At 37.5% G+C, this 57671-nt stretch carries 64 protein-coding genes (1 of these 64 running past the window's edge); 36 read left to right on the forward strand and 28 right to left on the reverse strand.

All coding sequences use genetic code 11. The annotated features are described in order from the left end of the window. Positions 1–1297, forward strand: a 1297-nt coding sequence (locus tag ABC361_RS20645; RefSeq protein ID WP_413075824.1) for an acyl-CoA thioesterase/bile acid-CoA:amino acid N-acyltransferase family protein, incomplete at its 5' end; no start/stop codon positions are given. A 242-nt stretch (positions 1298–1539) separates the two neighbouring features. Here the strand turns inward: ABC361_RS20645 and ABC361_RS20650 are convergent. Both ABC361_RS20650 and ABC361_RS20655 read right to left on the reverse strand, forming a co-directional pair. Then, positions 1540–1689 carry a hypothetical protein gene (locus ABC361_RS20650; protein ID WP_413075825.1) on the reverse strand — a complete coding sequence of 50 codons (150 nt, stop codon included), beginning with the start codon at positions 1687–1689 and terminating at the stop codon, positions 1540–1542. 36 nt (positions 1690–1725) lie between these two features. Beyond that, positions 1726–2646, reverse strand: coding sequence for a helix-turn-helix domain-containing protein (locus tag ABC361_RS20655; protein WP_413075826.1), 921 nt, complete (start codon positions 2644–2646; stop codon positions 1726–1728). A gap of 721 nt (positions 2647–3367) precedes the next feature. On the opposite strand from ABC361_RS20655, the gene ABC361_RS20660 reads away from it, so the two are divergent. Beyond that, a complete protein-coding gene (locus ABC361_RS20660; protein WP_413075827.1) occupies positions 3368–3847 on the forward strand; it encodes a hypothetical protein in 480 nt (159 codons plus the stop codon). A 518-nt stretch (positions 3848–4365) separates the two neighbouring features. Here the strand turns inward: ABC361_RS20660 and ABC361_RS20665 are convergent. Beyond that, positions 4366–4602, reverse strand: coding sequence for a JAB domain-containing protein (locus tag ABC361_RS20665; RefSeq protein WP_413075828.1), 237 nt, complete (start codon positions 4600–4602; stop codon positions 4366–4368). Further along, on the reverse strand, positions 4526–4816 hold the full coding sequence (locus ABC361_RS20670) for a JAB domain-containing protein (RefSeq protein ID WP_413075829.1): 291 nt from the start codon (positions 4814–4816) through the stop codon (positions 4526–4528). The genes ABC361_RS20665 and ABC361_RS20670 overlap by 77 nt, the downstream gene beginning before the upstream one ends. Before the next feature lie 643 nt (positions 4817–5459). On the opposite strand from ABC361_RS20670, the gene ABC361_RS20675 reads away from it, so the two are divergent. Beyond that, entirely contained in the window at positions 5460–6359 is a 900-nt protein-coding gene (locus ABC361_RS20675) for a methyl-accepting chemotaxis protein (RefSeq protein WP_413075830.1), read from the forward strand. Between the two features lie 531 nt (positions 6360–6890). Here ABC361_RS20675 and ABC361_RS20680 read toward each other — a convergent pair. From ABC361_RS20680 to ABC361_RS20710, 7 genes are read right to left on the reverse strand one after another with little or no spacing between them, the layout of a single operon-like run. Beyond that, on the reverse strand, positions 6891–8390 hold the full coding sequence (locus ABC361_RS20680) for a tripartite tricarboxylate transporter permease (protein ID WP_413075831.1): 1500 nt from the start codon (positions 8388–8390) through the stop codon (positions 6891–6893). A 17-nt stretch (positions 8391–8407) separates the two neighbouring features. Continuing rightward, positions 8408–8866 carry a tripartite tricarboxylate transporter TctB family protein gene (locus ABC361_RS20685; RefSeq protein WP_413075832.1) on the reverse strand — a complete coding sequence of 153 codons (459 nt, stop codon included), beginning with the start codon at positions 8864–8866 and terminating at the stop codon, positions 8408–8410. Between the two features lie 12 nt (positions 8867–8878). Beyond that, positions 8879–9865, reverse strand: coding sequence for a tripartite tricarboxylate transporter substrate binding protein (locus ABC361_RS20690; protein WP_413075833.1), 987 nt, complete (start codon positions 9863–9865; stop codon positions 8879–8881). 13 nt (positions 9866–9878) lie between these two features. Beyond that, positions 9879–11048: a mandelate racemase/muconate lactonizing enzyme family protein gene (locus tag ABC361_RS20695; protein WP_413075834.1), complete on the reverse strand. Its 1170-nt coding sequence runs from the start codon at positions 11046–11048 to the stop codon at positions 9879–9881. A 12-nt stretch (positions 11049–11060) separates the two neighbouring features. Then, positions 11061–12569 carry an alpha-ketoglutaric semialdehyde dehydrogenase GucD gene (gucD, locus tag ABC361_RS20700; protein ID WP_413075835.1) on the reverse strand — a complete coding sequence of 503 codons (1509 nt, stop codon included), beginning with the start codon at positions 12567–12569 and terminating at the stop codon, positions 11061–11063. Further along, positions 12539–13456 (reverse strand): dihydrodipicolinate synthase family protein, encoded by a 918-nt coding sequence (locus tag ABC361_RS20705; RefSeq protein WP_413075836.1) that lies wholly within the window; start codon positions 13454–13456, stop codon positions 12539–12541. Before ABC361_RS20705 ends, gucD begins: the two co-directional genes overlap by 31 nt. 58 nt (positions 13457–13514) lie before the next feature. Further along, positions 13515–14201, reverse strand: a complete 687-nt coding sequence (locus tag ABC361_RS20710; protein ID WP_413075837.1) for a GntR family transcriptional regulator — start codon at positions 14199–14201, stop codon at positions 13515–13517. Positions 14202–14562: 361 nt separating this feature from the next. Here ABC361_RS20710 and ABC361_RS20715 point away from each other — a divergent pair, with 361 nt between their 5' ends. Continuing rightward, a complete protein-coding gene (locus ABC361_RS20715) occupies positions 14563–14724 on the forward strand; it encodes a hypothetical protein (protein WP_413075838.1) in 162 nt (53 codons plus the stop codon). Positions 14725–14894: 170 nt separating this feature from the next. Here ABC361_RS20715 and ABC361_RS20720 read toward each other — a convergent pair whose 3' ends face one another. Beyond that, entirely contained in the window at positions 14895–15020 is a 126-nt protein-coding gene (locus ABC361_RS20720) for a hypothetical protein (RefSeq protein ID WP_413075839.1), read from the reverse strand. 135 nt (positions 15021–15155) lie between these two features. Here ABC361_RS20720 and ABC361_RS20725 point away from each other — a divergent pair, with 135 nt between their 5' ends. The 4 genes from ABC361_RS20725 to ABC361_RS20740 all read left to right on the forward strand — a co-directional run bounded on the left by ABC361_RS20725 (position 15156) and on the right by ABC361_RS20740 (position 17858). After that, positions 15156–15434 (forward strand): hypothetical protein, encoded by a 279-nt coding sequence (locus ABC361_RS20725; protein WP_413075840.1) that lies wholly within the window; start codon positions 15156–15158, stop codon positions 15432–15434. Positions 15435–15864: 430 nt separating this feature from the next. Then, positions 15865–16380 carry a spermidine/spermine N(1)-acetyltransferase gene (gene paiA, locus ABC361_RS20730; RefSeq protein ID WP_413075841.1) on the forward strand — a complete coding sequence of 172 codons (516 nt, stop codon included), beginning with the start codon at positions 15865–15867 and terminating at the stop codon, positions 16378–16380. Positions 16381–16460: 80 nt separating this feature from the next. Beyond that, on the forward strand, positions 16461–17285 hold the full coding sequence (locus ABC361_RS20735) for a dihydrodipicolinate synthase family protein (RefSeq protein ID WP_413075842.1): 825 nt from the start codon (positions 16461–16463) through the stop codon (positions 17283–17285). A 405-nt stretch (positions 17286–17690) separates the two neighbouring features. Further along, complete coding sequence (locus ABC361_RS20740; protein WP_413075843.1) at positions 17691–17858, forward strand: hypothetical protein; 168 nt, start codon at positions 17691–17693, stop codon at positions 17856–17858. A 594-nt stretch (positions 17859–18452) separates the two neighbouring features. On the opposite strand, the gene ABC361_RS20745 is transcribed toward ABC361_RS20740, so the two are convergent. From ABC361_RS20745 to ABC361_RS20760, 5 genes are all read right to left on the reverse strand, one after another. Further along, complete coding sequence (locus ABC361_RS20745; protein WP_413075844.1) at positions 18453–18656, reverse strand: alpha/beta-type small acid-soluble spore protein; 204 nt, start codon at positions 18654–18656, stop codon at positions 18453–18455. Positions 18657–18733: 77 nt separating this feature from the next. Then, positions 18734–18904, reverse strand: coding sequence for a hypothetical protein (locus tag ABC361_RS21525; protein WP_488199665.1), 171 nt, complete (start codon positions 18902–18904; stop codon positions 18734–18736). A 47-nt stretch (positions 18905–18951) separates the two neighbouring features. Next, a complete protein-coding gene (locus ABC361_RS20750) occupies positions 18952–19350 on the reverse strand; it encodes a YhfM domain-containing protein (protein WP_413075845.1) in 399 nt (132 codons plus the stop codon). 761 nt (positions 19351–20111) lie between these two features. Further along, complete coding sequence (locus ABC361_RS20755; protein WP_413075846.1) at positions 20112–21626, reverse strand: hypothetical protein; 1515 nt, start codon at positions 21624–21626, stop codon at positions 20112–20114. Between the two features lie 268 nt (positions 21627–21894). Next, a complete protein-coding gene (locus ABC361_RS20760; protein WP_413075847.1) occupies positions 21895–22641 on the reverse strand; it encodes a replication initiation protein in 747 nt (248 codons plus the stop codon). Positions 22642–23489: 848 nt separating this feature from the next. Here ABC361_RS20760 and ABC361_RS20765 point away from each other — a divergent pair. From ABC361_RS20765 to ABC361_RS20775, 3 genes are read left to right on the forward strand one after another with little or no spacing between them, the layout of a single operon-like run. Further along, entirely contained in the window at positions 23490–24911 is a 1422-nt protein-coding gene (locus ABC361_RS20765; protein WP_413075848.1) for a spore germination protein, read from the forward strand. Then, complete coding sequence (locus ABC361_RS20770) at positions 24912–26009, forward strand: GerAB/ArcD/ProY family transporter (RefSeq protein WP_413075849.1); 1098 nt, start codon at positions 24912–24914, stop codon at positions 26007–26009. Beyond that, on the forward strand, positions 26006–27151 hold the full coding sequence (locus ABC361_RS20775) for a Ger(x)C family spore germination protein (protein ID WP_413075850.1): 1146 nt from the start codon (positions 26006–26008) through the stop codon (positions 27149–27151). The genes ABC361_RS20770 and ABC361_RS20775 overlap by 4 nt, the downstream gene beginning before the upstream one ends. Before the next feature lie 40 nt (positions 27152–27191). On the opposite strand, the gene ABC361_RS20780 is transcribed toward ABC361_RS20775, so the two are convergent. From ABC361_RS20780 to ABC361_RS20795, 4 genes are read right to left on the reverse strand one after another with little or no spacing between them, the layout of a single operon-like run. Then, positions 27192–28049, reverse strand: coding sequence for a phytoene/squalene synthase family protein (locus tag ABC361_RS20780; protein ID WP_413075851.1), 858 nt, complete (start codon positions 28047–28049; stop codon positions 27192–27194). Then, entirely contained in the window at positions 28046–28951 is a 906-nt protein-coding gene (locus ABC361_RS20785) for a COX15/CtaA family protein (RefSeq protein ID WP_413075852.1), read from the reverse strand. Before ABC361_RS20785 ends, ABC361_RS20780 begins: the two co-directional genes overlap by 4 nt. Continuing rightward, entirely contained in the window at positions 28948–29718 is a 771-nt protein-coding gene (locus ABC361_RS20790; protein WP_413075853.1) for an alpha/beta family hydrolase, read from the reverse strand. The genes ABC361_RS20785 and ABC361_RS20790 overlap by 4 nt, the downstream gene beginning before the upstream one ends. Further along, the gene (locus ABC361_RS20795; RefSeq protein WP_413075854.1) at positions 29718–30047 is read right to left on the reverse strand and encodes a DUF1516 family protein; all 330 of its coding nucleotides are present in this window, start codon (positions 30045–30047) and stop codon (positions 29718–29720) included. Before ABC361_RS20795 ends, ABC361_RS20790 begins: the two co-directional genes overlap by 1 nt. 141 nt (positions 30048–30188) lie before the next feature. Between ABC361_RS20795 and ABC361_RS20800 the strand changes: the two genes are divergently transcribed. Beyond that, entirely contained in the window at positions 30189–30731 is a 543-nt protein-coding gene (locus tag ABC361_RS20800) for a PadR family transcriptional regulator (protein WP_413075855.1), read from the forward strand. A 104-nt stretch (positions 30732–30835) separates the two neighbouring features. Here the strand turns inward: ABC361_RS20800 and ABC361_RS20805 are convergent, their stop codons facing one another. The 4 genes from ABC361_RS20805 to ABC361_RS20820 all read right to left on the reverse strand — a co-directional run bounded on the left by ABC361_RS20805 (position 30836) and on the right by ABC361_RS20820 (position 34169). Further along, entirely contained in the window at positions 30836–31462 is a 627-nt protein-coding gene (locus tag ABC361_RS20805; RefSeq protein WP_413075856.1) for a hypothetical protein, read from the reverse strand. Positions 31463–31827: 365 nt separating this feature from the next. Continuing rightward, a complete protein-coding gene (locus ABC361_RS20810; protein WP_413075857.1) occupies positions 31828–32148 on the reverse strand; it encodes a hypothetical protein in 321 nt (106 codons plus the stop codon). Between the two features lie 4 nt (positions 32149–32152). After that, a complete protein-coding gene (locus ABC361_RS20815; RefSeq protein ID WP_413075858.1) occupies positions 32153–33232 on the reverse strand; it encodes a ParM/StbA family protein in 1080 nt (359 codons plus the stop codon). A 190-nt stretch (positions 33233–33422) separates the two neighbouring features. Next, positions 33423–34169, reverse strand: a complete 747-nt coding sequence (locus ABC361_RS20820; protein ID WP_413075859.1) for a hypothetical protein — start codon at positions 34167–34169, stop codon at positions 33423–33425. Between the two features lie 1302 nt (positions 34170–35471). Between ABC361_RS20820 and ABC361_RS20825 the strand changes: the two genes are divergently transcribed. From ABC361_RS20825 to ABC361_RS20910, 18 genes are all read left to right on the forward strand, one after another. Continuing rightward, the gene (locus tag ABC361_RS20825) at positions 35472–35723 is read left to right on the forward strand and encodes a hypothetical protein (RefSeq protein WP_413075860.1); all 252 of its coding nucleotides are present in this window, start codon (positions 35472–35474) and stop codon (positions 35721–35723) included. Positions 35724–36045: 322 nt separating this feature from the next. Continuing rightward, entirely contained in the window at positions 36046–36480 is a 435-nt protein-coding gene (locus ABC361_RS20830; protein ID WP_413075861.1) for a hypothetical protein, read from the forward strand. 23 nt (positions 36481–36503) lie between these two features. Further along, the gene (locus ABC361_RS20835; RefSeq protein ID WP_413075862.1) at positions 36504–36761 is read left to right on the forward strand and encodes a hypothetical protein; all 258 of its coding nucleotides are present in this window, start codon (positions 36504–36506) and stop codon (positions 36759–36761) included. 15 nt (positions 36762–36776) lie between these two features. Next, positions 36777–37052: a hypothetical protein gene (locus tag ABC361_RS20840; RefSeq protein ID WP_413075863.1), complete on the forward strand. Its 276-nt coding sequence runs from the start codon at positions 36777–36779 to the stop codon at positions 37050–37052. 70 nt (positions 37053–37122) lie between these two features. Further along, positions 37123–38241, forward strand: a complete 1119-nt coding sequence (locus ABC361_RS20845; protein WP_413075864.1) for a hypothetical protein — start codon at positions 37123–37125, stop codon at positions 38239–38241. A 51-nt stretch (positions 38242–38292) separates the two neighbouring features. Then, positions 38293–40767 carry a VirD4-like conjugal transfer protein, CD1115 family gene (locus ABC361_RS20850; RefSeq protein WP_413075865.1) on the forward strand — a complete coding sequence of 825 codons (2475 nt, stop codon included), beginning with the start codon at positions 38293–38295 and terminating at the stop codon, positions 40765–40767. Continuing rightward, positions 40748–40957, forward strand: coding sequence for a hypothetical protein (locus ABC361_RS20855; RefSeq protein ID WP_413075866.1), 210 nt, complete (start codon positions 40748–40750; stop codon positions 40955–40957). Before ABC361_RS20850 ends, ABC361_RS20855 begins: the two co-directional genes overlap by 20 nt. A gap of 10 nt (positions 40958–40967) precedes the next feature. Next, on the forward strand, positions 40968–43442 hold the full coding sequence (locus ABC361_RS20860; RefSeq protein WP_413075867.1) for a pLS20_p028 family conjugation system transmembrane protein: 2475 nt from the start codon (positions 40968–40970) through the stop codon (positions 43440–43442). Positions 43443–43465: 23 nt separating this feature from the next. Continuing rightward, positions 43466–43810 (forward strand): DUF5592 family protein, encoded by a 345-nt coding sequence (locus ABC361_RS20865; RefSeq protein ID WP_413075868.1) that lies wholly within the window; start codon positions 43466–43468, stop codon positions 43808–43810. Next, positions 43788–44438 carry a TraC-like domain-containing protein gene (locus tag ABC361_RS20870; RefSeq protein WP_413075869.1) on the forward strand — a complete coding sequence of 217 codons (651 nt, stop codon included), beginning with the start codon at positions 43788–43790 and terminating at the stop codon, positions 44436–44438. Before ABC361_RS20865 ends, ABC361_RS20870 begins: the two co-directional genes overlap by 23 nt. Next, a complete protein-coding gene (locus ABC361_RS20875) occupies positions 44438–46390 on the forward strand; it encodes a VirB4 family type IV secretion system protein (RefSeq protein ID WP_413075870.1) in 1953 nt (650 codons plus the stop codon). Before ABC361_RS20870 ends, ABC361_RS20875 begins: the two co-directional genes overlap by 1 nt. A gap of 5 nt (positions 46391–46395) precedes the next feature. Continuing rightward, on the forward strand, positions 46396–47490 hold the full coding sequence (locus tag ABC361_RS20880; RefSeq protein ID WP_413075871.1) for a bifunctional lytic transglycosylase/C40 family peptidase: 1095 nt from the start codon (positions 46396–46398) through the stop codon (positions 47488–47490). Between the two features lie 20 nt (positions 47491–47510). Beyond that, the gene (locus ABC361_RS20885; RefSeq protein WP_413075872.1) at positions 47511–48083 is read left to right on the forward strand and encodes a hypothetical protein; all 573 of its coding nucleotides are present in this window, start codon (positions 47511–47513) and stop codon (positions 48081–48083) included. Positions 48084–48098: 15 nt separating this feature from the next. Continuing rightward, positions 48099–48929, forward strand: coding sequence for a hypothetical protein (locus tag ABC361_RS20890; protein WP_413075873.1), 831 nt, complete (start codon positions 48099–48101; stop codon positions 48927–48929). Between the two features lie 271 nt (positions 48930–49200). Further along, positions 49201–49449 carry a hypothetical protein gene (locus tag ABC361_RS20895; protein ID WP_413075874.1) on the forward strand — a complete coding sequence of 83 codons (249 nt, stop codon included), beginning with the start codon at positions 49201–49203 and terminating at the stop codon, positions 49447–49449. 15 nt (positions 49450–49464) lie between these two features. Continuing rightward, positions 49465–50643, forward strand: coding sequence for a MobP2 family relaxase (gene mobP2, locus ABC361_RS20900; protein ID WP_413075875.1), 1179 nt, complete (start codon positions 49465–49467; stop codon positions 50641–50643). Next, a complete protein-coding gene (locus ABC361_RS20905; protein ID WP_413075876.1) occupies positions 50640–51077 on the forward strand; it encodes a hypothetical protein in 438 nt (145 codons plus the stop codon). The genes mobP2 and ABC361_RS20905 overlap by 4 nt, the downstream gene beginning before the upstream one ends. Positions 51078–51271: 194 nt before the next feature. After that, on the forward strand, positions 51272–51919 hold the full coding sequence (locus ABC361_RS20910) for a restriction endonuclease (protein ID WP_413075877.1): 648 nt from the start codon (positions 51272–51274) through the stop codon (positions 51917–51919). Between the two features lie 112 nt (positions 51920–52031). On the opposite strand, the gene ABC361_RS20915 is transcribed toward ABC361_RS20910, so the two are convergent. Continuing rightward, positions 52032–52448: an organic hydroperoxide resistance protein gene (locus ABC361_RS20915; RefSeq protein WP_413075878.1), complete on the reverse strand. Its 417-nt coding sequence runs from the start codon at positions 52446–52448 to the stop codon at positions 52032–52034. 143 nt (positions 52449–52591) lie between these two features. Here ABC361_RS20915 and ABC361_RS20920 point away from each other — a divergent pair, with 143 nt between their 5' ends. Then, positions 52592–53005, forward strand: a complete 414-nt coding sequence (locus ABC361_RS20920) for a MarR family winged helix-turn-helix transcriptional regulator (protein ID WP_413075988.1) — start codon at positions 52592–52594, stop codon at positions 53003–53005. A 151-nt stretch (positions 53006–53156) separates the two neighbouring features. Here the strand turns inward: ABC361_RS20920 and ABC361_RS20925 are convergent, their stop codons facing one another. Next, entirely contained in the window at positions 53157–53774 is a 618-nt protein-coding gene (locus tag ABC361_RS20925) for a hypothetical protein (RefSeq protein WP_413075879.1), read from the reverse strand. Positions 53775–54118: 344 nt separating this feature from the next. On the opposite strand from ABC361_RS20925, the gene ABC361_RS20930 reads away from it, so the two are divergent. The 5 genes from ABC361_RS20930 to ABC361_RS20950 all read left to right on the forward strand — a co-directional run bounded on the left by ABC361_RS20930 (position 54119) and on the right by ABC361_RS20950 (position 57187). Continuing rightward, a complete protein-coding gene (locus tag ABC361_RS20930) occupies positions 54119–54397 on the forward strand; it encodes a GyrI-like domain-containing protein (protein ID WP_413075880.1) in 279 nt (92 codons plus the stop codon). A 211-nt stretch (positions 54398–54608) separates the two neighbouring features. Next, entirely contained in the window at positions 54609–54788 is a 180-nt protein-coding gene (locus tag ABC361_RS20935) for a DUF4177 domain-containing protein (RefSeq protein WP_413075881.1), read from the forward strand. A gap of 487 nt (positions 54789–55275) precedes the next feature. Continuing rightward, positions 55276–55494 (forward strand): TraB/GumN family protein, encoded by a 219-nt coding sequence (locus ABC361_RS20940; protein WP_413075882.1) that lies wholly within the window; start codon positions 55276–55278, stop codon positions 55492–55494. Between the two features lie 218 nt (positions 55495–55712). Further along, positions 55713–55790, forward strand: a complete 78-nt coding sequence (locus tag ABC361_RS20945) for a 30S ribosomal protein S9 (protein ID WP_413075989.1) — start codon at positions 55713–55715, stop codon at positions 55788–55790. A gap of 1100 nt (positions 55791–56890) precedes the next feature. Then, positions 56891–57187 (forward strand): aldo-keto reductase family protein, encoded by a 297-nt coding sequence (locus ABC361_RS20950; protein ID WP_413075883.1) that lies wholly within the window; start codon positions 56891–56893, stop codon positions 57185–57187. Positions 57188–57557: 370 nt separating this feature from the next. Here ABC361_RS20950 and ABC361_RS20955 read toward each other — a convergent pair whose 3' ends face one another. Then, positions 57558–57671: the final stretch of an exosporium glycoprotein BclB-related protein gene (locus ABC361_RS20955; protein WP_413075884.1), read on the reverse strand. 1023 nt of this gene lie beyond the right edge of the window; 114 of the gene's 1137 nt are visible here — the last part of the coding sequence; its start codon lies beyond the right edge, outside the window — the gene reads right to left on this strand; its stop codon occupies positions 57558–57560.

The raw sequence follows: 57671 nt of genomic DNA on the forward strand, positions 1-57671 counted from the left end.
GGAAGATATAAAAATTCTCATAGAAAACGAGAGTAGTGTGCTTGATGACTTCAGAGCTAGGATACTAACTAACCATCCTATGGCAAGCTTTAAATTATCATTAAGAACTACTGATGATAACAAAAGAAAGTTTCAATCACAAGCTACATTCAAAAGTGACAATAATGGGGTAATCGATCTTAATACTCAGGCTCCTATATCCGGCAATTACACTTCAGTTGATAGCAATGGACTGTTCTGGTCAATGTCTAGTCATGATAATAAAGAACAAATGTTTATTAAACAAACGTCCGCTCCTCTAACTTTTATCATGGAAGTGTATAGTGATAGTGATCGACTTTTAAAGGTGTTTACATTCACACGTTGTTTTTTACTTAAAGATATTGAAATCCTTCCTGTTAATGAAACAATAGTAGGAACGTTATATTACCCTAAAAATAAGACTTCATTGCCAGCTATAGTACTTCTTGGTGGTTCTGATGGATCTGTTCACGAATCCTCTGCCGCACTACTCGCTACTCAAGGGTACGCAGTATTAGCTTTGGCTTATTTTGGAAAAAAGGGGTTACCTAAAGGAATCGAAAACATCCCTCTTGAGTATGTAGAAAGATCTTTCAATTTTTTAGAAAGCAAGTCTTTTGTAAATAATAAGAAGTTTGGAATCATCGGTCACTCACGAGGCTCTGAACTTGCTTTACTATATGCCTCTAAGCATTCACGTATAAGATCTGTTATTGCTGTTGCTCCCAGTGCTATAGTCTTCTCAGGGATGTTAAACTTTCAAGCAACTTCTCAACCAGCATGGACTTATAAGGGTGAACCTTTTAGATTTTACACTCCCGAAAGATCGTTTAAAGATACTGTATCCTTTTTCAGACACCTGATACTTAAAAAGCCTTTTTCTAATATCGAAAAAATGAAACAGATTATAAACGATGAGGATAAGTTAAAACCATTTAAAATACCTATTCAAGAGATTCAAGCTCCCATTATGTTTATATCGGGTACAGATGATCATGTTCAACCAGCTGAACTCTTTGTAAAACAGATGCAACATACATTAAGAGATCATAAGTATAGTGAGAACAATAAATTTCTATTTTATAAAGGGGCAGGTCACTTCTCAGCATTTCCAGCAAACTTATCTAACCTTCCACAAACTCTCGGTACTACGAATTTTAATATGACAATGATTTTTGGAGGAACTAAAGAGAATAATGCTAAAGCGGCTCAACAAACTTGGGCGGAGACAATTAGATTTTTAAAAACCACTTTAGCAAACTCACACAAATCTTAATGTTTCACATCTATATTAATTTAATTCAATTAAAAAAGAGTCAATTATGCACAATGCCATTGACTCTTTTTTTGTTGCTTATTCTTAAAACTTGTTTTCTCTTACTACTTAGTAATAAGAAATAGAAATGTGTACTTACATAGCTCTTCTCATTTATAAGTAAGATGGCACAAATTAAATTTATACTAATAAATAAATATTAGCGATCTCACCAATTACATTATGTGTTAAATGTATAGTACTTAATGATGTACAGGGATCTCTCTTTCAACACGGTCCCCATGATGTACAGGAATTTCAGCATTATCATTCGTTGTAAAAGTACTAGTTAAAGATACTCCTAGTACCAAAGTAACTATTAAAGAAATTTTTCTAAAGTGAAGCTTACGCATAGTTACACCTCCTTTTAATAATATAGTACAACTATATCAAATATCAGAGGACTTTGGAACCACTGAAGCTAAGTATTTTTGTATTATTTTAACTAATTTATCGTTTCCTTGGATCTGAAAAATCACTATAGATTGCCTTATATAACTAATACCAGTTGAGAAATCGTTCATTAAACAGTAATTATAGCCAGTTTGATAAAGAGAATCTCCTAAGAGTGTCATGCTATCGTTCAATTTACATAGGTCAATCGCTTTATTACAATACTCCAATGACTCCTCGTATCTTGAATTTTTAGTATAAATAACAGAAAGATTAAAGTAGATTTTAGTAATCGTTTTGTCATTTATAACTCCTGGATTAGCTTGAATTTCACTTAAACAATTCATTAAAGCTACTTCTGCTTTTTCGTAATCACCTTCCTCGAATAGAATAAGCCCTAAGCTAAGCTCTATTTCAATTAATTGATTTTTGTTTTCATCAGTTTCCTCCACTTGTAATTGCATAAGTTCATTAAAATCTCCAAGAGTCTTCTTAAAATCTTTATTTAAATAATATTCAGCTACTGTCTCGTGCCATAATAAAAATTGTTTTTCAGCTTTATTCAAAGCCCTCTTTTTTTCTTTTTCGATTTTAATGAGATAGATTAAGGTAGTATAATCTCTCCTTGCTTTCAACGTATGAATTATGTCGCCAATCTCGGTTTTTCTTATATCATAACTAAATTCTTCTTTTTTTTGTCCGTATAAGTAACCCATTGATACACCTAATCTTTCACTTAACTGATAGACCGTTAAAGCAGATGGGTTCTCTTTTCCAGTTCCATTTTCAAGACTACTAATTAGCCCTTGTGTGCAAATTTCATAAGATAATTGTGCTTGTGTTAAACCTTTAGATTTTCTTAATGATTTTATACGTTCGCCTAATGTTTTTAATGGCTTGCTGTTAATATTCGACATAGATACCTCCAAAAGAAATATTTATAAATATTGTTATAATATGATTCATTATACGGGGAAATTAAAAAGTCTTAATTAGTACTTTTAAAAGAGCATAAAAAATCTACATAGATAAATTCACGAAAAAGAAGCTTTTATCTATTAGATTTAAGTCCCGTCAATCATTTATAGAAAAGAGAACTTCCATATATCTAATTTTACTACAGATATAACGCAAGCTCTAGTTAGAAAAAGAAGACTTACAAGAGGTTTTCAGTTAAAATAAGCTGTCATTTCGTTGTTAGCGACAGAGCCTACAGCGTTTCTAAACTATGAGAATATGACTGAATGTTTGGGCCAAGCACATCCACGGATTAAAAAAGCTACCAAAGTTTTTATATCGAAAATGAAAAAATTATCAACCTAATTGTTTGTATAGAAGAAAAGAAGCAAATTGAAAACGCCATGAACCACCTCTAACAATTAGTATATTTTTCAATACGGCTAAGTTTGTCTGACAAGTCGCTTATACGATGTTCTTAATATAATTTTGCTCGTTCGTGCTTGTCTTTTTTTCTGCGTGTACTTCTTGCTTTTTCTCATGCGGCTAACACTTTCCACGAGGGTTTTAAACCCTTATCCTTTAGATCCATAACGATTTCCCACTTGCTCACGATATCCCCTTTTTATTCTTTAATCTTATAATAAAGTGTCCGATTTATTATATAAGGAGTGGTTTAGAATGCTTATACAGGAAATTAAAGAAACCTCAATTAATGATTTTAGAACTGACTTATTGAATAAGGTAATTACTCACGAAGAACGGCTAGAAACATTGAATCCTAATTATATATACTATTATAAATCTTGGAAGACTTTAGCTGAATTCTTCATAAAAAACTCTTTAGTCTCTCTCAAAACAATTGAAGATTTAGATAAAGAAACATTGGATTCTTTGATCATCAACCTAGAGTATGATATCAGTATTAACAAGCCGCTATCTGAATTATTTTTAACTTCCTTTGCAATCCTTTTAGCTGCAATTAGCGTAGTTTCCTTGATAACGACAGACGTTTATAACGAGATATCACTAACTGTCTCAGCGATTATACTAGCGGTTACCTCTTTATTCATAATAAAAGATCATAAAGATAGATCTACAATCTCCACGAAAAAAATATATCTTTTAAATCATTTAAAACTTTTAAAAGATAAAGCATGACATCCTTGTAGCATTATTGATAATATTCATGTTCGCTTCTATTTTCTCGTTTTATTTTATTTTTATCTTGATTTTGCTACGCTAGCGTATTCAGCGCGGCTATAAAAGTGACCAAGTGTTAAGCTTATAGTTTAGATCAAAGGATTAAGAGGTCACTTGCTCATTTTGAATGGAAAGACTTCACCTTAGTAAAATAAGGTAACGAAAATTAAGTCTACCAGTGCGTCTGTCACATTTTTGGCTGTGCACACAACCGTATTAAAATCAGCTCGGGCGCTCGTTTCAATGGTACCCGCTAAAATCTTCCGAACAATTCCTTTCTTTCACTTTAATAATGGCGCCAAGTTTCTTTGTTTTTCTTGCTTACAGTGTGAATTAGCGCTTGGGCGGCGTTTTACTCTGCTGCGATTTGCTTAATGTGTGCCGTTGTTTTCTTTAAAACTTTTGGATTATCGTTTAACGCGTCAGAAGAACGCCAAGCGTTCTCTCCTTCTCACCAAAAGAGGGGATTTCCCCTCTTAGCGCATATTCCCCCGTTCTCTTAAGCTCGTATACGTTACATCTTGGCTGACAATTAAATGATCCAGCACTTGAATGCCGAGGCACGTTCCCGCTTTTTGTAGTCGTTTCGTGATCAGAATGTCTTCTTCGGACGGTTCGGTATCGCCTGAAGGATGGTTATGGCTGACAATGATCGATGATCGACGCCCCGTTATTGAGAATGGCCGCCTTGAAGACCTCTCGTGGATGTACAATGCTGCTGTTTAAGCTTCCGGTGTGCGCCTGATGAATCGCCACCACACGGTTTTTGGTGTTCAAGACCAAAACCAGCAATACTTCTCGATCCACATCGCCAATGATCCCTTGAACCATCTCCACCGCATCGGTTGGTGACGTAATTGGGCTACACGTCTCTTCTACCTCGCGAACAATTTGCTTAATGTGTTGGACTTCATAGATTTTTTGCATTGCCTTCAGCTCCTTTGATTTGGTTGCCGCGGCCCAAATCCTTGTAAAAAGGAACGTGATGGAGCGCCTCTGGCGCTGCGGGGCTTCAAACAGCGGCTAGCACGCGTTTGGAAACCCAATGATGTAGCCCGGCGTTTCGAACGCTTGCGTTGATTACGGCGGCTTCACAACTTGGATTCCTTACGCGGACTTCCGGTGTGCCGATCCTTCACGGACTCATGCGCAAGGATTACACTGAGGAGACCAAAGAAGAAGGATGCCACGATAAAAAGCAGCCAATTGGCTGCTTATGTACAAAAAATGCCTTATGAATCTATTTCACCAGGTATAAAGCTCACTCTTCTAACTCGAAACCAGGAATCACTTTCGCCAATATTTTTTATTATGGCTGACCGTGTAATTTCCCCCCTCATCTTAAGATCTACCAAAACATTTGCCTATTAAATTACCCGTTGAAACGGTGTGTCCTCTTTTAACTGCGTGACCTTATCTGATCAAGTTTTCTCAAATTTTAAACACCACGCTAATTTATAGACAACAAAACAGTCATCAAAAATTTCTTTCTCCTTTATTGCAAAACAAGTGTAATTCTTTTAACTTACAACCGATAGATAAGGTTAAGAAAATTAATTGAGGTGGAGTTATGCAAAACGACGTTGTGACTGATTCAATAGTAATTAAAGCATTTGAGAAAAATATAGCCATCATTCGGTTTACGTTAGATAGAAAGGTTGCATATGTTAACGATTTGTTTGCACATACGATGGGCTATACAATCGAACAATTGCAAGGGAGCCATCATAAACGTTTATGTTTTGAGGCCTTTGCTGAAAGTGAAGATTATGAATTGTTTTGGTCTCATTTATATTCTGGGCAAAGTTTTCAAGACAAAATTAAGCGTAAAAAATCAAACGGAGACGTAGTATGGTTAGAAGCGACTTATATGGCACTTTTTGATGATACCAATCAAGTTGTAGGTTTTTCAAAAATGTGTACTAACATTACCAAACGTCAAAAAGCTATCAATACATTCGCAAACGATTTAAAAGAAATGTCAGGCAGTCTTAATACAAAAGCTGCCTTGGGCATTGAACGTACCGAAGAATTAGCGGAAAGTATTCATTCTATATCAAAGCTATCTGAAGAAAACAAAGAGAAACTGGTATCTTTAGAAGCGAAAACAGAAGCTATTCAAGGGATTTCACACACTATTGAAGGGTTCGCTTCACAAACAAACTTGTTATCGCTTAATGCCGCCATAGAAGCTGCCCATGCTGGTGAATATGGAAAAGGGTTTGATATCGTTGCTCAAGAGATACGAAGGTTATCAAAACAGATCGAAGCGTCCATTCAAGAAATCCATGAAAGTGTTCAATTGATTACATCAGACATTCATGATATTGCCAACGGTACTCAAAATGCGTCACATTTATCAAATCAAATTAAAAAACAAGTTTCTGAAACGATTGACGAGTACGGGACATTAACAACTAGCGCATTGTCATTAGATGAAAAAGCACTATCGTTCAAAGAGCTTATCTAATTATAGTAAGTCAGGTTCACGCCGCTGTTTCCGTTTGATATCGATAAAATTTGTTACAGTAGATATGTCCTCAATTCCGTCTTGAGGCGTATCCGTTCTTTATCTCAAACCGTAGTTGGACCCACTTATTAACCTTATAAGTATGGCTCTTTTTCTATACGTTCAAGTAGTGTCAAATCTAAAATACCTATTGTGAAACCCCTTCACTCTCTACCAATGGTTTCACAAATGGAATTATGATGAGATGATATAAAATCATTAGAAGAATAAAAGTCTTTAAGCAATCCTCCTTATGGTGCAAAGTGTCAAATGATACAGAAATCAACACTTCATGTTTTGACAAAATAAACGTTCCTTTGAAGGGAGAGACTTGGCTTTTTTACTTCACTGCTCTTACATGCGCATACCTTCCTCTTATTTTGAATAAGAATCGGTTCCTCGATAAAAAGGTACCAATTCTTATACTCAAGACCATGTATATTTATCAACCACTACTACATCTACTAATCAATGATGAATTAGTTTCCCTCATTACATATGAAGAGAATCATCAATGCGATTCCTTCTTTTTTCTTTCATTTCGCCTATTAACGTAAAGACAACGCATGCGATCCCTGCAAGAATAAAAATAGTCGAGACAGGGTTCGTAAAGAAATCTACTGGATTTCCCGTTGTCATTAATGCCCTTCTTAAGTATGTTTCAAGCAAAGGCCCTAAAATAAATCCTAAAATCATCGGTGCAATCGGAAAGCCATTTCGTACAAGGAAAAAACCGATGACACCAAATAGAAGCATGACCCATATATCAAAAACTGAACTATTTGTGGTATAAGCGCCGACAATGGTCAATACAAATATAATCGGGAACAAATATTGTTTTGGCACAGTCAACACACGGGTAAAAAGTTTCATCCCAAATAATTGAATCAGAAACACAAACACCATAGCAATAAAAAACGCGATAAACACCACATACACAATATCAGGGTTGCTTGTAAAAAATAATGGCCCTGGCTGAAGGCCATGAACCATAAAGCCCCCAAGTAAGATCGCGGTCACGGTATCCCCTGGAATTCCTAATGAAAGCATGGGAATGAGCGATCCACCTACGCTTGCAGTATTTGCTGACTCCGATGCATAAATTCCTTCCGGTGCTCCTTTACCAAAGCGCTTAGGCGTTTTCGATGCTTGCTTAGCTTGCGCATATGCCACTAAATTCGATGTCCCGCTTCCTAAGCCTGGCAAAATACCAAACGCAATCCCAATTAGTGAAGACCGAATTAAGTTCCAGCCATTCTTAATCGTTTCACCTAAGGAAAAAGCGAAGCCTTTTGCCTTAAAATCAATCTTTTGGCTTTTCGAATCACCTAATATCTCAATCAAGATTTGGGAGATCGCAAACAAGCCCATGATGAGTGGCAAAAGTGCAAATCCACCCTTTAACTCAAGAATGCCAACAGTGTAACGTTGAAGGCCATCAATTGGTGCGAATCCTACAAGACCAGCTGCTAATCCCAGAAAACCAGCTGTTATCCCTTTTAGCATACTCCCTTTTGCTAAAACGGCTACTAGAGACAAGGCAAAGAAAATGAGCGCAAAAAATTCAAATGGCCCCATTTGTACCGCGAAACGAGAAATAACAGGAGAGATTGTTACGAGCGCAATAAAACTTAATAACCCTCCTACTAATGATGCAACTACACCAATGCCAAGTGCCCTTAGTGGCTCACCGTTTTTTGACATAGGGTAGGCATCAAAAGTTGTTGCAATAGATGATGGTGTTCCCGGTATCCCTAAAAGAGTTGATGCGACCAAACCACCTGACACGCCACCCAAATGAAGACAAATAAGAAACGCAATGCCTGGAACAGGATCGAGACCAAATGTAAAGGGAACAAATAGTGCCATACCCATTGTTGCAGTCAAACCTGGAACAGTTCCAAAAAGGAGCCCAACTAAAACACCGAGCGCCATGAGAAGAATAACAAATGGCGTTAACGATTCACTTAAACTTTGGATTAACACATCCATATTGCTTCCCCTCTCCTCTAAAAAACGCCTCTAGGTAATAGGACATCTAAAAATTGGGTAAATACTAGATAAATGATAGCGGTTACAACAATTCCGCTACTTATACTTTTCAATATTGTCGTGATCCCTTTTTGTTTGGATAAATACCACGTTAAAAAGCTTAAAAATAAAAAGGTACTCAACATATAGCCAATGACATTAAACAAAACGCCATAAATCAACAGTGCTAAAAAACTAATCCCCATTCGTTTACTGTTTGCATTTAATTTGAGAACAATTGGTTTTGCTTCGTTATTTTGACTAAAAATTAGCCCTAATCCACATAAGAATAAAGCAATGGAGACAATTCTCGGCAAGAGGATAGGTCCCGGATCATCGACAAGAATCATAAACGACATGGTTAACGTATTTAAGAACATCGCAAGGCCAAGCATGGCAACAACGATCCCTATTACACGCTCTTGAGTTAAGCCCATCAGAATCCCTCCTCACTCTATATCTGAAAATAATTCATCGGCAATGCGCTGAGCTTTTTCCATCTCTTCTTGAGAAAAATCATAGGCTTCTTGTGCATTCATCAGCGTATGTTCTTGAAACGTAGTTTGGAGCTCATTTACGTATGCGTCATCTAATGCCAGCTGTTCGGTGGCCTCATTCCATTTCTCCACAATTTCTTGGGGCATATCCGGTGGTCCGTAAAGCATATGGACAACAGGAAACTCCACGTCATATCCTTGTTCGACTGTTGTTTCAAGCTCAGGCGCAAGCGTATCCCGCTCATTTGCTAACACCCCGAGGGCTTTAAAATCACCTGACTCTATGTAATTTAAGACATTTCCAACCCCCGTTACAGCAAAATCAATTTGATTTCCTAGTAATCCTGTCATACGATCTGATTCACTTCCAACATCTAAAATTTTGATTTCCGTATCCGTTTCAAGCCCTAATAATTCCCCCATAAAATGTGTGGTTCCGCCAATTTGAGAACCATAAATCACATCATTTGGATTGTTCCGGGCGTATTCTACCAGGTCTTCTAAGCTGTTATAAGGAGACTGAGCGCTTGTCACAAAGACTTGATTAACCGAAGAGTACGACCCAATTGTTGTTAAAGCATTCGTGCTAAATTCTAATTGACGAACAGCATAAGCAGAATGAAGGGCTTGATGGTGAAACAATAACCGATACCCGGTCTTATCGGCTGATCGGACATTTTCAAAAGCAAGTGCACCACCTGCCGTCGCCTGATTAACGATGACAATGTTTGCTCCTAGATATTTTGGGAGATGTTTTGCCATTACGCGTGCCGCTGTGTCCGTTTGGCCACCGGGGCTCGCCGGAACGTAGACTTCGATTGTCTGATTCGGATATGCTTCAATCTCTGCTTCGGTTGCTTGCTTGCCCTCTGAAGAGGAGCAGGCAGCAAATACGACCGCAATGAAGCCAATCGTAGCTGCCCTCTCTATTCTCCACATAATTCATCCTCCCTTACACTCTTATTTGGGATGTTCGATCTTGCAGTTGATGGACTGACACGTCGCCCCAACGTAAGTCTGGAACACGGTAGGTTTCGATTTTTTCCCAATCAAGTTCAACACCAATTCCAGGTACATTACGGTTAGGCAACGTCAAGTAACCGTTCTCATATTTAATTTTGCTTGTTACAATGTCATCAACATAAAGTTCAGGACCTGTAGGATCAGATGTATAGTTTAAATGAGGTAGTGCTGCGCCAAAATGTGCCATGGCAGCTGTGCCAATTGATAACTCTTGTGTCGTACCAATAAGTACACTTTTTCCAGCTACTTCGGCCGCATAAGCCGCCTTTCGTGCAGCTGTTAAACCTCCTATAAAGACTGGAGCAATATTAAAAATGTCAACCGAGTCCTTTTTGATCATCTCGTATTGTTGCCTCGGGCTCCATACGTGCTCACTAACAGGAAATTCACATTGTAAACGGAAATGGTTTAATCCCTCGTAATCATTCCAAAACGCGGGACTCTCCACCAATTCAAAGCGATACTTTGCGAGTCGTTTTGTTGCTCTTAAAGCATCTTTCCAATCTAATAGGTGACTAAAGTCGAGTGATTTAATGGTCACTTTTGTCCCAAACTCCGATTGAATGCGATCAAGGAACGCTTCGTCAGCATCTACATTTTTCCCCACATACAAACGGAACGTATCAAACCCTTGTTCCAATCGTGTGCGCACCACGTCAATGTTTTCTTCAACTTCATCCATAAAGCGATGCCTAAAAATCGGATAACAGACTTTTATCTTTTCGCGCTGCCGCCCCCCTAGTAGATCAGACATGGATATACCAAGGAATTTACTACATGCATCATACAACGCCGTATCGACGCCGTTCCGGATGAAACTTCCTTTTTCGTAGTAATATAGCGCTTGAGGGAAGTTCAAATCCAATTCTCGATTAATCGCCGCTGTATCAAATGGGTTTTTTCCTATGAGAATCGATTGTAGTGTGGCCTCTAAATCTTTCATATCCACAGAGTATCGCGGTAAATGAGAGAAATCAGACATTTCTCCTATACCCATGATGCCCTCATTTGTCTCAAGTTGAACAATGACATGTTTATTAACAAACCCTGTATGTCGCGGCACACCTACCGCAATCAATGTTACATTTGAAATCTTCACGTTAACCCCTCCTCATGACCCTTTAATAAATACGGTTTTCAATTCCGTAAAGAACTCAATTGCCGCTGTACCTTGCTCACGAGAATGAGAACTCGATTGCTTCATCCCTCCAAAGGGGGCTTGTAATTCTACACCTGCACTTTCCGCGTTCACTCTAATCAACCCCGCATCCATATCGTCAATAAACGTCATCATTTTCGTAATATTGCTTGTGAAAATGGAGGCACTTAACCCAAATTTCGAATCGTTTGCCACTTCCAAGGCTTCTTCTAACCCGTCCACTTTGATTAACGCCAATACCGGTCCAAAGATTTCTTCTTGTGCAATGCTCATGCTTGAATCAACGTCATCAAAAATTGCTGGTGATACATAATAGCCTTTAGCGAGTTCTTTCTCTTCCAAACGATCGCCACCATATAAAAGGGTTGCTCCCTCTGTTTTGCCTTTCTCAATGTAAGAAAGGACTGTATCTAACTGGCTAGCGCTCACACTTGGTCCCATCCAACTTCCTGTTTCAAGTCCATTTCCAACCTTCAGTTCACTAACTTTTCCGACTAATTTATCTTTAAAAGCGTCATACACTTTCTGATCGACAATGACACGGCTTGTAGCGGTACACTTCTGTCCAGTTGACTTTAATCCGCCACTAATCGTTGCGTCAACGGCTAAATCAAGGTCTGCATCTTCTGCAACAATCACAGGGTTTTTTCCACCCATTTCAAGTTGATATTTGCCTCCCCTGGAAAGAACCGCTTGGCCAACTCGCTGACCCACACCATCTGATCCTGTAAACGTAATTCCATCAACGAGTGGATGATCCGACAACCCCTGACCAATGATTGACCCACTACCAGTGATAAAATTGATGACACCTTTTGGAAATCCAGCCTCCATCAAGCATTCCATTACTTTATAAGCTGTAATCGCCGCTTCTGAAGCAGGTTTTAAGATAACCGCATTTCCATAAACTAACGCTGGGGCCATCTTCCAGACTGGAATGGCAACAGGAAAATTCCAAGGTGTAATGACGCCAACAACACCTAATGGACGACGCGTTGTAAACATAAATGCATCCGGATCTGTTGAAGGGATAACATCACCTGTTTTTCTCATGCCTTCACCTGCGTAATAACGTAAGATGGCGACGCCTCTTGCGGTTTCACCTTTCGCTTCAGGTAACGTTTTCCCCATTTCTCTTGTCATGGTTGTCGCGATTTCTTCTATTCGAGATTCAAGAATATCAGCCGCTTTAAAGAGAATTGCGCCTCTTGCAGCACCCGTTTCTTTACGCCACAGCTTTTGCGCTTCTGCAGCTGATTGAACAGCGTTTTCTAAATCCTCTTCACCAGAAAGTTGAAAATGTCCGACAATCTCATTCGTGTTTGCAGGGTTGATGCTTTTATCCGTTTTTCCTGATGTACTCGTCACCCAGTTTCCACTGATAAGGTTTTTTATCGTTACCTCTTCTACCACTACGATCTCTCCTTTATCTATCGATTTTGTACCGGTGTTAATCCCCATGTTTCTAATAAGGTCAACACTTCTTGTCGGTCTTGTTTATTCAAAGGTGCTACAGGCTCTCTTGTTGTTCCAGCTGTTAACCCAACTGCCTCCATGGCTTCTTTTATCACAACAACATTGTTTCCGTTATGGTATTTAGCGCGAAGATCCTCAAATGGCAAAACATACTCCCAAACATCCCAAGCTACTTCATAATTCTTTGATTTTAGCGCCTCAAGCAACTCAAAAGCTTTACTCGGTAAGATGTTCACAAGACCTGAAGTGAAACCAACAGCTCCGGCTTGCCAAAAATAAGGCGCCCATTTTTCTGCTGTTCCACAAATCCAAGCAATATTATGAGATTTGGGTACCTCGCGAACTAATTTTGTAAAACGAGGCAAATCGTTGATCGCGTATTTAACACCAACAAACTTCTCAATCGGAGCCAATTCTTTTATCACGTCGTCAGAAATATTGGGATCTTTAAAATAAACGAGGGATGGCAAATCGACTTGTTCAATAATTGATTGGAAATATTGGACCGTCCCTCTTGAGGTTATATAGGGGTGTACCGGCATGTGAATCATAATGGCATCTGCTCCTGCTTCTTTCGCAAAGTTTCCTAATTCTACAGCGGTTGGCACGGCGTAGCCAACACCTGCAACCACCAGCGCGCGCCCATCTACATACTTCACAACACGTTGAATTTCTTCTTTAGCCTCTTCGATGGAGAGTGCATAAAACTCGCTTGTATTGCCGCAAGGAACCACAACTTCTAAATCATTGTCAATGAGGTAATCAATATTTTCTTTCACGCCACTCCAATTGATGCTTAGATCCTCATGAAACGTTGTAATTGGAATCGCTGATATTGTTTGCAGTTTTTTTGAAAATGCCTGATAGTCCATATAGACCTCCTTCATTTGAATGCGTTATCATTTTTAACTAGAGAGGATGAACCCCCTATCATTCTTTCTGATGCGATAGAATAAATTCAGTCGTACGTAAGATGTGATCTTTCATTAACTGTTCTGCTAATGCGCCATCACGCTGTTTAATGGCTTGAAAAATGGCAGCATGCTCAACATACCCTTCACTTACTTCTTTCTCATATGAAAGTGCACGCTTTCGAAACGCTTGATCAAACGCCCTCACGTTATTTAACATGTTTTTGATCATGCCATTTTCGGCATGTTTGACGATCATCTCGTGAAACATAGTATTTTGCTGGATTAACGCTTCTGTCTGGTGACTGTCTTTCAGTTTTTGCATCGTTTGAACTTGCTCCTCCATACGCTCCATTTCAGCATCTGTCATCTTCATTGCAGCCAACCGACAGCATAGTCCTTCAATGGACGCTCGCAATAAAAGAATTTCCTCAATGGAGGTATTGGCATACTCGGAAACGTACGTCCCTTTTCGTGCAATGGTCTGAACAAAACCCTCATTCCCAAGAATGCGAAACGCTTCTTTAATTGGGGTTGTACTAATCCCCATTAACTGTGAGAGCTCTCGTTCTTTAAGATGATCACCAGGTAGGAAATAGCCGCTCACAATGGCTTCTTTAATTTTTTCTACAGCGATCTCACGCAGTGACTTTACATTTTCAACACCTGAACTGAAAAAATCTTGTGCCTGTTGTTGTTTTTGCATGTTTTGTTCCTCCAAATTTGATATCTGATATATCAAATTTTACAGAGAGAAATTTCCGCTGTCAATGTAATAAGATCAAAAATCACCAATGCGATATCATATCTGATATATCAGATATTAAACATATATTAAATCCCCTAGTAACATTCTGTCAATAATAAAAAGCAAACTTTTTCATTTTTCTTTCCCTGTTCTTATTTCTCTAAAGCATTTCACTGAATTGTTCATTCTGTTAGATCCGCGTTTGTTAATAGCGCTCAATATCCCGCTTAACCACGGCCAAAGCGATAAACATGCCCTATTGCAACCTTTTTATTTTTATGAAAAACTAGTAGTAAAAAATGAAGGAGGCTTTGCCAATATGTTGGAGGAATACAGGCATTTAAAAGGCAAGAAATTGGCTGATCTTGAGATTCGCAAAGACGCCATCGTTTTAAAATTTGAAGATGATACGTTTTTAGACATTTATCTTGATAAGCATGCACAAGCATTAAAAACATCGACAAACACATTGAAATCTTAATGACATTTTTTCCATAGAAAAAACAGCCTTAATGTGGATAAGCATAGGCTGTTTTTATCAAGGCTTAACTTGAAATTGTTCTTGCATGGTCTTTTCCCTCACACACACGTTGCATATCTTATCTATGAGTACCGACGTATTTACGATTTCACTTTTTTAATTAGGATGAATTATGTTTTGGCTTTATGACCTTTGACAATCGTACTAAGTAAATTTGTTTCGTCTGTGGTTAATTTTCTTTTTAGTTTCTCTTCAAATTCAGAGATCAACTGAATCAGCCATTCATCCTTTTTCATAGATTCCCCCCTCTCTTCTAACTATCTTCTATTATCTATTTCTAGACGTTCAGCGCAAGGTTTTTTTAAAAAGCCCCTCACTTAATTAGAGTCGGGAAGATCATAGCCGAATGGGTTTATGCATGTCTTAAGAGATTGGGTGTTGCGTCACTGAAATCAGTATGCTTCACTTATGAAGATTTTATTATTGAACGCCGTCCATACGGGCGTTTTTTAAATTCGGCAGAAATAGAACAAAGGGTGCAGGCTGGTGAAGAGATTGTCTGCGGTCATTTCGGAGAGCTCGTCCATGGACCTGGTGAACTGTTCATGCTATATGGGAGCTTTGTCTACGCCTTAGCCATCTACCCCGTAATCTTCACAGTCATTTTTCTCATCTTACTCAATGCGCTTAGAAAAAAGGCGAACATCTAATCTTTCCTATGCTTACTAAAACATGAGCTTAGCATGACCCTGAACTCATGGAACTAGGATACATTGGTTCTGAGACTGGAAAGAGAAAGGATCGTACCTGTAATTCCTAAAACCAATACTGTAATAAGAATAATATTGTTGCTTAATGAGGAAAAAATTGAAGCAAAAAATAACGTTATAACACTAAGACTGACTGTAAAAAACACCTAAACCTAAGAGTATGTTCTTTTTCATACTCACTGCACCTTTTTTAAATTAAAAATTATTACGTTCAAAAGGGTTATTAGCTTTCAAATGTTCAACCAGAGAGTATGGTCAGACTGTCTACTAAATAGATCCTTCTTTATTGTTGCAAATACAACAATATTATGATTGAATAAACATAAATTTTCACTTGAAAAAGTTAATAAAGCGGGGAGTTGCGTAATGAATGTCAGTAACCATAAAAGCATGTACAACAAACGATTTAAAAGAACTTCAAGAACTAAGTATTGAAACATTTAATGATACATTCAAACAACAAAATTCTCCTGAAAACATGGCAGACTATTTGAATAAGGCGTTTACTCTTGAAAAATTAAATGAAGAAATGTCTAATCGATTCTCAAATTTTTACTTTCTCTTTTATAAAAATAATCTTGCAGGTTATTTAAAAATCAATACGGGAGAAGCTCAATCAGAAATGATGGATAATGATTCTCTCGAAATAGAAAGAATCTATATCAAGAAAAATTATCAGAAACATGGACTCGGAAAACACCTTTATAATCTTGCTATTAATTCTGCTTTAGATAAAAACAAAAATAATGTCTGGTTAGGTGTTTGGGAAAAAAATGATAATGCAATTGCCTTCTATCAAAAAATGGGATTTTCCCAAACGGGAAGCCATTCTTTCTTTATGGGTGATGAAGAACAAACGGACATAATTATGGTTAAAAAGCTATAATAATCAAATAAAATCTATATACCAAAACATTTTAAAATCCATTGAGTACAAATTCTTAAATAGTAAAAGAGGGACACAAAATGCTAAGCGAAAAAGTTCATATTGCTGTACCAACAGCTTTTTTTGAAGATGAATCTATAAATGTTCAAGGAACAATAACGCATATAAAAGACCTATATAAACAAGGAGTAAAATCTGTTCTTGTCTCTGGAACTACAGGAGAACAGCACAGTCTAAACCTCCAAGAAAAAATTGAATTAATAAACGGATTAGAACTGCAAGAAGAACTCGTTAGTAATATGGAAGTTATCTTTGGTGTAGCTTCAATTAGACAGAAAGAAGCAGAGGAATTAGCTAAAAAGATTCGTCATTCAAAAATATCAGGTATCATGCTTGGGTATCCCCCTTATGTTATACCGACTCAACAAGAAGCATTCGTTTATACAGAGAGGATTATTCACCTTAGTAATAAACCTACAATTTTATATAACAATCCAAAAAGAACTGGATTTGATTTATCAGAAAAAAGTATAATCCAATTAAGTACGAATGATTTAGTGGTTGGAATAAAAGATGCTGGCAATAAAGAAAAAGTTGAACGAATAAAAAAAGGTATGCATAACAATTTATACTTTTATGCTGGTGGAGAACTGGATCTAGAAGAAAAAGTATTACACGGATATGATCGCCTTTCTTCCATTGCTGGAAATGTTTTACCGGCGGAAATTAGTCAATGGTTCCAAAAAATGCTTATGAAGCAAGTAGTAAGTAAACAAGAAAGCAAAATAATAGAAAATGTTATGGAACAAGTTTATCAAGGAAACGCTATTGTGAATCTGAAAATGCATATTAATAATAAGGGGATTGAAATGGGCGATTGCAGACATCCAATCGGAAACATTTAAACCCTTTGCTGGTTTTTTTGTCCTTTTCACCTCTGTATTTAATAGCAAAGCGATCTTATTTTTTATGAATTTCTTTATAAATTTAAAGCACAGCATAAAAATTGCTGCAATATAGAATGCCGCAGCGTACACAATCATTGTATAAATGAGAGTTTCAGAAATTATCATACATTACTCCCTTTTCACACATATAGTTCACCTTCTTTCTCTTTTTATGACCCGTTCAGAACCCTCAGCCTTTTTATTTGTGAATTCAACTGAAGCAACCCTATATGCTATTCCTTTAAAGTGTGTTATTTAGAAGTTGTGAGAGTAATGAAATAAGTTGTAGCCCTTTCATTTTGCTCCTTATTGTGAGAGGATTAATATACAGCTTAATTCTTAGCTGTTGAAGGAGAGTGCCCTATGTACAAAGTAGTCAGGTACGTTAATGGGATTGCTGAGACCTCAAAAGATGTAAACTTCAAAAACAAAACATTTTCTACTTTAGCTTCCGCAGAACTAGAAGTCAAAAAGTTGAATCTAGATCTGATTCTTTTTGACAATGACGTTTGGGAAATAGAATTTAAATAAGTAAGTAGGTATCTGCCTGCTTATTTTTTATGCCTTAAAGAGCTTTACCTACATGCGCTTTAACATTTTAAAATACCTATTTATAATAAAGTTTTAAAAAACCTTGAAAACGGGGACGACATTATGTAATCAAACAAAAATAGCGAGGTATGCATGATGACGAGACCAATGTTTAAAGACTACGATAGTGAAGAACGGCTTACAAAGCTGTAGAGCAAATGAAACAGAAGTATGATGAATTCCGTATTAAGGTAATTGTCCCCTTTCCAAAGAGCAATCAGACTAAAACAAGTTCCGATTATGGTCTGAAGAAAATGTTCAATATGATGGCGATGAGCCTAAGCTAGAAGACACCTTAACTACGTGTGGATTTAATATAGAACAGGCTAACATTATAATCCCACTCAATAACTGTTTCAAACGGACCAACGTTATGTTCAAATCCTGAATGATTATAACGGTAATGTCCCTGTGACTTTAGCCAATAACGCGGCGCCTATGCTTCTGAAATGACTGGTGTAATGAAGACTTGAGATATAAGAATGTACGTTTTTGGAACTTATTATTAAAAAAAAGACGCGTAAAAGCGTCTTTTTAAAATTTACTTCCACCTAATTGCTGCTCTGCCATTTGAACAAGACGTTTAGTGATTTCTCCACCAACAGATCCGTTTGCGCGAGCAGTTGTTTCCGGGCCTAAGTTAACCCCAAATTCAGAAGCAATCTCATACTTCATTTGATCGATCGCTTGTTGAGCACCAGGAGCAACTAAGTTGTTTGAGCTGTTTTGATTAGCCATATGTATCACCTCTCTTACTTTGGTGACGTTAGTATGCACAATTTAAATTGCATTATACGGCTTTTTTAAAAATGATTTTATGCAGTCCAACCAAGCTCATAAGTGTAAACTATTGCACCCTTATGTTGAGCATTCCCTCTGACATATTTCATATCAGGCTCTGCAATGAGCACTAATCGAAAGGTGTTAACATCCTCTTTCTCGACCCGATATTCTTTTAATTCACCATCTCTAAGTTGCTGCAATATTAATTCTGCTTCTGTTTATTTGTTTTAACGTCAATACATCTAAACGATCAACCATCCTCGCTAATTAAGTCAAGTATACGCTGAGAAGCATTATTATCTAAAAGAATATATCGATCTGAATCCAACCCTCGTGTTATTGTCATACTATCATCATCGTTTATCCAAATAGAAATAAACATGGTCATTGTTGATTCGCTATAGTTATCGATCTGAATGAAATAATCTGGCTCTTCGGTAGGAATATCATCTGGACTACTATTCACATTTTCAGCTTCACTAATCATTTTTCTAAACTCATTGATGGTATCTTCGTCATTAATAGGATCTTGTGAATATGACAAGGTATGCTCGTCTTCATATATGCCTACTATCAGTTGTTCATCTGAAGAATTACAAGCGCTAAGTATTGAGAAGCCAATGCAAATACTTATAATTTTTTTAATCATACGGTTTTCCTCCAAAAAAGTTTGTCGGGTTATATCTATTTCACAATTTATTGTTATGCGCTAGTGTGTGCTTCCAGCAGAGATGTAATGGTTAAGATTGGATTCTCCCAAATACCCACTTCCCAATATCTTTCCCACATAGGTACCTAATCTTAACATTATTCATTACTATTTAGCATTACTGTTTTTTTATTAGATTGCGTAGATATGATTGCGTAAACTTTAAATTGTCCTGAACGACTGGTGACTGACGTCTCGAGTGTCCCCACATAAAAAAAGACAAAAGCATAATAGAATGTTAAATTTAATTCTTTTTTCTGTAACTATGAATAGAATCATTACTAGAATCTTTATTAGTACATTTCATAAACCCTTTACTAGTACTTTAACTAGTACCATGAATAGCTAATCCGATAAAAGCTTGATGCACCAATCGTTTTAGCTTTTCAATAGTAGGATTCTAGAACCAACGTAACGAATTCACCTCGAACGCTCTTTTTTCACATTTTTCCTGCATCAACTAACAGCAAATTTCTAAAACCAACAATCAATTTAGTAGATTAAACAGCTAAATTCGTTTAATTCACAGTAGTAAAATATGGAAATACACATGAATTCTAACCTTATAACAGTAAGATTTTGTGTCGATTGCAGATTAATGCCTAGCACAACGTCTAAAAAAAGTACGTTCATAAAAAGAGAACATGACAAAACCCATTGACCTCAAGGCCAATGTTGTCAGAATTTTACTTTTTGTGGTTTTAAAAGGGAAATTCCTCTTCTATTACTTGAACACCGTGATTTGTTTGTCTATCACGCGTACGTGTCAAAGACGATGTGAGCTGAAATGCTTCGTGGTGTTGTTCACAGTCACGCCATTCAAGCATGTCTTGATGATGAACCGCGTTCAACCCTTGGAGGTTGCTTAACTTTTTGTAGATCATATTAGCGACAAATGCGGTTTTTTGGTTTGCTTCGTGATGAAGGTCGTTTACGAGTGCCTGCATAGGGTAATACAATGTCTCCAGTTTTGTTGCGATTCGCTGATTTAAATCCATTAAGTGTTTCTTGAACGTATGAACCGATGTGACCCCTGTATGCTGTAAGTTCGCAATGATGGCATTCCGCTGTTCCACATCTTCTTTTAAACTAGCAACGCGTTGAACGTTAATCTCATGGTATAAAGCCTTAAACACAGTGGTTTTCAGTGTAGCGTCTTCTAGGCTTCTTTGTAAAAATGATACTTGTGCCGAAAGGTTCTCTTGATTCTCGTCATCAAAATATGGCCGTGCTTGCGCATAGTTTTCTTGTAATGCTTCATATCGTGCTTGTTCTTCGGAAAGGGCATTGAGTATGTTCGGAAATTTATTGATCATAATGCCTCTTAAATAAGCCGAAATGGCTTTTGCTTCTGATAGGTCTTCTTTATGTATGCCAGAAAATAAATCGTACAAGGAATCACGATACATTTTTCTTAGGATCGCGGTCAGGTCTTCAAAATGAGCAAATCCTCCTTGCATCTTTGCAGCTTCAAACAATCCATTAAAAAAGCCTTTTCCGGTTTTTAAGATTTCTTGTGTGACGTCATCGGTCAAAATCTCTTCCCCACCACACTCAAAAGCGACTTCTTCCAAACGGTGTTGTTCTTCATTTTCCGTTACGTACTGGCGGTTTACATCTAGTGGGAATTCAATTTCCACATAGTGACGAAAATGTGCCTTAACGAAGCGGGCGGCAAACCCCATCTTCTTTTCAATGTCTTCCACTGCGTCTGATACAATGGCTTTTGTAAACCCACGTACGCGAGTGGATTCGTTGGTAAGGAGGTCTTTTAATTTGAGACGTTGCTTGGTGTTGTTGGTTAACGACACGTCAAAAGCAGCCACTAGCAACAATTTTTTTGCTGCAATCGTAAGTGACTGAAAGTTTTCCGTATAAAAAAAAGAGAATTTTTTCATATAATGATAGGTTGCATGTTTGGCTTCAAGTTTATTCATGCCAAAATTCAATTTGTATGCATGTTGGCCAAATTGAAAGGCGGGGGACAAAAATGGTTTGCGCCCGTATTCATAGACTGCGGTTGAAAGGGGTTTTGATAGTTTTTGTACCACGGTTTTGGCATAGCGCACCGTTGTACGGCAAGCAGCGGCAATTTGATGAACATCAATATGAATGACGCCTAACCAGTCTTGTTTGGTGGTCAAGTATAGGCAAACGTCGATTTCTTTTGATGAGGCATCGTTGATCAAAAAATGGTGCATATCTTTAAAAATCATGCGTTGGTTCCTCCTCTTTCATTGAAAGGAAGAACGTCGTCAGGAATTGTCGTAATGTGCATATTCATGGTAAAGTTCTCCCTTCCTATTGAGTTGAAGAGAAAACCCTGATACAATAGTATATAGAACACAGACTTAAGAAGACAGACTGGTGCCCTGGTAAGGTGCTTGTCTTTTTAAAACAAAGCACATTTGAATGTCTGGTGGGACAATATCTATTGTGCGGGTTTTCTCAAAGGAAGTTGAGTTGGTAGCTCAACTTCCTTTTTTATTTTACGGTTGGTAACTGATCCGCTTCAGATACGATCTTAGAAAAGTTGGGACTGACAACAAATGAAACCCCTACTACTTTTCTTGATTCTTTGTACTCTTTTAGCTCGAACATGATATCGGTTTTATTTTCTAAATCTTTTTTTGCTTGCATGATCACTTTGGCTTTTAATTTTGAATAGAGTTGATGAACATCATTCGGCACATGAAGGATGTCTCGAAACTCTTCAATGGAATAGTATCTACTTTCCCCAGTCGCTTCATATTGTTTTAGAAGCTCGTACATTCTACCGCTGTATTTACTCTTTAAAGATAGGACATTCCCAAGCTTAAAGCTTGTGTTGTCACTTAAAAGTTGTTGGTTTAGTTGTAGTAAGTAAGGTCTCAGCATTTCAGAGAACTCTAACTCCACGATCCCTTGTCCTTTATGATAGGTAGCACTCGAAAGCCAAGAAAGAACCGTTCGTTTGTTCTCTTTGTTAATCGTCACCGTTTTTCCTATAAGACCATCAATGGTATCTTGGACAATCTTATAAAAATTTTTTGATTTAATGCCTATCAACTTGGCTAATTCCTCTACTTTAATACTTTGTCTTCGAAAGTTCGTATCGGATTCATTAATAAACGATGCCAAAACCCAAATAATTCGTTTCTCTTGTAACGTCAAATCTTGAGGGGTTTCAATAAGGGTATTTGCTTGATTGACGGTTTCTTCATTGGATATTAATGATAATTGCTGATTCATTGCCCCTACCCCTTTCCTAACTTGTCCTCATTTTATACCAATCTATTAATTGAAATCCACTCCTGCAAAAGGGACATTTCTTAAAATGACCTTTAAATGCTGACGTAGTAGGTATTTACTGGATTAAATTAATTATCAACTTTTTTAAATGACCCTTTTAGGGGAGTTAACTGTCCCTTTTAGAGGAGTAATACGATGCCTAATTGTCCCTTTTAGAGGGGTTAAGTGTCCCTTTTATAGGAGTAGTGCCATCTGTAAGTGTCCCTTTTATAGGAGTCAGCTGGCACGTTATTGATGATGTGAGCACTTACTTTCACATAATAAGTTGTTTTGAATCACTATTTTAAGCTTCTTTGTTTCTTTTCTCATCATAATTGATTTAAATGTGTTGTTGTAAATTGTTAAATGTCCCTTTTCAATAGGTTCATTTGAATATACTCCTATAAAAGGGACATTTCATGTAGTCGCAAAACAGCCCTTCTTTACTAGCGAATGCTTTAAGATTCTGAAATGCATTGCTGAGCTGTAGTTTCGTAATGATATGATAATCACGTTTTAGACACCATTTAAACATTGGTGTGTCCATCTATAAGAGGTCATCATTTTTCGGCGTCTATGGGTAACAAATAAACATTGAATAGGCACTGACCTCGCTTCAAAACCCACAAACCTTAAAACAACTGCTTCTACTATGACGAAATTCTGAAGAAGTCCCCTTAAATGTGAAAGCCTTTATCTTCTCTCGAATGACTGATCCAGTAAGAACGCGTGTATGAATTGACGGTTTTTAGAATAATAAATGATCTAGACAAACATACTAATCTTACTTCCCAAAAAGGGGGATGAAGATGTTTTCACATGACTTTGAGAAAAATAAGAAGTTATTTCTAGAGGCAATTGGTGAACAGTCTGACCTTCATCAAAAACATGTGTATTTGTCAGGAATGAAACGGTTTGGTTCTTATTATCTGTTGGGTGAGTTTGATGACGAAAAATTGGACCGCTCCATTAACTACATGAACAGTTTACAAGAAGAGGTTGTTGAAGAACGGTGTATGGAAGAAGAAGTTAAGATGCCTGTACTTTGTTTAGCAGAATCGACACTTCAAACGACTGAGGAAGCTGTATCAATTCTATATTTGGGCCGCTGTGTTTTCTTTTTAGATGGCATCCCATTTGCATACAATTTGCAAATGACCCAATTGATTCAGCGTAATTTAGAAGAATCGACGACTGAAAGGGTTATAAGAGGACCGCGTGCTTCTTTTTTAGAAGACGCTCAAACGAATGTCTCCTTGATTCGGCAGTTTGGTGAAGATGAGAATTTGATAACAGCTAAGCATAACATTACAAATCAAGGGAAAACAAAGACAGTCTACTACATGTATAACAAGGAGAACACCCCGTCAGCAACGATTAAAGAAGTACAAGACCGTCTAAAAGCAATTAATCACGCCAATATTGAAGATTCAGGAAAAATGGAGAGTTTTCTAGACAATTCACCAATCTTCTCCCCTTTCCCACAAATTCAGAGCTCTGATCGCATTGATCGCATACTAGCTGGGTTTGAAGAAGGACGAGTTGCAGTACTCGTGAATGGATCTCCTTTTGTCTTTATGGTTCCAACCACTTTCGAACAACAAATGCAAGCACCAGATGATTATTACGAGCGATGGATGATTAGTTCCATTATTCGAATTCTGCGATACATTGCTCTTTTTATTACCATGTTCGTCTCCCCTATCTATATTGCGTTAGTATCGTTTCACCAAGGATTGATCCCAAATGAACTATCAATGACAATTATGAATTCGCGTATGAATATTCCCTTCCCCGCGGTAGGAGAAGTCATATTAATGACGTTGTTTATTGAATTACTTCGTGAAGCAAGTATTCGTTTGCCAAATCCTCTAGGTCAAACCATTGGTCTAGTTGGGGGTGTTGTAATTGGACAAGCAGTTGTAGAAGCGAATTTGGTTAGCTCTATTATGGTGATTGTTATAGCAATTACAGCAATTGCTTCTTTTGCGGTTCCCCTATACAGCTTGAGTATGTCTTTCCGTATTTTAAGTGTTTGTTCTATTGCATTGGCGTCAACATTAGGACTGTACGGTGTAGCCATTTATTTTATTGCGGTTACCATTCATTTATCGAGCTTACATAACTATGGTGTCCATTATTTTTCGTTTAAATTTTCTCTTAAAAGGCATGGGTTTTACGACCTCATTATACGCCTCCCCACGGTCTTAAAAGATAAGAGAGGTGCATAAATGGCTCATCCACAAAGGAATCAAACTATAACAACCTATCAATTAGCTGCAGCCTTGTTAAGTATGATTTTAGGTGTTGGCGTTATGAACTTGCCTCGTACATTAACAGTTGATATTGGGACGGCCGATGGCTGGATCTCCATTATTTTTGGAGGTGTCGTTATTACACTACAATATGTTTTTGTGTGTCATGCCTTTAAAAAGCACAATATATCATCAATTGATCAATACTCTCGGAAGGCGTTTGGGGTTATTTTGAGTAAGGCCATTAGTATAATGATGGCTATTTATTTCCTTATTCTTGGTGGTTGGCAAGCTGTGGCCATGAGTGAAATGATTCGTTATTTTCTTCTGGAAAATACACCGCACTACGTGTCCATTGTTACAATTATTCTCCTCTGTGCATTTGGTGTTTACTATTCGCTTCCAACGATTATAAGAGTGGCCTGTTTTTTTCTCCCTATCAGTGTAGTAGTGCTTCTTTTTGTATTAATTGTAGGGTTTAGGGATGCTTCTCTTTTAAATATTCGCCCTGTCGCGGCGGAAGGACTATTACCCGTTTTGCTAAATAGTCGAAATGGACTTCAGGCTTTTCAAGGAGTTGAAATAATTCTTTTATTAATGGCTTCTCTTCAAAAGGGGGTACGGCCTGTAAAAGCAGGAATAGGTGCATTATTATTTTCCACATTACTCTATGCGATGACTTACCTGATAGTCGTTGCTACAGTGGGAACAGTTGAAGTGCAAATGTTAACGTGGCCAACAATTACTTTAACGCACGCATCTGAAAGTAGCTTGCTTTTTACAGAGCGAGCCGACTCCTTTTTAATTACTACATGGATTCTTCAATTTTTCTTAACGAGCTTACTTACACTTTATGCGGCAGTTAAGCTATTTAAAAATGTCTTCTCTGTTAAAGGGAATTGGTTGATTATACCCGCTACGATCGGAATGATCTTGATTGCGCTTTGGCCACAAACAACCGATGACATTACTAAGGTTTCTGAGATGCAACAGTATGCTTTTGTAGGAATCTTCTTTCTCCTACCTCTTTTGTGCTACGGAGTTGTTTCGTTAAAAAGAAAGGATTCGATATGAAAAAGTTCATGCAATTTCTTTGTATGCTTTCCCTGCTGCAGCTCTCGGGTTGTTGGGACAGTTCAAATATTGAGAGCATATCTTTTGTAATGGGCGTCGGGATTGAAGCAGATGAAAACCAAGAGGAGACAATTCGTTTGCTATCGCAGCTATACCTCCCTTTAAATGATGAAAGCATGTCGTCGAATATGCCTTTCCGAAATAAATCTACAACTGGAGATTCTGTTTTAGATGCTATTCGACAACTAGAGTTGATTGATCAAGGCATTATGAGTGATCACCAAATGATCCTTGTATTAGGTACAAGTGCTATTAAAAATTGGGGTGTCGAAAAATTAATTAACCAGAAGGCAAGAGATGAACGGACTAAAAGCGGCATCAAAGTTCTAGTAACAGATAATTCTTTGGACACGCTCTTCTCTTACCCGAGAGGAGATACAGCAGCGCCCACTTCGAAAACTATCGATGATTTAAGCCAAAATATGGATCGTACAACAGAGGTTCCAGCCCCTGTAACTTTGGGTCTGCTTGCAGATGCTATTAGTCGTGAACAATCCATTCTCCTTCCAAATGTGACGGTTGAGAACAACGATATCAAGATGAAAGGAGCTTATGTTTTAAAGCATGGGGAAGAAATGGGCGGTTATATGAGTCCTAAACAAGTGAGTCTCGTCCATTGGCTCATTGGAGATGTGAAAGGCGGCATTCTTTCTAAGGAAATAAATGGATATCGCACTGTTTATGAAATTTTGGACGTACAATTGGATTCATTAAAGGTATCAATAGAAGACGAACGAATGAAGATTACAATTGGGGTAAGCAGTGATGGACGATTGGCGGAAAACTGGGATCCCCATGAAGATGCCTATGACCCACTCTATCTTAATGAAATGGAAAAGAGCTTTGAGATGCAGTTAAAGGAGGATGTTGACGCTCTCATTCAAGAATTACAAAATGTTTATCAAACTGATCCTTTAAACTTCCAACAATATGCAAAAATTCAAAACTATGATTTTTGGAAAACGAATCGTCACGATTGGGACTCCCTTTTTCAAGATGCTGAGTTTGACTATCAAGTTAATCTTTCAATTGTCGATTTTGGAACAAGAGGGATGCGTAACGAAATAAAAAATAAAAGTTAAACACAAAAAAGCACAAGCAATTGCCTGTGCTTTTAAGGTATTAGTTGTAGAGCGAGTGTATAGCATAAAGGAGTTCTTGTTTTCTGTGTTCACTAACATAGACTTTTTGTGAAAAGACCTCATACTGCTGTTCTCTAATCGCGCTTAAAATCTCTCTGTACATCACGGTTGCACCATAAACGCTAAACCTAGATTCAGGGGGATAGAGATGAACGGCCTCAAGGGATTCATTGTACAGTTGCTCTGCCTTTTTTGCCATTGCCTCCCAGAGGGCAATAAAGCGTGGCGTCACTTGCCCATTGCGCAGTTCTGCTTCATTCACCTGATAGGTTGCTAGTTCATCGTGTGGCAGGTAAAGGCGTCCTCGATTTAAGTCTTCTCCGACATCTCGTAGAATATTTGTTAGTTGCATAGCCTTCCCGAGCGCAATGGCACTAGTCTCTAACTGCTGATAATGACCCGGAGCGAGGATTGGATTTAACATCAAACCAACGGTACTGGCCACGTGGTAAGAGTAGTTTTCAAGATCGTCTAAAGTTTGAAAACGAATGTGTAGTACATCTAATTTTTGCCCTTTTAATTGATCTTTAAAATGTTGTTCTTCCATTTCAAAGTTTTGAAAGACGTTCCTTAAAGCGACCCACTCTGGTTTCATTTGTACATCACCACGAAGCATACGATCAAATTCTGTTTCAAAACTGTCTAGTAACAGACTCTTTTGTGTGTCAGTGTACCCTTCTTGATCGGCAATATCATCTGCTCGGCGACAGAATGCATATACAGCCCAAACAGCTTTTCGCTGTTCCATAGGTAGGAAGGAAAAGGCTTTGGAAAACGTCGCGGAGTGTTGATTCATAATGGATAAACAATAGGTGTAGGCCTTATCTAAATCAATCATTCACTTTCCTCCTTAGAACCTCTTCTCGTCAAGATAATTGTATAAGTGAAAAGAGCAAATAGTAAAGAGATGGTGAGGGCATGAATGAGCCCAATTGTTAAATTTTGATTATAGGTAAAGACCATCCCTACTCCACTTAATAATTGTACAAAAATAAGTCCTAGACTGGTGAGGCTAATCATTGTTAGCACACGTTGTGTTTTATAGAAACGTAGTGCCCAAACGGCAAAGACAAGAACGAGCAGTGCGAGGGACATCCCAGCTAATCGGTGGAACATTTGAGCAAAAACGATGGTTCCTTCACTAAATAACACCCAGTTGCCGCTGCATAGCGGAAACCCTGTACAAGCTGTTGCGGCACCCATGTGCTTAACAAAAGCTCCTGTATAGATAACGAGGTAGGCATACAAGGTAATCGCAATGATGAACCAGTGGAACCGTTTCGAAACAACAAGCTTTGTTCGAGTCAATGATTTTTCAAACGTGAACAGTGTGATTGCACTAACAGCTGCTAACGAAATAGCGGAAAAACCAAAATGAAGAGCCATAATGAGTGGTGGCTGTCCAAACACAACCTGTCCAGCTCCCATTAATCCTTGTACGATGATTGCAGTAGAAGCAAGGATGGCAAAAAACTTGATCTCATTGATATATGAGAGGCGTTTCCATGACCAAAATGATAAAAGTAGTACTAGCATTCCAGCTACACTGGAGAGTAATCGGTGTGTATATTCAATAATGGTTTCAAGTGTAGGGTTGTAAGGAATGACGTCGCCAAAGCAGAGGGGCCATGTTGTTCCACACCCCTGTCCTGATCCTGTTTTAGTCACGATTGATCCTTGAATTAAGACAAATAGAACGACCAAAGTCGTCAATATGCCAAATGCACGTAATTTCTTCATAAGTCACCTCGACTAGACGTCGTTGCCCTTTCAGCTGTAATCCAGTTTACGATGGTATCTATCATGATTTGCTGTTGGTCTTGAACGGAGATCGTTGCTTCATAATCACCAGACTGTGAACCGTAGACACCGAATTGAGCATGATTTCCACCTTGTATTTCAACTGTTTGTGTAGTTTTAGGTAAATTTTTTCCATAGTCGATTATTTTTTGTGGCGTGCTTAATCCATCTTCCGACCCACTAATGGTTAATACAGGAAATGTTGATACAGATAGAGCCTCATTATCAGCTGCATACGCACCTAACAAGATTAACCCAGACAACCGGTCGAGGTTTGCATCAGCAAACATAGAGGCAGCTGCTCCTCCCATTGAATGACCGCCAATGTACCAGTCCAATTCATGAAAGCGCGGATTTTTTAGTATTTCTTCTGCTTTTAATTGGTCAAAAATCGGCAAATTGAATCGTACGTTTGGAATTGCGACGGTAATCTTTTGTTTCGCGAGCTCTTGTCCTACATAGGCATAGGCGTTCGCATCTACCTTTGCACCAGGATAAAGAATGAGTCCGATCTTTGTTTGCTCTGCCTCAAACACGAGCCAGTCATCTACCTTTTCTCCCTCCCCTGTCATGATAATTCCTTCTTCTTTCACAGCACTGTATGTGTTTTGTGACCATAAAAGAAAACCAACTATCGGAACGATAAGTAAGAGGAAAAGAATAAGTAAAAGGATTCTCCCTTTTTTTTGCGCTTGTTTTGACTTCATTAGAAACGAATCACTCCAAACCCAATTAACACAAGCAGAATAAACGTCAAGCCAGTTACACTGATCAGGACATACTGTTTAGATGGTTGTTTTGATTTCATCAGCTTCTCAGTAAATGCAATAAAGAACAAAGCAATGAATAATTTGATCACAAAAACCAACGGAAAAGAAAGAAGAACGGTTAAGGCGATCCCAGAAACGAGCATCAAAACTGCGAGTATTCGAAACAGCACCGTTACATATGTTGACCGGAAAAACAGGTTACCCACAATTGAAAGAAATAAAATGGCCCAAGTGCCAATATGAATCTGATACAAAACGTCGTACATGTGTAAATTCTCCTCTTAAACTTTTATATATGTCTAAAATGACATATGAAACTAATGACATAATAACCAGATCCCTACGTCTTGGTCAAGCTGATATGGTATAGTTTTTGTATATTGACAAATTTAAGGGATGAATCGAATATGAGTCTTCGTTATGCGTTACTAGGAATTATTTCAAAACAAGCCGTCACAGGTTACGATGTGGTAAACATCTTTAAACAACAGATGATTCACTTTTGGGGTTCTACCCATAGTCAAATCTATACAGAGCTACACAAAATGGAAAAAGATCAATTAATTGATCATGAACTTGTCATTCAGGCATCGTCACCAAATAAAAAAATCTATTCAATTACAGATAGTGGACGAAAAGAATTAATTAGATGGGCCGTGGAACAGCCGCTAAAACCTGCTAAAATCAAGGATGAATTTTTAATTAAAACGACGATTTTTCCAGTTTTATCAGATGAAGAGATTCTCTCTTTATTGGATGAGGTCATTGAAAGAGAAACCCACACCATGGATATGACGAGGAAATGGAAAGACCATTTTAAGGGTCAAGAAGATCAAGATGTTGGAACGTTGTTAACCGTGGAATATGGGATTCGGTATGCACAGATGTATGTCGATTGGTGCATTTGGGCGAAAGGCTTCATTGAAGAGAAACGTCTATTAAATAAATAGAAACATGTGGCGTTTAACATACTTGATTAGACCAATAGACTGATCGATATCGGTGATATATCGAAAAAGAATGCAGGGTAACCTACATTCTTTTTGTGTGGAACCTAAGAATAGTATTTTTCTAGAAACTGCCGAATCGCACCTTTAAGATCTCCGGCCCCTCTCTTCACGTGATCAATCCACTCTAGTAACCCATAAACCGTAATTGACTGATCCACATGCGGATGGTGGGCATTAATGTAGTGCAAAAGCTCTTGTAATTGAGCCCGTTGCTCGTGGTTTAAGTGACGGACGATGTGGGTTTCCACATAATGATGAACGGCATTGCTAGAAAAAAACGTCACCTCTAAAAGTTGAGATGCTGTATTCGCAATAGACCGGTCCAATGCATATGCGAATTTCTTTAGTTGAAGGTAGACGTCTTGCGAAAAACGTAGGTTTAGTCGCCGCATCTCACCTGTTCGAACCAACCGATGTTGGCCGTTCGTGTGCTTTCTTCCGAGAAATACTGTTTCTCCATGCCAGTAGTCAAATACAAAGTGATTTTCAAAATGCTCAAGCATGGTCAGGTTATTCAAGCCTTGAAGCAAAATTGTTTCGCCGACGTCTTTAATGGGGCGTTCTGTGAGTCGACTGACATTGGCTAAGCTGCTATAAAACGAAAGCGAGATAAATGGTTTGCAATCTTGTTTTTTATCCGATCGTTTTTGACGCTCCCCTATCTTTTCCATGTAAGCCCTCTTCCCTCTTTGATCTCCTGGACAGTGTCCCTGACTTCTTCTCAGACTATGTCAAGCGGATCGCGATTATGTCACTGTTTAAAAACGAACCAAGTGGTCACACTGAATAATAAAGAGTCGTTAAACGGAGGAAATATGATGGGACTGAAGATGTCGAAGGAAGAAGCAAAAGAACTTGCTAAAGCATGTCAAACGTTAATGGATGAAAAGAACCACCCGAAAAAAGTAAAGCGCTAGCGAGATGGACTTTTTGTAGGGACAGGAACGAGTACATGGCTACACATCAAAACCCCTCTTGATTAAGTAAGCAACTTAATCAAGAGGGGTTTGATTTTTCAGTGTTTATAAGAAGAGGTCTATAATAAGCCACTACGCGCAAAAAGCGCGGTTGCATCTGTGTACTCTTCTTCGTCTTCATTCGTATCATAATCGAGAACCGGAGCGGTTGGCTCAGGTTTCTTTTCAGTTGACGATCCCTCTAAATGAGGCGCGACTGGTTTATATGATGACATATAGGTATTCGTCGCCCCCTCTTCTTCTAGCTGCATATACGCCTTAAGCGCCAAGCGAACGTATTGACTAATCGCTCCCCTACCTTGTTGACGTAAATCCTCGATCTTCTGATCAATGTCCGGGTGATCTACTGCATTCCAAGATATAAGAGTTTTTTTGTTCATCCGTTTACTCCTTTGTGGCTGCTACTTCGTCTTTACGCATCGAGTGAATTTGATCACGTTTTAAAATGGCAAGGTTGTAATGCCCCTTTAAGTTTGCTAGTTGTGGTTCTGCTGCTTCAATTGTGGCGTCGTGTTCTTGTAAGGCACTCTTGAAGGCATCGCCAACAATATTGGCTCCCCCACCGGTAATGTAAAAGCCGTCAATAATATCACGATTTGGAATGATGGTGTTGAGTTTTGTAATCACCGCTTCACAGAAATCATCAATCGGTCCGTCTACTAAATGGCCAAAGCTTGGGTGCACACGGTCACTAATTTTTGCTGTATGATCTCCACGTCGAAATCCGTCTTCAATTTGGGAATACTGCACATCTGATAGACCGCTGTCATGCTTTAAGGCTGTAGCGATTTGTTTGTAAATATCATTTTGACCCGTTTTCAACACGTCTGAAAGCTCAGGAATACGTTTTAACCCACGGTACGTATCAATAATGGATGTACCTGCACCGAAATCGAATACGGTATAGGTCTTGGTTTGTACGTTTTTATTAATTTGCTTTTTGTCGTTCATATTCTCAGAAAGCAACGTTCCTAATGGCTGCTCGTTAATGGTGACATCAACCACATCAATAACTAACTCGCTTCCATTACGCGTAATCACATGGGTCCCTTTTAAGAAGCTTTTCAAATCTTTATCGACATCAGTCCGAACTTCATCAGACGGTAGTGACGCAACGAGAACCACTTCTATTGATTTTTTGTTAAAATCGGACGCAAGTTCTGCCAAAACAAATTCAAAAAGCAAACGGAAATTGGCAGATTCATAGCGCTTATGGTGCGTATACGTTGGCATCAAATCACTATGGGCAATGCGCTCTTTAATATCACGACCCCAGACGTATTTCTTTCCAATTTTAAGCTTACTCTCATAAAGGTTATAATCGTGCTCCCCTTCTAAATTTGAAACACTGCCTACACCTAGTGCTTTTTCATTTGCAATCATGGATGGTGCAATGAGAATTCGTTTTTCAGACCTCGCCTTTACTTGTCCATTGCCAAGGTCGATTGCGAACGCTTTTACCATATGTATATATCATCCTCTCTACTCTACCAACGTTTGGTACTTACTAGAATACGAGATATGGCCACAAAAATCAAGGAAAGTATATCCAATAAGATATCTTATTGGATATCATAAATAAAATATTAGGGATGGATATCTATTAGGATATCTTAGTAGATATCTAAAAATAAAAATAGCACCTGTTAAGGTGCTAGTCAAGGCCAAAAGAGCGCTTCAAGGCATCATCATAGTGTTTTCGTTTGTACGCATGAATAAAATCTTCACGTTTCTGAACATCTTCTTCTTTTCGGAAAAGCCCTGCTTTTTTCATGCGCTCTTCAGAAGGTTTGGCCGCCCATTGTGTTAACGCATCATCACGTAGCTGGAGCTCAATGCGCGTTCGTGTTAACGCATCATCTAATTTTTCGCGCTGAAGTGCTTCAGGATTCTTAGGCTCTGGAAGCATGCGTTTTATATCAGCTTGTAAGCCTTGTGTTACTTCTTGTTTTACTTCCTGGCGCAATTCTTGTTTAATCTCTTCTTTTAAATGCGGCAAATACTCTTCCAACATGTCTTTAAAATCATCAAATGTAGGGACTCGACTCAGTTCTGTACCTTCTGTTTCGACATCTTGTGGGAACGGTCTAAGTGTAAATTCATCGCGTTCTTGAATCATGTAATACACTGCATCTAAATTAAACATATTCTTTTTCTCTTCATCGTACCGATACTCTGCAATGAATAAACCAATTTTGAGATCAGATTCATCGTACACGCGTTGTTTACTCGTGGACCGATTAATATAATGGATGCCCTTCTTTTCCAGGTCTTTAAACCATCGATCAATTGTATTGGTATGCATACTAATGGTGTCATCTTGAAACATGATTTGCATTTGTTCACTAATTTCATCTGTGAAATCAGCAATACGCCACCATCTGTCTTGTTTTGTTTCCATAAGCCCCTCCATTAATCGTGCACTACTTATCATCTACTCGTCATTAGTAGACCACTAATCTAGCAATTTATCTATTTGTCCCCTTATTTTACTACTGAAACCAGCGATTGTGCAATTTAGAAAAGAAGATCAATAGTAAATTAACCTACACTAATGGTGCACCACAACCCAACCATTGACCATCAGTAGACCATTTTTAACAAAGTGATTCTCCACTAATGGTGCACCGATAAAAGACTACTAATCACTAGTGTTCAACTGATTAAAAGAAAAACTTCCCGCGTCCAGTTTTCATAAAGCTAATGAGAACAATAAAAAGGAATATGCGATACTTTGTTTTACTAATGGTGGACCAACATATAACCATTAACAACTAGTAGACCACTAAAAGACAGAAACCCTCTGCCACTCTGATGATGTATGAAGTTTAATGATCTTTTCAAGAAGTGAATGTAGGAAAAGAGGGGGATTCCAATAGTGCACCATGATTACTACAAGATCCACTGGTGGTACACTATCGACAATTATTATAAGTGAGAGTTCCTTACATGGAACCTTTTGTAATTGAAGTATTAGATAATGAAAATTGAATGAACCTTTTGAATGATTATACTCGTCTTCGTTGATCCCTTGCAAAGGCAATATGTTGCTTACATAAAATAAAAATGAATATATAAGGGTTCTTTCAAACGTTAATAATCGGGAAATCTAACCAGAGATCGACTTGTGCAGCTGATTTATAAACTGAATATGTGTTCCAGTATTCGTTTAATGAAAAGAGAACAAAAAATCTTCTATAGTGAAAGGGAGTAGTGGACCACTACTAGTATAAGGTCCACTGGTGGTCGAGTATAATGGATGATCCGAAATGAAAATAAGTCGATTTGAGTGTGTAAGAGCGCTAAAAAGGAGCTTTACAGCACATAAAGTCAAAAAAGTGAGTGGTTATAAGAGTTCAAAAAAGTTTACTAACATGCATGTTGTTGTGAGAGAGCTTATCAAGGCATCTGATCAATAACCTAAGCATTGGTTAAGATTAGAGTTGAAACAAGAGAACAAACATTGATGTAGCATTTGGTTAAATTGTTTCAATCACATTAAAGAAAGGTAATAGAAACGTTAAACTCCTATTACAAAACACAAAAATCTGAAAATTAGTATTGATTTCTGACTATTTTTCCTTATGATTACAACTACAAGAAATCTATTCCAGTCATCTTAAGAATCCTCAATCAAGCTAATGATGAAGCACCTTGGTCAAATCATAGCAAGCATCTTATGGTGCTCATGGAGGTGGGGACTTTGGAAAAGCTGAAGCGACGTGTCGATCATGTTGAACTCGCATATCGGGCGTATTCCATTCGAACCTTTGATAATCGGTTTTACGTATTAAAGGGGACTTATGCGATTGATGAAGAAAACGGGGACGTGACAAAAGTTGCTGACCTTTATTACCGCGTCCGATCTGCGCAAAATCGCGATCATAAATTGATCGCAAAACGAAAAAATCGCTCCGATGAATTATGTATCTGTAGGCGAGCAAAGCATTCGTAATACGTAGATAGTAATTCTGTAAAGGTTGTGATACTACGACCAACGACATATCAATTAAATATTGGCTGCCTTAATGATTTTTAAAGCGTGATTGTTAAGGTTTACATGATAAAAGGGTTTGCGAGTACATTCCTAAAACTTGCCACAGTGATGTGAGCGCTAATGAATTCTCCGGTTCTTCGTATATGCCTTAAACGTTGTGCATAGAGAAGCTTAACATGGTTATGCATGTTCTCTTAGGGTTCTTGCTTCCAGCCACAAAGCAATTAGCACTTTTCCGATTAAAGGAGACGTGTGCAGCTTAAGAAAGGTGTGAGCAACGATGCGAAGACGAAAATTCTTTATACCCCTACTAATGATAGTGGGAGTTTTAAATGCTTGTGGTAATCAGGAAACAGTTCAAGAAATTGAAGGATATGAAGAGTTCAGAGATACGGTGAATAACGAAGATTTCAGTGGATTTGTTTATTTATTAAGAAACATTGATGCTCATGAAGGAAGTCATATGCAAGTTATTGAAAATACGTTTTCAGATGTTGATGAAACATTAACGCACAGTAATTGGCAATATTATGATGATACAGAAAAAGATATGCAAAATAACGATAGTAGAGATAGCGACATTCAACCTCGGAATGACAAGATAATTTATATTGAAAATGGAAGAAATGTTAGTGAATTTGATATTAATAATCGTAGGATTGAAGATAATGAATACCAAATGGAGTTAAGACAATTTATTGAAATAAATCAATAAAGGCAGAAAGGAAGTTCGGTTTTATGTCAGTAATCAGCCCCAAAGAGAGAAAGCAGAAGAAAGATATTGTAAAAAAAATGATGGAAACACAAGGTGAAAAGTACAATGATTGGCTCCACGGGAAACATCAAGAGTACATTGATAATAATTTGATTGATTATATGAATATTCAAGATGAAAAGGAAGAAGATCCGAGCGAAAGCAAAGAATCTTCTTCCTCTTTTGTTTCCTCAGAAGAAAAGGGAAAATATGATCATGGTAAATTTAGTAATCAATTATAAGGGGAGTGTATAAATATGTTTGATGTAATTATGAATTCGATGATGTTAGGTGCTGCTAATGGAATGGACAATTTAATTAATACAGGTCAAGACATATTAACATGGGTTCAAAGAGCAGGAATTATAAGTGCAGCACTTGGTTTTTGTGTAGGTGCATTCTATCTGATTTTTGGTGGCGATCGTGGACGCTCAAAATCGGTTGGATGGTTCATAGGTGGAGCTGTTGGTCTAATTGTTTTAATGGGAGCAGAAGGAATTGCTTCTGGAATAGATGACAATATTAACTTCTAATTAAACGAATATTTAGTTTTAAGAGCCGATAACTTATTGGCTCTTTTGTTATTTTAAAGGAGGAGAAGCCATGCTGTATGTGAATTTCACTCGTGGAATACATCCTAAAATTAAAAAACATGAACGAATTCCTTTTCCACAAGCTGTTGAATTATCAGAGGAAATTGAAATGGAAATGAGAGAGAAAGGCGAAAAAATAGATAGTTATTTTTACGTTATAGATACAGAATTTGATGAAGAAATGTATGAGGGAAGTTTTACTTTTGGTGCTTATGAAGCACCAAACTTGTTCATGCACATCAAAGGAAGACTCCCAAAGATACGAGTGAACAAAGAAAAAGAAAAAATTCGATTAGGTTTCATTGCTGAAATGGAAGAATTGGTAGAAGAAAGATTCAAGATTGAAGAAGATTTTGACCCAAAAGAAAAAAATGTAGATTGGGATAAAGTTTCACGGTTAAAAACATGGCAACGTAAGACGGTCTACGGATTAACTGGATTCTTTGCTATTGCTACCTTTGCTGTATCTGGTTATTTCTTTACTCAACTAGCTAATATAAACCAATCTTATCAAGTTACGGTGGCTAGTGCGGAGGAGCATGAGGAAGTTAAAGATTATTATGAAGAAGCCTTATTAGGAAATCATGAGGGTTTGAAAAGTTATCTAGAAACAATGCCTAATGATCAAATGAGCAATAGCGAGCGTAATTTGTACGCGGGTTATATAGCTGATACAGGAGAATTTGAACAAGTCAATTCATTGTTCGGTGATGATCATTCATTAGTTGCTAATTTCCTTGTCATGAATAAAGAGGTTGAAATATTAAGAGCTTATCATGAGGAATTCCCAACAAATGAAGGAGCGTTTGATCTTGCATACACTGATGCAAATTATGAAGAAGCCGTGCAAGTAGAAGATTTTGAAGTGACACAGGAGCGTAGTAGGAAGCGTGCAAACGCATTTCTTCAATTGGATAATCCTTCACAGGCTGAAGAAGAGTTAAGCCGACACGGAGCAACTGAGGAGCAATCAGGGGTGTTGAATCAATATACAAGCATACAAAACCAAATTGATGAAATTAATGAAGAAATTGATGGTTTAGATGATGAAGATGATGAAGACGAAATAAATGATTTAGAAGAAGATAGAACGCAATTACAAGAAGAACTAAATAATCTAAAGATATAAGGCACTTTTTTTAAAAAAAGTGTCTTTTGTGCTGTGAAGGAGGTTGAAGTTTTGTTTAAAAAAATTAAAAAACTGCTTCAGACAAGGAAAGCACACTTCACAATCTCTTTAATTGGTGGGCTAACGTTTTTCTTTGTACTTAATGGGATTATAAATTTTATTGTTGCAAATTTCTTTTCACTTATAGGAAATGAAGCAATGGTCACTAGTTTCTTTACGCTTATGACTGAATTTGAACAGTTATCGTCACTTTCTTATCTATTTTTAGGAATAGTGTCTGTTTTGGCGTTTGGGTTATTGTTATACAAACTAAGAACCAATTTCAAAGAACTTGAAGAAGAACATTCTAAAGGTTCAAGTCGTTTTACCACACTTGACGAGATAAAGAAACAGTATAGGTCGGTTCCAGAAAAAACCAAACCATACTCTGGTGAAGGTGGCGTACCTATTTCAAGATATAAAGATAAAATATTCATTGATGATTCACCAGTAAATAATCTTTGGGTAGGTACTACGAGGTCTGGTAAGGGTGAAATGGGGATGTTCCCAATGATTGATGTGTATTCAAGAGCCGAAAATAAAGCGTCTATGGTAGTCAATGATGCCAAAGGAGAGTTGTTTGCTGCCAGTAAGTCCACGCTAGAAAAACGAGGGTATCATGTTGAAGTTCTGAATTTAGACGATCCCTTACAGTCGATGTCATACCAAGTCCTACAGGTTGTCGTTGATGCTTACGAAGAAGGCAATATGAGCAAAGCCGAACAACACGCGAAAACCATTTCCAGTATGCTTTATGCCGACCCACAAGCGAAAGATAAATTTTGGCAGGATTCCGCTAGTGCGTTATGCACAGCGCTCATTCTCGGCCTGTGTGAAAAAAACATTCCGGATCATAAAGAGAAAGTAACCATGTATACAGTGGCAACTACGTTGAATGAACTCGCGTCTGAAAAAGAAGAGGATGAGAAGACTGGCGACTTGCATACCGGGCTGGATACATTTTTTGAATCGCTACCCGAACATCATCCGGCCAAACTTCAATACGCAACAGTAAAATTTGCATCAGGGGCTGGGCAGACGGTAGCAGGTATTTTTGCAAATGCTTTTGATAAACTTAGTATTTTTACATTAACACCAATCGCAAAAATGACAGCTAGGAACTCATTTGACATGAAAAAAATCGGTTTTGGCAAATCTATATCAGGAAAAGCTAAGCCGCTAACTAGAATAGATGTTAGTTTTCCAGACAAAAACGTCAATAGTGTTCGTTCTGATGCAAATGGTTTATTTAAAATTTATCACGACAATGAGTTAAATATCGGTGATGAAATCATTTTAAGAGAAAGAGATTCAGACATAAGTGAAAGCATTATAGTAGAAGAAATTATTGAGGAAAATGGAAATGTCCTTTTTAAGTACAAAGATAATGATAGCAAAATAACAATAAACAAGTTCGAACATTTTAGAAAGCCGACCGCATTATTCATGATTACTCCTGATTACGATACATCATTGCACATAATTGCTTCTCTCTACATCAAACAGCTCTATACCGAATTATCTAGAACAGCCACAATTACATCAAGAAAAGAGTGTATAAGGAGAGTTGTTTTTATTCTTGATGAGTTTGGAAACATGCCTGCAATTCAAGAAATGGGATCAATTGTAACTGTTGCACTAGGTCGAGGAATGCGTTTTAACTTAGTAATTCAATCTTATTCGCAATTAGAATTGAAATACGATAAAGATTGGAAAACAATTGAGGGCAATTGTGCAAATACGATCTATATTTTAACTACATCAACAGACACAGCAGAAGAAATTAGCAAAAAAATTGGTGATAAAACAATTACATCTCAGAGTCGTTCTGGCGGAGTAATTTCTTTTAATAAGAATAAGACGGAAGGTACAGATGGAAGAAGGTTATTAAATGTAAATGAACTTATGCAATTAAAAGAAGGAGAGACAGTCGTCATAAGAGGAATAAAAAGACAAGATAAAGACCGAAAGAAGATAACGGCATTTCCTATTTATAATTATGGTAAGTCACAAATGAAATATCGTTATGAATATCTAGCCGAGAATTTTGACACTTCACTTTCTGTAAACGATATGGACATTAGTTGTGATCACGCAGATTTACCGCTTGAACAATTGCGTTACCGATTTACTGACGAAGAGGATAGAAAAGCGGAAACTCCATTACTAGAAGATCTTGAATTTGACTTAAATCAATCTCTTGATGGTGGTTTGAAACAACAAGAAATAACAGGTGAGAGCAAAATTGGTGAGATATTAGAAGGTGACTCAATATTAAAGTTAATAACAACTAAGTTGCAGTCAACAACAGAACAAACTGAAGATGAGATCCTTGATATGAAATTAGTTGATTTTGAATCATTACTAAATGAGCTTGTTAAATCGAACCAGTTAAAAGCAAATACTGTAAACGTTGTACTCGAAAAACTTGATTTAATTAAAAATGAGGAAAGAGAGGAACGTGAACATGAAGAATTACCAATGTAAAACCCAAAATACGAGTTTAAGGGATGTCATAAATAAATTTGAAGAAAAGCTAGAAAAGCAGGATTTAGTTGTTAGTCTTAGTGATGGAACATGTCATATCAAGAAAAATCAACATAACGAACGATATAGTGTAATGGTTGATAAAGCTGATATTTCCGTTACCTCTACTATTGAACATTTCTTGAAATAGGGGGGATATTATGTCTGAAGAAGAAATCTTAGAATACTTGGATCAGTTTTCTGAGCATCTAAACGTTGGAACATTGTTTATTGATATGTTTCGAACAATCGGTTGGTGGTTACTTCAAGGCATGGCATGGATCGTTGACTCCGTAGAAAACATTACGGATAGCATTTTAGGAATAAAGACATTTTTTGAAAACCCAGAGGTTGCGGATTTTATTAATCAGACGCAACCTTTTTTGTATATTCTAATAGCGATTAATATAGGGTTTATTGGGTTTTTGATTATATTCAAGCGTGATTCATTTAATCGTTCATCTTTGTTTGCCAATATTTTTATGGCGTTAGTTGTTATTGTACTTTTAAGTGGAGGAATGCAACAAGCGAATGATTTTACTGATGATGCAATAAACGCTATAAATTATGGCGATGAAGCAGGATCTTTAGCTGATGAAGTGATTGTTAATAACATTACAGACGTAGTTGTATTCGACATGGAAGGATGGTCAAATCCAGATTTAGAAGAAACGAATAACTTACGTCCAGAATACGCAAGAAATATTACTATAAATGCACCTATGGTTGAGGGTGAAGATCTAGGCGGTGGAGAAGAGCTATCGAGTGATGGAGAAGATATTTTAAGTAGCAAAATAATTACACTTGGTGATGGTTCAAGGGCTACTGAGGATTTACAAGATGGAGGATGGATAACAGATATTACACAGGAATATTATTATCGCTATGATGTTGATTGGATCAATGCACTTGGAACATTAGGTGTAATTATGGTCGTATTAGTTACAATTGCAGTCAAGTTAGCGAGAATGTTCTTTGAACTTGGATTTAACTATATTATTGCACCATTTGTAGCGGCTAGTGATTTACATTCAGGACAGAGAATTAAACAAGTCATTCAAAACATCTTAAATCTCTTTTTGGTCACAATAATGATCTTCCTGTCATTAAAGGTCTATATGATCGGAGCTAGTTGGTTAGGGGAAGAGTTAAGTGGTATTCCGTACCTAATTGCTATGATTGGTTTTGGTATAGCCCTTATGAATGGACCGAATATGATTGAACGTCTATTTGGAATTGATGGAGGTTCTAAGCAAGGTTGGGGTGCTATGGTTGCAGGAGTTGCAGGAGCAAAAGGTCTTGCAAGCATGGGTATGAAAGGTGCTAGTCTTGCTAAAAGTGTAGGGCAGAAGAGTCTTAGTGGGGCGACAAAATCAACATCTGGTATTGCAGGAGCGTTATCAGGAGGATTAGGAAAAGGTCAAGGCGATGGTCAAGGTAACAGTCAAAATATAGCCAAATTAGCTGAAGGACAAAATAAACTAGGAAAAGGTCAAGGAAATGGTAATCAAGAAGGAAATGGTCTCCAAAATAATGGTGATGGTATTCAAAGAGGTAACGGTATTCAAAATGGGAGTGGTATCTCACAAGGAAATGGAAGCGAAAGTGAAAATGAAAATGCAAATCAAGAGGGTAACATCACCAGACAAAATGATGAAGGTCAAAATACTAATTCGAATCAAAAGCCTACAAACCAAGATGGCAATGGAGGATCTGGCAGACCTCAAAGTTTACACCAACAGATGAAAGCCAAAGAAGAAGAAAAAGGAAAAGGTAATTCAGAAAATCAACGAGGACAGATGCAAAATGTGACTGGTGGAAAAGGAAACAATCAAACATCAGGTATGAAAGACCAAGTGGCAAGCGTATCTGAACAGGCACAAAATGAAGTAGCTTCAACAACAGATGCAGGAGGGGCGAATAATACAACAGGAGGAGAAATTAATAGTTCAAGTGAAAGTAGTGGTGTTACTTCAACAAATGTAACAGGTGGTACAACAGCAAATTCTAATACAAGCCCAGACCACCAACCGAATACACAATCTGTTAGTCAAGGGAAATCAGTAACCCCTGCTACACCTAAGAGTAGTTCAAATCAAATGTCGAAAGGTGAGACAAGAAGTGTTCAAAAACAACAAGTGCAACAAGATGCTTCTCCACAAAAAGAAGTTGTAGATTTAGAAACAGAGGTTATTAGTAACTCTGGCAATGTACAACAAGAGGTGCGAGAAACAACAACCCACCGTAGTTCGGGAAGCGGAAACGTCCAAACAACAAATACAGGTGGTGCGTCAGGTTCAACATCTTCTGAATCTGGAAGAACATCTGCACAAACATCTGCATCTGCACCAACAGGAGGGAATACTAGCGGTTCACAAGGTGGTTCTTCTACAACGGAATCCACAACTCAAAAAACAACAACAAATGTTTCAGGTGGTGAACATACTCATAAACAAGTAGTACGAGAAGAAAACGAAGTGGTTTCAGATGAAAGACATGTCGGTCAAGTGATTAAGGACACTGTTTCTAATCGTTTCAACAACAGTAACGTGGTGAAAGATGCAAAACAGAGTTACAACATTGGTAAAAATACAGGTAGCTCGCTCAGAAAAGGTTTTAAAAGAAAAAATAAATAAGCATAAAAAATTGAGGTGAAATAATGGCTCAATACCGTATACCTAAAAGCATTACAACCGAAATGAGGATGTATAAGCATGTGTATTTGACCGATCTTGTCTTCTTGATCGGTCTTATTCTTTTTGGATGGCTGATGAATTCTTTTGTACATGATTCTAGGATGTGGTTGTTTTATGGTTTCCTCTTATTTATTGGAGGAGTCTTCTTGATAAGACCTAATACTAATCCAAAAAAGCGTGTATATGAAGCTCTTTTGATTGCCATTAAAAGAAAAAAAGACACATATGTTGCTATTGATTATGTGGTAGATGACGATGAGGAACTAAATGGAGGAGATGAGATTAATGGCAATTCTAAAAGGAAATAAAGGTTCATTCAAAAGGAAGTGTCAGCCAAGAGGATCAGCCGTTTTTATTCAAGATAATGAAACTTCTCCTAAAAGACCAAAAGATAAAAAACCAAGAATAAAGAGTAGTTTTGCAGATATAGCACCTACTATTGATCTAACTGCAAATGGTTATTGTGAGCTATCTAATGGTGATGGTTTTATGGAAGTGATACAACTTACATCGACTGATATTTACGCATTAAATGAAGCAGATAAGCAGAAGAAGATTTTTTCTTTTGCTTATTTTATTCAATGGTACAGTCATGATTGGAAAGTCATTCCGTTTGATTTCCCAGTCGATACATCAAGACAACAACGATTTGTAATCCAGAAGATGCAAGAAGCAAGTAAACCACAGTACAGAGCATTCTTAGAAAAAAAACTAGAAGAATTACAGTTTATTGAAAGGGAACGGTATAATCGTGAATTCTATATGTTTTTATATGCAGATGATGAATTTACGCTACGTGATAGAGTTGCCAATGTGACAGCAAAAATAAGCCGTGTTGCTCCTGCTATCCAGTTATCCGAAGAAAAGAAAATTAACATCCTATACAAGTTGCATAATCTTAACTCGAAAAATCGAACTGCGAAGGGGGAGTCATAATGCTTGCAACCATATTAGATATGATTAGACCTAAAGAAAAGGAAAAAGAAGAAGTAAACGCAGGGTATAACCCTTACTTGCTTTCTCAAATTCAGCCACAAGGTGGAATTAAATTTGAAGAATCATACATCAAAAAAGGTGATGGGTATGAGGTTTCAATACACATTTATGATTTCCAAACCGTTGTTAGTGATTTTTGGTTGGAAGAAATTATGAACATGCCTGAAGTGGTTGCCTGCTTAGATGTAGGAACACCAAATAACTTGCAAATACAGAGTAGTTTAAATAAAAGTATGGCAGAGGAGCAGAACAGGGGAGAAACAGCTAAAGATACTAGTGATTTTTTGGAAGCAGTAGAGAATTACAATGACTTAAAAGAAATTTATAATGAGATCAGGCAAGGAGAAGTAATCAAACGCATGGTGCTCCGTCTATATGTTGCGTCACAGACAATTGATAGCTTAGAGCTAAAAGTGAAGAAAATCATGGATGATTTAGCTTCTCTTAATTTTAGAGGTAGTGTATTTTTAAATGAGCAGGAATATGAATGGGAAAGTCTTTTTAAACCTTATTCTGCTCAACTAAAATATTCAAATAAGCGTAAGGGAGTGGAAATACCTGCTTTATCAATTGCAGGTGGATTACCGTTTCACTACACAAGTTTAGATGATCCATATGGTACGCATTATGGCACAACCGACACAAACGGTAATGTGCTTTTTGACATGTTCCATCAAGATGCAAAACGAAAGTTTTATAATGCCGTAATGATTGGGAAAATGGGGTCAGGTAAGTCGACAATGCTAAAAAAGGTGGCTCTGGATAACGCCATCAAAGGAAATAAAATACGTGTGTTGGACGTAACAGGGGAGTTTACAGAACTCGCTAATAAATTAGATGGTAAGGTTATTGCTTTGGACGGTACAAATGGGTCAATTAACCCTTTACATGTTTACAAGTCAGATACAGATGACAGTGGAAATGTGCGAGAAGAAACATCATTTACGCAACATTTATCAAAGCTTTCAGTTTTTTATCGTTTTCTTGCACCAGAAGTTAGCAACGAAGAAATCAAAGAATATGAAAATCTCTTACGTAAGCTTTATGTAGAACATGGTTTATGGGTTGAAGAGAGGGAAGCTAACGTAATTACTGATCTAAAAGCAAACCAATACCCTATTTTTTCGGATCTCCTCAAACTTCTACAAGACGAGTTATATGAGAATATTGAGAAGCAAAAAGTAAACGAAGATATTAGTGTAAATAAGCGAACTAGACTTGAAAATATTGAGTTGAATATTGCAAATGTCGTCAAGAATTATGGACATTTATTTAATACACACTCAACGATTGACGATTTCAACAATGAGGATTTTGTGTCATTCCCATTGAGAAATTTATCAGAATTAAAGCCAGAGATATTTCAAGCACAATTGTTTAACGTGCTCAACAAATTATGGGATGGAATGTTAAGTAACGGTCAACCACAACTTAAAGCCTTAACTAAACATCGTTTAACACAACCAGAAGCAAGAAAATATCTTATTTTAATTGATGAAGCACACCATATAATTAACACTAGAAAAAGTTCAGAACATGCTGTTCTATACCTACAAAGATTTATGCGTGAAGCAAGAAAGTATTTCGGAGGATTGTTTTTTGCTAGTCATGTAATTGAAGATTTTGTTCCTAACAATGCTTCAGAAAGTTCTGCTGAAGAAGTGAAGAAGCTGTTCTCTTTAACACAATATAAATTTATTGCTGAACAGGATAGTGAGTCCCTTGCGAAGTTAAAAAGTGTTTTTACAGGTCAGTTAAATGAATCGGAGTTAAGCCAAATTCCTTATTTAGAGAAAGGGCAAGTCATCCTTTCTATTTCGTCAGTAAAAAACGTCAAAATGAATGTTGATGTGTCAGACGAAGAATTAGATTTGTTTGGCGGAGGTGCTTAAAGAAAATGAAATTAGGAAAACACGCAGTTAGAGCTGGTTTAGCAGCTCTTTCTTTTTTATCTATAAAAATCAAACTAATTTTAGGTGCGGGTATTCTAATTATTGGTTTTTTGGTGGTAATCATAATTGGTGCTTTTCAGACAATGATTGTAAGTACCGTTGGTAACAACGATGTTGAGAGTGATTATAATTTTGTTTCTGATGGTACTCTTGGCTTATCGCCTGATGTTGAAGAATTAAGACCATTGTTCGAAAAATATGCAGAACAATACGGAATACCTGAATATGTAGATGTACTCATGGCAAAAACAATGCAGGAATCGGGTGGACGCTTGGCAGATGTAATGCAAGCGTCAGAATCATTAGGTCTTCCACCCAATACAATTGATGATCAAGAATACAGCATAGATGTAGGAACTCGATACTTTGCACAAGTTTTAGAACAGGCAAACGGTGATGTTTTATTAGCGTTACAGGCATATAATTTTGGTCATGGCTTTATTGATTATGCGAATGAACATAACAATGGAGAATACTCAAAAGAACTAGCAATTTCGTTCTCACAAGAGCAGTATCAAAAGCTAAAACACACTGGCATGTTTTCATGTATTCGTCCTGAATCAGCCGAAACTGGGGCTTGTTATGGTGATATTCAATATGTGGATGCAGTAATGCAGTACATACAACCTTCTTACGCTATGGATGGTAATTATGAGGACGTTATTGAAGTGGGGATGCAATGGGTTGGAAATAGTGATTATGTGTTTGGTGGTGGAAGAAATAGACAAGATCAAGCAGTAGGTAATTTTGATTGTTCTAGTTTTGTTCATTGGGCGTTTGAACAAGTAGGAGTTGATTTAGGAAACCTAACTTCAGTAACAACAGATACATTAAAAACACAGGGACAACAGCTAAGTTATTCTGATGCACAACCAGGGGATTTGGTGTTCTTTGACACTTATAAAATAGATGGTCATGTTGGTATTTATATGGGAAATGGTCAGTTTATAGGTGCACAAAGTTCAACTGGTGTTGATGTAGAGAGTATGTCTTCTGGTTACTGGAATGATACATTTAATGGTCGTGTGGTACGTATTTAATAAGGAGGAGTTAAGGATATATGGACACATTCAAAGCCTTTAAATCGTTCTCTATTATCATTTTAGCTGTTCTTTTATTTTTAAATATTGGCTTCTTCATTGCTAATCAATCTGCCGAAACCACATCAGGGCAAACATTAGAACAGTCAAGAGATATGAGACAGCTTGAGGAGACAAATGAGCGATTAAAAACACAACAGGAATTCCAAACTAAGTCAGAACGAGAAGAAGCATATAAAGCTTTAGAGGAACAAGCTATGCGTTTCGTCCACTTAGCTTTTGAACAAAACGTAGATGAATACCAAACAAGAAAAAATGAAGCACCAGAAGTGATGAATGAAGAATTAAAAGAACGGTTTTTCCCTGCTGAAATGTATGGTCAAGGGGAAGTTGAAACCAGTGTTAGTCAGGAAGAATTTTTTATACGAAATGGTGATATAAACCAAGAGGAAATGGATATAATCATCAAGTTAAATCACGATATAAGATATATTGAGCGTGAGGTAGAAGAAACCTCAAATGTAATAATACGTGTCACTTTCAAGCATGAAAATGGTGAATGGATAGCGTCAGAAATGATTGAAATGAAATAAAAGGAGGTCATTGAATTGTTCAGTAAAGATCGTGCAAACCTTCGAGGAAACAAAAGTAAATGGTATTTAATTGGCTCATCATTACTTGTGGTAGTGATGGGTTATTTTCTTTCAACGAATATGTTCTTGGAAGATGAATTAGAAGTTCTTGCTTCCCCAATTGGTGAAGAAATTGGGGCAAATGGTCAAAGGGATGTTGAGATTCTGGAATGGATTTATGATGAAAATAATGAAACTATGCAAGTGATTTTAGATATAAAAGACATGAGATTTGCAGTAGATAAATTGGATGTTCAAGCCGTTCAACGTTCAACCATGAGTCCAGTTGAAGTAAACATTTCTTACGAAATAGAAGAGTACATGGTATTGGATATTAAGAATTTCGATCATGATTTTGAACAAATTTCATTACAGCTATATGAAATTGAAATGAGTGAAAATGAACAAGAAGAAAGAAGTGGAATCGTTAATCTCTATACCGATTATCGAGAAGTGGAGCACAGAGATATTGATGAAAAGGATCAACAAAATTATTTTGAATATGTAATGGATACACTTATAAATAATGCTGAAGAGGAAATCGAAATACACCATGAAGAAATACTAGGGATTGAACAAAATATTATTGATATAGAGGATGAAATACAATCAATAAAAGAAGAAAAACAATATCAAACAGCAGAAGAAAAAGTTCATACAGATAATCATATAAACTCGTTGGAGGTACAAAAAGAAAGTTATATCTCTAATCAAAATGAATTAGATGAACGTATAAAATTGGAGAAAGAACGGATCGAGAACTATGAAAATAGAAAAAGAAATTCAAGCATATCACTGTCTAATTAAAACAAAAAAATAAATGATAGGTGACTTTTTCAATTTAAAAAGTTGCCTTTTTTTAATGATATAAGTGCATAATTTGAGTAATTACAGTGGCACATAAATGGCACAAAGATGAAAATTAGTGATATCACGAAAAGTCCGGCTCTGCCGGACATAACACGCGAGTGTTATCATTTTTCCCTTATGCTCTTTTACTAACTTTTACTAACAATCAATGACGAACGAGAGAATTAGAGAGTCGTAAAGGAACACACCTTTTTAGGGAGGTTGAAAGATGGATATTCTCATTCGAGACTTGAACCGAACGACTGTGAAAAGGATTGATGAAAAAGCGAAGAAACTCAAACAATCACGTCAAGAGTTCATGCAAAACCTGATTGAAAATTTTATTATGATGCAAGCGTTAAACGAACGAGAACACGAATTAAAAACGACGCTCGAAAAAAACACGGAAGTCTTAACACAGTTTCAAGAACAATTGGAAAAGCAACAAGAACTCTTTCATTTGCTACTCGAAGACTAAAAGAGGAGGCGTTTCATGTCTGCGATTGCGGGAAAAAAAACGGCTGTTATTGTGAAATCGCAATTCACGTTACCCAATAAAAAAAGTCCGTCTTCTGGTACACGGTTTAATGATTATTTGACCTATATCAGTCGAGACGAAACGACGCGTGACATCGGGTTTTCTTCCTATAATGAATACATGCGACAGGACGAAAAAAGCAATGCGTTGTTCAATGATTCTGAAGACCACTTGAACGAAGAAAAAGTGGCACTGGTAAAAGAGGCTTTTAAACTGGCACAAGCGCGCGGAAGCATCCTTTATCAAGATGTGATTTCCTTTGATAATGCTTGGCTTCAGGAACATGGCATCTATGATGGAAAGACAAAAGATGTTGATGAGAAAAAATTAAAAACCATTACACGTTTCGCCATGAAAGAGATGAAAGAGAAGAGCGGCTTAGGAAGCAATGTCGTGTGGTCTGGAGCCATTCATCACAATACCGAAAACATTCATATTCACATCGCAACGGTGAACCTTTCGCCATCCGAAAACCAACGGGGAAAGCGAAAATTAAAGACCCTCGAACGCATGCGATCAATTTACGTGAATCACATTATGGATCGCACTGAACAACGTCAAAAATTGAATGATCTGATACGAAAGGAAATGGTCGGAAAAAAGAAAGCCCGTACTCATTCTCTTGCCTATGATCGTTCCTTTCGAAAATCCTTTTTATCCATTTACAAGCAACTACCAAAGAATAAGCGATACTGGAACTATGGGTATGAAACGATTGATGTTATCAAGCCAGAATTAAATCAGTTAACAAAAAAGTATTTAGACATCTATCACCCAAAAGAAATAAACGAATTTCATCAACGGTTAGATGAAGAAGTGTCTGTATTAAGACGCACGTATGGAGAAGGAGAGACAAAGCGGTATGACGAGTATAAAACGAATAAAATAAACGACCTGTATCAACGAATGGGGAATGCTTTTCTGCAAGAAATGAAGGCTTATGATAATCAGATTAAAACCATTAATCAAAAGCATTCGCCACGGTCAAAAAAGCATACCTTTCAACGAAATGTATCCATTAAAAATGTAAAATATCGAATGGATCGGTTGTTTCAAAGTGAAATGCAATCACAGCAAAACCAGCACGCCTATGAACGCATGCAGAAACGTATCGAAAGGGGCCAGTCATTGTGAGTAGTGGGACACTTAAACGAATGAGGTTATCTGAACAAACGATTCAATACATCGATGCTTTTGCCGAACAAGAAGGATTCACGGGTGCCAGAAAAAATGTAGTCGTTGAACAAATCATTAAAGAGCATCAAGACATGAAGTCGAAAGAAACCAGCTTCATTACGCAAGAAGTCGCAAGCACCGTCCGGAAAGAAATGCGCCAGGTACTTAATAAAATTCTTCTTGGAACGAACAATACGGACCGAAATACACAAGTCTTAATTGAACTTGTCAACGGGATGATGGTTAACGAAAATGTGAGTGATATCGTAACGACCGACGACATGGAAGCGCAACCTGTTCGAACGGCAAAAGCGTGTGTGCACGAACGAATTAAGCATATGCAACAGCACAAAGCGACACAAACATATAAACGCAAAAGAATGAAAGATTGAGTGTTCGATATGAGTCTGCAGTCATCAACGGAATGGATGGCCCATTGTATGGTTGGTTCGTGATGCTAGTGGATATAGGGGAGTGTCATACAAGCCACGTAAATTGAAACAATGAACGAAAGCAAGCCTCGATGTATGAAAACCAATATGCATGCCGAGCCAGCAGCATGGCAAGTCAATAAGGAGGGAAGCAAATGGACGTGTTTATCGCCATTCTTTTTTATGTGGGCCTTGTGATTATAGGATGGAAAGTTTTGAAAATCTTTATTCGTTATTTGAAGAAAAGACGAATCATAAACCGAATGAGTCGATCTGGCATTCGTGACATTGATCAAATGGACGGCTTTCAATTCGAAGTTTATTTAGAAGCACTCTTTAAGAAGTTAGGCTATCGCCCCCTGGTCACATCGGCGAGTCACGATTATGGCGCTGATCTCATCTTAAAAGGACGAAATAAGATTGTCATTCAAGCAAAGCGATACGGCATGAAAAATCGAGTGGGGATTTCAGCCGTTCAAGAAATCTATGCCGCTCGTGCTTACTATAAAGCACATGAAGCATGGGTCGTTACCAATAGCATTTATTCGCCAAGCGCTCGGGCGTTAGCCAAAGCGTGTGGCGTCAAGCTTCTGGATCGTGCCGCCTTGCAAGCGTTCATCGTAAAAGTGAATCCTGATCTCACAGCCAGTCAGGTTTATCATCACGTCGAACCAGAAGAACGTATTTGTCCTGCATGTGGATCCGATTTAGTCGTACGTAGCAATCGAGAAGGGAGTCGGAAATTTTTTGGTTGCACTAGCTTTCCACAGTGCCGTCATACCGAACCTTTTCATGTTCCATAATTGAATAAAGAAGAAGGCAAATGACCTTCTTCTTTATTTAACAAACAAATTTTAAATACAGAGGGGTGCTATAGTCAGGTGTTGAACGATACACAAAAATTATGAAAGGATATTATTTAGTTGTAACGCTTTTGTTTACTTCTATATTACCTTTGATTGCACGGGAGTAAGGGCAAACTTGGTGAGCCTTATTTACCAGAGTTTCAGCTTCTTGCTGAGAAATTCCTTCAATCTCAATCATAAGGTTAGCACTTAGACCGAATCCGTCTGACTGTTTATCAATACTAATCTCCGCAGTAACTTCAGAGACAATCTTTTTCTTTGATTGGCTGGCAACCAATTGTAATGCACTATCAAAGCATGCAGCATAACCAGCTGAAAACAGTTGCTCAGGATTTGTTGTTCCTTCTTTACCGTTACCTCCTAATCCTTTTGGAATGGATAATGTTAATTCCAAAGTTCCATCAGATGAGTTAACCTTTCCCTGTCGGCCTCCTGATGCAGTAGAAGAAGCAGTGTATAAAGCCATAGTAACACTCCTAATATAAATTTTACACAATTAAATTGTGCGCAATTTAATAATACATAATATACGTTATTTATGTCAAATGTTTTGAAAGATGTATTTGAATTGCTATAATACGATTAGGAGTGAGAAATTTGAAAAATGAGATGTTAAGATTGGATAATCAAATTTGTTTTCCCTTATACGCCGTTAACAAAGAGTTAACTAGACGCTATCGTCCTCTTTTAGAGAAGCTCAATGTAACGTACCCCCAATACTTAGTTTTGCTTGTATTGTGGGAACATGATGAGATGTCTATTAAAGCGTTAGGTGAACATTTACAATTAGACTCAGGTACATTGACACCAATGCTAAAAAGAATGGAAGAAAATCAATTAATTGATCGTATTCGGTCAAAGAAAGACGAGCGAGTTGTGAAAGTTATGTTAACTAAACAAGGGAAGAATGCTGAGAAACAAGCATTAAGTATTCCAATGGAATTTTTAGAGCAAACCAATTTAAATGAATCAGAGCTAATACAATTAAGAAATTTGCTAGATAAAATGATAAAAGGACACTAACGTAGAATGTTAATTAAAAATCAAAGCTAAAAAAGCATTTATAGCTTTTTTAGCGTCACCTCTTTTTTGTCATAATCTATATGACAGCTGAAGAAAAATGGTTTGTTTGATTCTCCATCAAAAATCACTAAGGGCTACATATACGTAACCCTTAGTGATTTTTCATAAAAGCGTCAATTGCGTCTTTTAGTGAATGCTTGCCATGTCGAAACTTCGTCACAATCATGTCCAGTAAGTGAAAGAGCGTGACATCGACCGTTTCTTCATTGTGTGTATGGATATACTTAAGAACTTCCTTTAATTGCTGCTTGCGACCCGCATCGAGTTCAGTCATGACCGTTTTTTGAACATACTGTTGCAACACCGGTGTGTCCGTAACCGCAACTTTTAGAAGCAAGCCGGCGCTGGATGTTGTCGTTTTGCCAAGTGCATGCGCAAAGTTTTCTAACTCATTAAAAACGGGCTTTGATAGCCTCATGGTCATTTTATGTTTTCGTTCTGGGACGCGAATAATTTTACTTCCTTCTAGAGTCTGATTCCCTACATAGAGGGTGCCGTTTTGCCAATAATCGCGTACAAACTGACCCGCAAATTGTTCCATCACAAGTTGGCTTTCTAAACTATGCTGTACTATTGTTTCGCCAACCGTTTTTATGGGTTTCATCGTGATGTACGAGACTCGATCAAAGGTCTCATATAAGGTAGAGGGAATGGTCGGTCTACAATCACGTTTTTTATCACTACGCTCTTTTCTCACATGCGCTTCCACTTAGTATCCTCCTTCTTCCATTGAGAGCATTAGGAATCATTCCATGGTTCCTAGTCTTGTAGAGTCTATGAGCAAAGGGGACAAGGTATGTATAAAACCCGTGGATCTTGCTCAAACTACTAGCAAAAGCGAGTTTAGGAGAGTGGCTAAGAATGGGTATTAAGATGACGGATCAACAAGCGAAGCAATATGCGAAGGACATCATTGCTTTAGCGAAAAAACACAATCTCTACATGCCACCAAAGAAAAAGCAAAAGAAAGCGTAATCTAGCCCTCAAATGGCTGGTGAACAAAATGGCAAAAAACGAGTTGATTTATAGCACGGACAGGCTTAAGGGCGATCTTTGGATGGCTTTTTTTATCATGCTCTTGCTCAACATTTTCACCAGTATATTGGAGCTGTCTCGTCCGTTGCATCACATGAACCATTTGCATCTATAGAGATTCCAGCAATGACATGGGCAATCTTTGAAGTTGATGGTGACTGGACACATGTAGAAGAGCTTTGGCAACGCATTTATACCGAATGGTTTTCCACCGTTCCTTATGAACTAATTAGGCCTGAAATGCTAGCAAGTCAAAATGACAAAAGTGAAATTTGGATTGGTATTAGAGAGAAATAAAAACATCCAAACCCTGTCCTCCCCTCTAGTAATTTGAACGATTTTTGCTAGGTTACCTTTAGGAATCATTCCACGCTTCCTAGCTTTATGAAACGTACAAAAAGAGTGGGGGGGTTCTCCGTGTCCCAAGACAAATTAATACGAGAGGGCTTTCTCATGTGGAAAGCTCTTTTTATGGTACGATGAAGGATAATACGAAGGGGTGATGTTGATGGAGTATAAAACCATTCTTTTGCCAGTCGCTTTAACGAAAAACCAAACCCTTCACATTCAAGACGTTCTGAATCAGCTTGCGGATGAAGGCTGGGAATTGGTTTCTCTACAAGCGCAGCAGCGTGCTGGGGGCATTGATGGTAACTTGACGGTGTTGAAGCGCAATAAATTGGCGTAATACCTAAGAGCTTCTTGGCCCTAAATCGGGTCACTGAAAAGGTGAAGACTGCGTAAAGGCATGCAGTGTAGCTAATGGACCTGGACCTCTAAAAAAGATGGTGGTTGAAAGTGAACGATCAATCGGTAGATGGTGAAAACCATAGTCGGAAGGACATTCATCAACGTGGTGGCTTTCTATGGAGAATAGACTACGGGAACCGGTAAGTATTGGAAACCATTCATTTGGGGTCTTGGTTCATTGACTTAATATTGCTAAAGTTCGCTACCAGACTAAGTAAGGTTGATTCAGAAAAGAGTGTGAATAGCTATCTTATAAACAAAGCTGAAAAAACAAAAAAAAACAATTGTTTCACTTGAAAGTGAAGATATGCAAAGTAAGGTTTTCAGCAGTTTTAACCTGGAGACTCAAGTCCAAGTCCTACAACGAACCATTCAGCGGTATGAGCAAGCTACCAAACGAAACAGAGCAAAGAGCGGAAAATTGATTGAATTGCGACATTCGTTCATTTCAACAGGTGCGAACGGCATTTGAAATGATCAATGGCCAACGAAACCTATGTATGTGTAAGAAGCTTGAGCAAACACGGCTATCAAGACGAGCGCTAACCTATTTTGTTTTTGTTGGTGCGTTTCATGTCCTTCTTGAACCAAGCCTCCCTACCTTATTAAAAAACAAAGGCTATCCAGTAGAACGCATCTTGTAAATCGTATAAGCGACCAGCCAAAAGGCTGGTCGGTTTGTTGTGAGAAGGAATGATATCTTCACTTCCAGGATGATGAAAAGCGACTGTTTGCTCTGGGGTATTTCCTCTTCCTCGTTTTCTTACTTTATGTGCATGTGCTTAGGTGTCATCGTTAGACTGAGCTAGTTTCTTGCTTTCCTCAGCCCAACACGAAACAGAAGTGAATACAATCTCTTACAATTCCCAATAGATGGAATGAGCGTAAAAAATACGGTCTTAAAGCAGCACGTCGTGCGCCTCGGTTCTCAAAACGTTAATAGAAGTATTGATATATCAATGTTTACAGAGATTTTTGGTTCAAGTTGGTGCAAGTCAACTTGAACATTATAAAGCACTTAACAGATTTAAAGCATCGGTATCTTGCTGGTGCTTTTTTTGGCATTAATTCTAGATAATAATTTTGTGTAGTTTGGATATTTATATGTCCCAATCGCTTTGATACATAAGCAATATCTACGTCTTGAGGAAATAAAAATGGTGCGTGCGCATCTCTCAAACCACGAAACGTTTTTTTAAATGTCTAGTTTCTCGAGTAGTTCATTCAATTGTTCAGATTGTTTAAATCCTCCAAAACTAAAAATATAACCATTTTCTTTAACAGGAGTCCTACGAATAAGCTCATACACTTCTTTGTTATTAGAAACATCACGTTTTGCATTTTGTGTCTTCAATGAAGTATCGTTAGAGGCAGGACTGATGGAATGTCTAACTTCTATTCCGTATTCATAAAGATTCTCTGGTCGTATTGCTAATAGTTCTCCACGTCGCATGCCTGTTTCTGGTCAAGTATTAGTTTTCATTTGTCAATCTACCTAATATTGAAAGAGCATAAAAATATGAGGTGAGAGCTAACTTAGTATACCAACTAGTTAGCTCTTTCCGATAGTAAAACAAACGTCTTTAAACGGTTCACTTTGGATTATAAGAAGCGTTTTACGCAGAGAATTTATGGTACATCCCCATTAGGGAATGTGCTTCGCGTAATTCCAGTATCAGAATGGCAGCAACCATTCAAGCAGGATGGGATGAGGGTATTCGTTATTTTGAGACAGCTCCTTTTTATGGTGCTGGATTATCATAAATGCGTCTTGGTAAAGTGCAATCTCATTATGAACGAGACGAGTATATATAAAGTACAAAAGTTGGCCGAGCTTTTAAAGAAGAAGAGGAAGAGAAAAAGGACTATTTGAATTTGGCAGGAAAAACAAAATCATTGATGATTATACAGAAGATGGCACATTACGTTCGATGGAACAGAGTTTGGAAAGATTAAAAACTGACCGTCTTGATATCGTCTATCTGAATTCCAAGGGGATAATTAGATTTCAAAATTTGATGAAGCGAGAAACGAGGATTTTTGCGAGCTTTCTCAATTGAGTTAGCACTAGAGCTAGAGGAAGCGAAGCCTTATTTAAGTTTATCAATAACCCAATATACGTTAATGCAACATGAACATGCGTTAGAACGAATGTTACCAAATGCACAACAAAAAGGTATAGGCATTGTTGTTGGAGGACCATTTAATTCTGGTGTCTTGCTCGGCGGTAACCATTTTGATTACGCTAAAGCCAGTTCTGAAATTAAAGAAAAAGTTCAAGATACAGTTCAAGATACAGTTCAAGATACAGCTCCATTGCCTCGTAAATCACAATAATTAATCTTATGTGCAGTGTATGAATGATCGGCTGTGTGTAAGATTATTTTTTGTTCTTTAAAATGTGTATTCTACTTTTATTGAATCCGACACCAGCATTACAAATTGTAGTAGAGAAAACAGTGTTCTTTTGACATAAATGATTATTAACAATTAAAGCGTGAATGATAATCATAATTAAGAATTAATCAAACATTATATAGTACGTTTTCTCTATGACCTACTCTCATAAAGTAAAAAAGCCAAGAGTGATGAGTTCTTGGCTCGAAAAGGAATGACTAATGATTAGTTATACTTTCAATATATGCATCCATTGCGAGATTGCTACTAACAATCACCTAAATTACCATTTCATTAAAACCATTTATAACTAGTTGATCGCAAGACCTCCACTTGCATATCCAGCAATCGTATTAATTAATGTTAATCCAGTAGCTGTAGCAGAGAATACCAATAATAAACGGTCACCTGCACTAACTGGAAT

The sequence above is a fragment of the Shouchella phoenicis genome, from assembly GCF_047238345.1.
Taxonomy (GTDB): domain Bacteria; phylum Bacillota; class Bacilli; order Bacillales; family Bacillaceae_D; genus Shouchella.

Excerpts from the sequence above, each read along its gene's own strand:
- ABC361_RS20650 (WP_413075825.1), bottom strand. The coding sequence starts at position 1,689 with ATGCGTAAGCTTCACTTTAGAAAAATTTCTTTAATAGTTACTTTGGTA.
- ABC361_RS20655 (WP_413075826.1), bottom strand. The coding sequence starts at position 2,646 with ATGTCGAATATTAACAGCAAGCCATTAAAAACATTAGGCGAACGTATA.
- ABC361_RS20660 (WP_413075827.1), top strand. The coding sequence starts at position 3,368 with ATGCTTATACAGGAAATTAAAGAAACCTCAATTAATGATTTTAGAACT.
- ABC361_RS20670 (WP_413075829.1), bottom strand. The coding sequence starts at position 4,816 with ATGCAAAAAATCTATGAAGTCCAACACATTAAGCAAATTGTTCGCGAG.
- ABC361_RS20675 (WP_413075830.1), top strand. The coding sequence starts at position 5,460 with ATGCAAAACGACGTTGTGACTGATTCAATAGTAATTAAAGCATTTGAG.
- ABC361_RS20680 (WP_413075831.1), bottom strand. The coding sequence starts at position 8,390 with ATGGATGTGTTAATCCAAAGTTTAAGTGAATCGTTAACGCCATTTGTT.
- ABC361_RS20685 (WP_413075832.1), bottom strand. The coding sequence starts at position 8,866 with ATGGGCTTAACTCAAGAGCGTGTAATAGGGATCGTTGTTGCCATGCTT.
- ABC361_RS20690 (WP_413075833.1), bottom strand. The coding sequence starts at position 9,865 with ATGTGGAGAATAGAGAGGGCAGCTACGATTGGCTTCATTGCGGTCGTA.
- gucD (WP_413075835.1), bottom strand. The coding sequence starts at position 12,569 with ATGGGGATTAACACCGGTACAAAATCGATAGATAAAGGAGAGATCGTA.
- ABC361_RS20705 (WP_413075836.1), bottom strand. The coding sequence starts at position 13,456 with ATGGACTATCAGGCATTTTCAAAAAAACTGCAAACAATATCAGCGATT.
- ABC361_RS20710 (WP_413075837.1), bottom strand. The coding sequence starts at position 14,201 with ATGCAAAAACAACAACAGGCACAAGATTTTTTCAGTTCAGGTGTTGAA.
- ABC361_RS20715 (WP_413075838.1), top strand. The coding sequence starts at position 14,563 with ATGTTGGAGGAATACAGGCATTTAAAAGGCAAGAAATTGGCTGATCTT.
- ABC361_RS20720 (WP_413075839.1), bottom strand. The coding sequence starts at position 15,020 with ATGAAAAAGGATGAATGGCTGATTCAGTTGATCTCTGAATTTGAAGAG.
- paiA (WP_413075841.1), top strand. The coding sequence starts at position 15,865 with ATGTCAGTAACCATAAAAGCATGTACAACAAACGATTTAAAAGAACTT.
- ABC361_RS20735 (WP_413075842.1), top strand. The coding sequence starts at position 16,461 with ATGCTAAGCGAAAAAGTTCATATTGCTGTACCAACAGCTTTTTTTGAA.
- ABC361_RS20740 (WP_413075843.1), top strand. The coding sequence starts at position 17,691 with ATGTACAAAGTAGTCAGGTACGTTAATGGGATTGCTGAGACCTCAAAA.
- ABC361_RS20745 (WP_413075844.1), bottom strand. The coding sequence starts at position 18,656 with ATGGCTAATCAAAACAGCTCAAACAACTTAGTTGCTCCTGGTGCTCAA.
- ABC361_RS20750 (WP_413075845.1), bottom strand. The coding sequence starts at position 19,350 with ATGATTAAAAAAATTATAAGTATTTGCATTGGCTTCTCAATACTTAGC.
- ABC361_RS20755 (WP_413075846.1), bottom strand. The coding sequence starts at position 21,626 with ATGATTTTTAAAGATATGCACCATTTTTTGATCAACGATGCCTCATCA.
- ABC361_RS20760 (WP_413075847.1), bottom strand. The coding sequence starts at position 22,641 with ATGAATCAGCAATTATCATTAATATCCAATGAAGAAACCGTCAATCAA.
- ABC361_RS20765 (WP_413075848.1), top strand. The coding sequence starts at position 23,490 with ATGTTTTCACATGACTTTGAGAAAAATAAGAAGTTATTTCTAGAGGCA.
- ABC361_RS20770 (WP_413075849.1), top strand. The coding sequence starts at position 24,912 with ATGGCTCATCCACAAAGGAATCAAACTATAACAACCTATCAATTAGCT.
- ABC361_RS20775 (WP_413075850.1), top strand. The coding sequence starts at position 26,006 with ATGAAAAAGTTCATGCAATTTCTTTGTATGCTTTCCCTGCTGCAGCTC.
- ABC361_RS20780 (WP_413075851.1), bottom strand. The coding sequence starts at position 28,049 with ATGATTGATTTAGATAAGGCCTACACCTATTGTTTATCCATTATGAAT.
- ABC361_RS20785 (WP_413075852.1), bottom strand. The coding sequence starts at position 28,951 with ATGAAGAAATTACGTGCATTTGGCATATTGACGACTTTGGTCGTTCTA.
- ABC361_RS20790 (WP_413075853.1), bottom strand. The coding sequence starts at position 29,718 with ATGAAGTCAAAACAAGCGCAAAAAAAAGGGAGAATCCTTTTACTTATT.
- ABC361_RS20795 (WP_413075854.1), bottom strand. The coding sequence starts at position 30,047 with ATGTACGACGTTTTGTATCAGATTCATATTGGCACTTGGGCCATTTTA.
- ABC361_RS20800 (WP_413075855.1), top strand. The coding sequence starts at position 30,189 with ATGAGTCTTCGTTATGCGTTACTAGGAATTATTTCAAAACAAGCCGTC.
- ABC361_RS20805 (WP_413075856.1), bottom strand. The coding sequence starts at position 31,462 with ATGGAAAAGATAGGGGAGCGTCAAAAACGATCGGATAAAAAACAAGAT.
- ABC361_RS20810 (WP_413075857.1), bottom strand. The coding sequence starts at position 32,148 with ATGAACAAAAAAACTCTTATATCTTGGAATGCAGTAGATCACCCGGAC.
- ABC361_RS20815 (WP_413075858.1), bottom strand. The coding sequence starts at position 33,232 with ATGGTAAAAGCGTTCGCAATCGACCTTGGCAATGGACAAGTAAAGGCG.
- ABC361_RS20820 (WP_413075859.1), bottom strand. The coding sequence starts at position 34,169 with ATGGAAACAAAACAAGACAGATGGTGGCGTATTGCTGATTTCACAGAT.
- ABC361_RS20830 (WP_413075861.1), top strand. The coding sequence starts at position 36,046 with ATGCGAAGACGAAAATTCTTTATACCCCTACTAATGATAGTGGGAGTT.
- ABC361_RS20835 (WP_413075862.1), top strand. The coding sequence starts at position 36,504 with ATGTCAGTAATCAGCCCCAAAGAGAGAAAGCAGAAGAAAGATATTGTA.
- ABC361_RS20840 (WP_413075863.1), top strand. The coding sequence starts at position 36,777 with ATGTTTGATGTAATTATGAATTCGATGATGTTAGGTGCTGCTAATGGA.
- ABC361_RS20845 (WP_413075864.1), top strand. The coding sequence starts at position 37,123 with ATGCTGTATGTGAATTTCACTCGTGGAATACATCCTAAAATTAAAAAA.
- ABC361_RS20855 (WP_413075866.1), top strand. The coding sequence starts at position 40,748 with ATGAAGAATTACCAATGTAAAACCCAAAATACGAGTTTAAGGGATGTC.
- ABC361_RS20860 (WP_413075867.1), top strand. The coding sequence starts at position 40,968 with ATGTCTGAAGAAGAAATCTTAGAATACTTGGATCAGTTTTCTGAGCAT.
- ABC361_RS20865 (WP_413075868.1), top strand. The coding sequence starts at position 43,466 with ATGGCTCAATACCGTATACCTAAAAGCATTACAACCGAAATGAGGATG.
- ABC361_RS20870 (WP_413075869.1), top strand. The coding sequence starts at position 43,788 with ATGGCAATTCTAAAAGGAAATAAAGGTTCATTCAAAAGGAAGTGTCAG.
- ABC361_RS20875 (WP_413075870.1), top strand. The coding sequence starts at position 44,438 with ATGCTTGCAACCATATTAGATATGATTAGACCTAAAGAAAAGGAAAAA.
- ABC361_RS20880 (WP_413075871.1), top strand. The coding sequence starts at position 46,396 with ATGAAATTAGGAAAACACGCAGTTAGAGCTGGTTTAGCAGCTCTTTCT.
- ABC361_RS20885 (WP_413075872.1), top strand. The coding sequence starts at position 47,511 with ATGGACACATTCAAAGCCTTTAAATCGTTCTCTATTATCATTTTAGCT.
- ABC361_RS20895 (WP_413075874.1), top strand. The coding sequence starts at position 49,201 with ATGGATATTCTCATTCGAGACTTGAACCGAACGACTGTGAAAAGGATT.
- mobP2 (WP_413075875.1), top strand. The coding sequence starts at position 49,465 with ATGTCTGCGATTGCGGGAAAAAAAACGGCTGTTATTGTGAAATCGCAA.
- ABC361_RS20910 (WP_413075877.1), top strand. The coding sequence starts at position 51,272 with ATGGACGTGTTTATCGCCATTCTTTTTTATGTGGGCCTTGTGATTATA.
- ABC361_RS20915 (WP_413075878.1), bottom strand. The coding sequence starts at position 52,448 with ATGGCTTTATACACTGCTTCTTCTACTGCATCAGGAGGCCGACAGGGA.
- ABC361_RS20920 (WP_413075988.1), top strand. The coding sequence starts at position 52,592 with ATGTTAAGATTGGATAATCAAATTTGTTTTCCCTTATACGCCGTTAAC.
- ABC361_RS20935 (WP_413075881.1), top strand. The coding sequence starts at position 54,609 with ATGGAGTATAAAACCATTCTTTTGCCAGTCGCTTTAACGAAAAACCAA.